Annotated in this window: 55 protein-coding genes and 1 pseudogene (1 of these 56 only partly in view); 31 read left to right on the top strand and 25 right to left on the bottom strand. The window is 64.3% G+C overall.

Annotated features, from left to right (window positions below; all coding sequences use genetic code 11):
- The 6 genes from AB4061_RS09185 to AB4061_RS09160 all read left to right on the top strand — a co-directional run.
- A protein-coding gene (locus AB4061_RS09185; RefSeq protein WP_441632963.1) for a DUF58 domain-containing protein crosses the window boundary here: on the top strand, window positions 1-258 show its 3' portion. Its footprint begins 612 nt before the window's first position; 258 of the gene's 870 nt are visible here — the last part of the coding sequence; its start codon lies off the left edge, out of view; it ends in the stop codon at window positions 256-258.
- The gene (locus AB4061_RS09180; RefSeq protein ID WP_441632962.1) at window positions 255-1,154 is read left to right on the top strand and encodes a calcium incorporation protein MxaA; all 900 of its coding nucleotides are present in this window, start codon (window positions 255-257) and stop codon (window positions 1,152-1,154) included. Before AB4061_RS09185 ends, AB4061_RS09180 begins: the two co-directional genes overlap by 4 nt.
- Window positions 1,151-2,143, top strand: coding sequence for a vWA domain-containing protein (locus AB4061_RS09175; RefSeq protein ID WP_441632960.1), 993 nt, complete (start codon window positions 1,151-1,153; stop codon window positions 2,141-2,143). Before AB4061_RS09180 ends, AB4061_RS09175 begins: the two co-directional genes overlap by 4 nt.
- Window positions 2,140-2,685, top strand: a complete 546-nt coding sequence (locus AB4061_RS09170; RefSeq protein WP_441632958.1) for an MxaK protein — start codon at window positions 2,140-2,142, stop codon at window positions 2,683-2,685. The genes AB4061_RS09175 and AB4061_RS09170 overlap by 4 nt, the downstream gene beginning before the upstream one ends.
- Entirely contained in the window at window positions 2,682-3,635 is a 954-nt protein-coding gene (locus tag AB4061_RS09165) for an MxaL protein (protein WP_441632956.1), read from the top strand. Before AB4061_RS09170 ends, AB4061_RS09165 begins: the two co-directional genes overlap by 4 nt.
- Before the next feature lie 95 nt (window positions 3,636-3,730).
- Window positions 3,731-4,681 carry an alpha/beta fold hydrolase gene (locus tag AB4061_RS09160; RefSeq protein ID WP_441632954.1) on the top strand — a complete coding sequence of 317 codons (951 nt, stop codon included), beginning with the start codon at window positions 3,731-3,733 and terminating at the stop codon, window positions 4,679-4,681.
- 105 nt (window positions 4,682-4,786) lie between these two features.
- On the opposite strand, the gene AB4061_RS09155 is transcribed toward AB4061_RS09160, so the two are convergent.
- From AB4061_RS09155 to AB4061_RS09125, 7 genes are all read right to left on the bottom strand, one after another.
- On the bottom strand, window positions 4,787-5,476 hold the full coding sequence (locus tag AB4061_RS09155; RefSeq protein WP_441632952.1) for an HAD family hydrolase: 690 nt from the start codon (window positions 5,474-5,476) through the stop codon (window positions 4,787-4,789).
- Window positions 5,457-6,791 carry an aminodeoxychorismate synthase component I gene (gene pabB, locus AB4061_RS09150; protein ID WP_441632950.1) on the bottom strand — a complete coding sequence of 445 codons (1,335 nt, stop codon included), beginning with the start codon at window positions 6,789-6,791 and terminating at the stop codon, window positions 5,457-5,459. Before pabB ends, AB4061_RS09155 begins: the two co-directional genes overlap by 20 nt.
- 145 nt (window positions 6,792-6,936) lie before the next feature.
- Entirely contained in the window at window positions 6,937-7,758 is an 822-nt protein-coding gene (locus tag AB4061_RS09145) for a formylmethanofuran dehydrogenase subunit C (protein ID WP_441632948.1), read from the bottom strand.
- Window positions 7,755-8,669: a formylmethanofuran--tetrahydromethanopterin N-formyltransferase gene (gene fhcD / locus AB4061_RS09140; protein WP_441632946.1), complete on the bottom strand. Its 915-nt coding sequence runs from the start codon at window positions 8,667-8,669 to the stop codon at window positions 7,755-7,757. Before fhcD ends, AB4061_RS09145 begins: the two co-directional genes overlap by 4 nt.
- Window positions 8,670-8,709: 40 nt before the next feature.
- Window positions 8,710-10,392: a formylmethanofuran dehydrogenase subunit A gene (locus AB4061_RS09135; protein WP_441632944.1), complete on the bottom strand. Its 1,683-nt coding sequence runs from the start codon at window positions 10,390-10,392 to the stop codon at window positions 8,710-8,712.
- Complete coding sequence (locus AB4061_RS09130; RefSeq protein ID WP_441632942.1) at window positions 10,389-11,735, bottom strand: formylmethanofuran dehydrogenase; 1,347 nt, start codon at window positions 11,733-11,735, stop codon at window positions 10,389-10,391. Before AB4061_RS09130 ends, AB4061_RS09135 begins: the two co-directional genes overlap by 4 nt.
- Before the next feature lie 286 nt (window positions 11,736-12,021).
- Complete coding sequence (locus AB4061_RS09125; protein ID WP_441632940.1) at window positions 12,022-12,750, bottom strand: HisA/HisF-related TIM barrel protein; 729 nt, start codon at window positions 12,748-12,750, stop codon at window positions 12,022-12,024.
- 9 nt (window positions 12,751-12,759) lie between these two features.
- On the opposite strand from AB4061_RS09125, the gene AB4061_RS09120 reads away from it, so the two are divergent.
- The 3 genes from AB4061_RS09120 to AB4061_RS09110 are packed head-to-tail and all read left to right on the top strand — an operon-like array spanning window position 12,760 to window position 15,464.
- Window positions 12,760-13,755: an ATP-grasp domain-containing protein gene (locus AB4061_RS09120; protein WP_441632938.1), complete on the top strand. Its 996-nt coding sequence runs from the start codon at window positions 12,760-12,762 to the stop codon at window positions 13,753-13,755.
- Window positions 13,745-14,827, top strand: coding sequence for a hydantoinase/oxoprolinase family protein (locus AB4061_RS09115; protein WP_441632936.1), 1,083 nt, complete (start codon window positions 13,745-13,747; stop codon window positions 14,825-14,827). Before AB4061_RS09120 ends, AB4061_RS09115 begins: the two co-directional genes overlap by 11 nt.
- Window positions 14,828-14,864: 37 nt before the next feature.
- Window positions 14,865-15,464, top strand: a complete 600-nt coding sequence (locus AB4061_RS09110) for an amino acid kinase family protein (protein ID WP_441632934.1) — start codon at window positions 14,865-14,867, stop codon at window positions 15,462-15,464.
- Between the two features lie 11 nt (window positions 15,465-15,475).
- Here AB4061_RS09110 and AB4061_RS09105 read toward each other — a convergent pair whose 3' ends face one another.
- The 4 genes from AB4061_RS09105 to AB4061_RS09090 are packed head-to-tail and all read right to left on the bottom strand — an operon-like array spanning window position 15,476 to window position 18,817.
- Complete coding sequence (locus tag AB4061_RS09105; protein WP_441632932.1) at window positions 15,476-16,180, bottom strand: (5-formylfuran-3-yl)methyl phosphate synthase; 705 nt, start codon at window positions 16,178-16,180, stop codon at window positions 15,476-15,478.
- Window positions 16,177-16,806 (bottom strand): DUF447 domain-containing protein, encoded by a 630-nt coding sequence (locus AB4061_RS09100; protein WP_441632930.1) that lies wholly within the window; start codon window positions 16,804-16,806, stop codon window positions 16,177-16,179. Before AB4061_RS09100 ends, AB4061_RS09105 begins: the two co-directional genes overlap by 4 nt.
- Complete coding sequence (locus tag AB4061_RS09095) at window positions 16,803-18,188, bottom strand: DUF6513 domain-containing protein (protein WP_441632928.1); 1,386 nt, start codon at window positions 18,186-18,188, stop codon at window positions 16,803-16,805. The genes AB4061_RS09100 and AB4061_RS09095 overlap by 4 nt, the downstream gene beginning before the upstream one ends.
- The gene (locus tag AB4061_RS09090) at window positions 18,167-18,817 is read right to left on the bottom strand and encodes a flavoprotein (protein WP_441632926.1); all 651 of its coding nucleotides are present in this window, start codon (window positions 18,815-18,817) and stop codon (window positions 18,167-18,169) included. The genes AB4061_RS09095 and AB4061_RS09090 overlap by 22 nt, the downstream gene beginning before the upstream one ends.
- A 289-nt stretch (window positions 18,818-19,106) precedes the next feature.
- On the opposite strand from AB4061_RS09090, the gene AB4061_RS09085 reads away from it, so the two are divergent.
- Window positions 19,107-19,634, top strand: coding sequence for a dihydroneopterin aldolase (locus AB4061_RS09085; protein WP_441632924.1), 528 nt, complete (start codon window positions 19,107-19,109; stop codon window positions 19,632-19,634).
- A gap of 59 nt (window positions 19,635-19,693) precedes the next feature.
- On the opposite strand, the gene AB4061_RS09080 is transcribed toward AB4061_RS09085, so the two are convergent.
- The 5 genes from AB4061_RS09080 to AB4061_RS09060 all read right to left on the bottom strand — a co-directional run bounded on the left by AB4061_RS09080 (window position 19,694) and on the right by AB4061_RS09060 (window position 24,703).
- A complete protein-coding gene (locus tag AB4061_RS09080; RefSeq protein ID WP_441632922.1) occupies window positions 19,694-20,623 on the bottom strand; it encodes a triphosphoribosyl-dephospho-CoA synthase in 930 nt (309 codons plus the stop codon).
- A complete protein-coding gene (locus AB4061_RS09075) occupies window positions 20,620-21,594 on the bottom strand; it encodes an ATP-grasp domain-containing protein (protein WP_441632920.1) in 975 nt (324 codons plus the stop codon). The genes AB4061_RS09080 and AB4061_RS09075 overlap by 4 nt, the downstream gene beginning before the upstream one ends.
- 1 nt (window position 21,595) lies before the next feature.
- Window positions 21,596-22,603, bottom strand: coding sequence for a methenyltetrahydromethanopterin cyclohydrolase (gene mch, locus AB4061_RS09070; RefSeq protein WP_441632918.1), 1,008 nt, complete (start codon window positions 22,601-22,603; stop codon window positions 21,596-21,598).
- Between the two features lie 41 nt (window positions 22,604-22,644).
- Entirely contained in the window at window positions 22,645-23,550 is a 906-nt protein-coding gene (locus AB4061_RS09065; RefSeq protein ID WP_441632916.1) for an NAD(P)-dependent methylenetetrahydromethanopterin dehydrogenase, read from the bottom strand.
- Window positions 23,551-23,647: 97 nt separating this feature from the next.
- Window positions 23,648-24,703: a beta-ribofuranosylaminobenzene 5'-phosphate synthase family protein gene (locus tag AB4061_RS09060; RefSeq protein ID WP_441632914.1), complete on the bottom strand. Its 1,056-nt coding sequence runs from the start codon at window positions 24,701-24,703 to the stop codon at window positions 23,648-23,650.
- A gap of 112 nt (window positions 24,704-24,815) precedes the next feature.
- Here AB4061_RS09060 and AB4061_RS09055 point away from each other — a divergent pair, with 112 nt between their 5' ends.
- On the top strand, window positions 24,816-25,028 hold the full coding sequence (locus AB4061_RS09055) for a hypothetical protein (protein ID WP_441632912.1): 213 nt from the start codon (window positions 24,816-24,818) through the stop codon (window positions 25,026-25,028).
- A gap of 75 nt (window positions 25,029-25,103) precedes the next feature.
- On the opposite strand, the gene AB4061_RS09050 is transcribed toward AB4061_RS09055, so the two are convergent.
- The gene (locus AB4061_RS09050; protein WP_441632910.1) at window positions 25,104-26,384 is read right to left on the bottom strand and encodes a pyridoxal phosphate-dependent decarboxylase family protein; all 1,281 of its coding nucleotides are present in this window, start codon (window positions 26,382-26,384) and stop codon (window positions 25,104-25,106) included.
- A gap of 493 nt (window positions 26,385-26,877) precedes the next feature.
- Here AB4061_RS09050 and AB4061_RS09045 point away from each other — a divergent pair, with 493 nt between their 5' ends.
- Window positions 26,878-27,111 (top strand): PDDEXK nuclease domain-containing protein, encoded by a 234-nt coding sequence (locus AB4061_RS09045; protein WP_441633182.1) that lies wholly within the window; start codon window positions 26,878-26,880, stop codon window positions 27,109-27,111.
- A 240-nt stretch (window positions 27,112-27,351) separates the two neighbouring features.
- On the opposite strand, the gene AB4061_RS09040 is transcribed toward AB4061_RS09045, so the two are convergent.
- Complete coding sequence (locus AB4061_RS09040; protein WP_441632908.1) at window positions 27,352-27,669, bottom strand: H-NS histone family protein; 318 nt, start codon at window positions 27,667-27,669, stop codon at window positions 27,352-27,354.
- Between the two features lie 225 nt (window positions 27,670-27,894).
- Here AB4061_RS09040 and AB4061_RS09035 point away from each other — a divergent pair, with 225 nt between their 5' ends.
- A complete protein-coding gene (locus tag AB4061_RS09035) occupies window positions 27,895-28,359 on the top strand; it encodes an FUSC family protein (RefSeq protein WP_441632906.1) in 465 nt (154 codons plus the stop codon).
- Window positions 28,263-29,135, top strand: a complete 873-nt coding sequence (locus tag AB4061_RS09030) for a LysR substrate-binding domain-containing protein (RefSeq protein ID WP_441632904.1) — start codon at window positions 28,263-28,265, stop codon at window positions 29,133-29,135. Before AB4061_RS09035 ends, AB4061_RS09030 begins: the two co-directional genes overlap by 97 nt.
- A 205-nt stretch (window positions 29,136-29,340) precedes the next feature.
- Here the strand turns inward: AB4061_RS09030 and AB4061_RS09025 are convergent.
- From AB4061_RS09025 to AB4061_RS09000, 6 genes and pseudogenes are all read right to left on the bottom strand, one after another.
- A pseudogene (locus AB4061_RS09025) lies at window positions 29,341-29,491 on the bottom strand (AraC family transcriptional regulator); the annotation flags it as partial.
- A complete protein-coding gene (locus tag AB4061_RS09020) occupies window positions 29,488-30,021 on the bottom strand; it encodes a MarR family winged helix-turn-helix transcriptional regulator (protein ID WP_441632902.1) in 534 nt (177 codons plus the stop codon). The pseudogene AB4061_RS09025 and the gene AB4061_RS09020, both read right to left, overlap by 4 nt.
- A gap of 72 nt (window positions 30,022-30,093) precedes the next feature.
- On the bottom strand, window positions 30,094-30,909 hold the full coding sequence (locus AB4061_RS09015) for an alpha/beta fold hydrolase (RefSeq protein ID WP_441632900.1): 816 nt from the start codon (window positions 30,907-30,909) through the stop codon (window positions 30,094-30,096).
- A gap of 185 nt (window positions 30,910-31,094) precedes the next feature.
- On the bottom strand, window positions 31,095-32,318 hold the full coding sequence (locus AB4061_RS09010; protein WP_441633180.1) for a xanthine dehydrogenase family Fe-S subunit: 1,224 nt from the start codon (window positions 32,316-32,318) through the stop codon (window positions 31,095-31,097).
- A 64-nt stretch (window positions 32,319-32,382) separates the two neighbouring features.
- Complete coding sequence (locus AB4061_RS09005; protein WP_441632898.1) at window positions 32,383-33,237, bottom strand: FAD binding domain-containing protein; 855 nt, start codon at window positions 33,235-33,237, stop codon at window positions 32,383-32,385.
- Window positions 33,234-35,615 carry a xanthine dehydrogenase family protein molybdopterin-binding subunit gene (locus tag AB4061_RS09000; RefSeq protein ID WP_441632896.1) on the bottom strand — a complete coding sequence of 794 codons (2,382 nt, stop codon included), beginning with the start codon at window positions 35,613-35,615 and terminating at the stop codon, window positions 33,234-33,236. The genes AB4061_RS09005 and AB4061_RS09000 overlap by 4 nt, the downstream gene beginning before the upstream one ends.
- A gap of 484 nt (window positions 35,616-36,099) precedes the next feature.
- On the opposite strand from AB4061_RS09000, the gene AB4061_RS08995 reads away from it, so the two are divergent.
- From AB4061_RS08995 to AB4061_RS08950, 10 genes are all read left to right on the top strand, one after another.
- Window positions 36,100-36,417, top strand: coding sequence for a non-heme iron oxygenase ferredoxin subunit (locus tag AB4061_RS08995; RefSeq protein WP_416047168.1), 318 nt, complete (start codon window positions 36,100-36,102; stop codon window positions 36,415-36,417).
- A complete protein-coding gene (locus AB4061_RS08990; RefSeq protein ID WP_441632894.1) occupies window positions 36,414-37,673 on the top strand; it encodes an NAD(P)/FAD-dependent oxidoreductase in 1,260 nt (419 codons plus the stop codon). Before AB4061_RS08995 ends, AB4061_RS08990 begins: the two co-directional genes overlap by 4 nt.
- A gap of 14 nt (window positions 37,674-37,687) precedes the next feature.
- The gene (locus AB4061_RS08985; protein WP_441632892.1) at window positions 37,688-38,998 is read left to right on the top strand and encodes an aromatic ring-hydroxylating oxygenase subunit alpha; all 1,311 of its coding nucleotides are present in this window, start codon (window positions 37,688-37,690) and stop codon (window positions 38,996-38,998) included.
- Window positions 38,995-39,510, top strand: a complete 516-nt coding sequence (locus AB4061_RS08980; RefSeq protein WP_441632890.1) for an aromatic-ring-hydroxylating dioxygenase subunit beta — start codon at window positions 38,995-38,997, stop codon at window positions 39,508-39,510. The genes AB4061_RS08985 and AB4061_RS08980 overlap by 4 nt, the downstream gene beginning before the upstream one ends.
- Window positions 39,511-39,527: 17 nt before the next feature.
- On the top strand, window positions 39,528-40,532 hold the full coding sequence (locus AB4061_RS08975) for an amidohydrolase family protein (protein WP_441633178.1): 1,005 nt from the start codon (window positions 39,528-39,530) through the stop codon (window positions 40,530-40,532).
- A gap of 24 nt (window positions 40,533-40,556) precedes the next feature.
- Entirely contained in the window at window positions 40,557-41,606 is a 1,050-nt protein-coding gene (locus AB4061_RS08970) for a 2,5-dihydroxypyridine 5,6-dioxygenase (protein ID WP_441632888.1), read from the top strand.
- On the top strand, window positions 41,596-42,234 hold the full coding sequence (locus AB4061_RS08965) for an isochorismatase family protein (protein WP_441632886.1): 639 nt from the start codon (window positions 41,596-41,598) through the stop codon (window positions 42,232-42,234). The genes AB4061_RS08970 and AB4061_RS08965 overlap by 11 nt, the downstream gene beginning before the upstream one ends.
- A 306-nt stretch (window positions 42,235-42,540) precedes the next feature.
- On the top strand, window positions 42,541-43,788 hold the full coding sequence (locus tag AB4061_RS08960) for an MFS transporter (RefSeq protein ID WP_441632884.1): 1,248 nt from the start codon (window positions 42,541-42,543) through the stop codon (window positions 43,786-43,788).
- A gap of 142 nt (window positions 43,789-43,930) precedes the next feature.
- Entirely contained in the window at window positions 43,931-45,028 is a 1,098-nt protein-coding gene (locus tag AB4061_RS08955; protein WP_441632882.1) for an XdhC family protein, read from the top strand.
- Between the two features lie 189 nt (window positions 45,029-45,217).
- The gene (locus tag AB4061_RS08950; RefSeq protein ID WP_441632880.1) at window positions 45,218-46,381 is read left to right on the top strand and encodes a porin; all 1,164 of its coding nucleotides are present in this window, start codon (window positions 45,218-45,220) and stop codon (window positions 46,379-46,381) included.
- A 529-nt stretch (window positions 46,382-46,910) separates the two neighbouring features.
- Here the strand turns inward: AB4061_RS08950 and AB4061_RS08945 are convergent.
- A complete protein-coding gene (locus AB4061_RS08945; RefSeq protein ID WP_441632878.1) occupies window positions 46,911-48,050 on the bottom strand; it encodes a PrpF domain-containing protein in 1,140 nt (379 codons plus the stop codon).
- Window positions 48,051-48,262: 212 nt separating this feature from the next.
- Here AB4061_RS08945 and AB4061_RS08940 point away from each other — a divergent pair, with 212 nt between their 5' ends.
- From AB4061_RS08940 to AB4061_RS08910, 7 genes are all read left to right on the top strand, one after another.
- A complete protein-coding gene (locus tag AB4061_RS08940; protein ID WP_441632876.1) occupies window positions 48,263-48,619 on the top strand; it encodes a Zn-ribbon domain-containing OB-fold protein in 357 nt (118 codons plus the stop codon).
- A 4-nt stretch (window positions 48,620-48,623) separates the two neighbouring features.
- On the top strand, window positions 48,624-49,760 hold the full coding sequence (locus AB4061_RS08935) for a thiolase family protein (RefSeq protein ID WP_441632874.1): 1,137 nt from the start codon (window positions 48,624-48,626) through the stop codon (window positions 49,758-49,760).
- 10 nt (window positions 49,761-49,770) lie between these two features.
- On the top strand, window positions 49,771-50,559 hold the full coding sequence (locus AB4061_RS08930; RefSeq protein ID WP_441632872.1) for an SDR family NAD(P)-dependent oxidoreductase: 789 nt from the start codon (window positions 49,771-49,773) through the stop codon (window positions 50,557-50,559).
- A 47-nt stretch (window positions 50,560-50,606) separates the two neighbouring features.
- Complete coding sequence (locus tag AB4061_RS08925) at window positions 50,607-51,797, top strand: CaiB/BaiF CoA transferase family protein (protein WP_441632870.1); 1,191 nt, start codon at window positions 50,607-50,609, stop codon at window positions 51,795-51,797.
- A gap of 9 nt (window positions 51,798-51,806) precedes the next feature.
- Entirely contained in the window at window positions 51,807-52,583 is a 777-nt protein-coding gene (locus AB4061_RS08920) for an enoyl-CoA hydratase/isomerase family protein (RefSeq protein ID WP_441632868.1), read from the top strand.
- A gap of 133 nt (window positions 52,584-52,716) precedes the next feature.
- Entirely contained in the window at window positions 52,717-53,697 is a 981-nt protein-coding gene (locus tag AB4061_RS08915) for a tripartite tricarboxylate transporter substrate-binding protein (protein WP_441632866.1), read from the top strand.
- A 169-nt stretch (window positions 53,698-53,866) separates the two neighbouring features.
- Window positions 53,867-54,808, top strand: a complete 942-nt coding sequence (locus AB4061_RS08910; RefSeq protein WP_441632864.1) for a Bug family tripartite tricarboxylate transporter substrate binding protein — start codon at window positions 53,867-53,869, stop codon at window positions 54,806-54,808.
- Window positions 54,809-54,861: the final 53 nt, after the last annotated feature.

Here is a 54,861-nt window from a genome sequence, read left to right as displayed (position 1 = left end):
CCAATGATTACCTGGGACCCTGCTGAAACCGAGCCGCCGCCGGGCAACGCGCTGCTGGCCGTGCGCGATGCCGAGACCGGCCGCCGGCGCACGCTGTGGGTAGGCAAGGCGCTGCGCGCCCAGTGGCGCGACACGGTGGCTCGGCGGCGCGCCCGGCTTGACGCCCTGTTCCTTGCGCGAGGGCTGCGGCCCATCCATCTGCACGGGGCATTCGAGGCCGAGGCCCTGTCCCGTTATTTTCTCGAGGCCGTGGCATGACGCATCGCCAGCACCTCCTTCCCAGGCTTGCCGGCGCGGCTTGCGCGGCAACGAGTGCCGCCGTGCTGGTCCTTCCCGCAGCCTGGGCGCAGGGAAAAGCGGCCACCGTGGTCGTGCAGCAGCCACGCGCCTTTGGCTACGTGCTTGGCGACGTAGTCACGCAGCGCATCCTGCTGCCCGCCGACGGCACCGCCGTCGCGCCCGCGGCGCTGCCACGCGCGGAGCGCATCGGCGGATGGCTGGAACGGCGTCCGATCCAGTGGGAGACCGATCCTGACGGCCGCCGCTGGCTGCGCGTGAGCTACCAGATCGTCAATGCGCCGCAAACGCTGACCGCGATCGCGCTGCCTGCCTTGTCGCTGCCCATGAGCACGGGTCCGGCGCTGAAGACCAGCGCGCACCTGATCAGCGTCGGCCCGCTGACGCCGCAGGCCGTGCTCGGCAAAGGCGGCCTGCTCGAAATGCGTCCCGACCGGGCCGTGCCTGCGTTGCCAACCGAGCCGATTGCGCGGCGGATGCGGCTGTCGCTCGCCGCGCTGGCGGCCACCCTGGCCGCCTGGCTGGGCTGGTGGGCCTGGCGCAACCGGCGCGAATCCAGGCAACTGCCTTTGGCGCGGGCATGGCGCAGGATGCGCAGTCTCGACCCCAGCCAGGCCGAGGCCTGGCTATGCCTGCACCAGGCCCTGAACGAGACCGCCGGAACGGTCCTGCGTGCGGCAGCGCTCCCCGGGCTGCTGGCGCGGGCACCGCATCTGCAACCCCTGCGCGCGCGGCTCCAGCATTTCCTTGCCCACTCGGATCAGCGGTTCTTCTCGGGCGAGCCCGACGGCGAGCCATTTCCGTTGCGCGCGCTCTGCCGCGACCTCTATCTTGCCGAGAAGCGTGCCCGGCCATGACGATTCCCTTTGACTTCGTCCATCCGTGGGTATTGGCGCTGCTGCCGCTGGCCCTGTTGCCGCTGCTGCGCCGGCGCGGCGACACGCTGTCTTTTCCCTGCGTGGCGTGGCTGCCGCCGGATCGCATCGGCCGCGTCGCCGGCGCGCTGGAGCGGGGCCTTGCCGTGATCGCCATGGCAGGCATCATCGTCGGCCTGGCCAGCCCAGGCCGCTCGGAAACGCAGGTGGCGCGGACCGGGCACGGCGCGGAGATCCTGATCCTGCTGGACCGCAGCGGCAGCATGAATTCCGTCATCGTAGCCAAGGGCGAGCAGGCCGCGCTGCGCACGCAGGGAGACACCAAGGGCGATGTCGCGCGCGAGCTGCTCACGCGCTTCGTCGCGCAGCGGCCCGATGACCGCTATGCCTTCATGATGTTCAGCACCAGCCCCTTGCGTGTGCTGCCGTTCACCGAGCGCAAGCAGGCGATCCAGGCCGGCATCGCGGCCACCCGCATCGGCCGGGGGCTGATGAACACCGATATCGGCAGGGCGGTGCTGGCAGCGATCGCCGAGTTCGACGCGCGCCCTTACTCCGGCAGCCGCATCATCCTGATGGTGTCGGACGGCGGCGCGCAGCTCGATGCCGGCACGCGCAAGCGTATCGAGGCCGGCCTGGCCCGCAACCGCATTGCGTTGTACTGGATCTACCTGCGCACCGGCATCAGTCCAAGCCTGCACGCCGATGTCCCGGACGACAGCCCGGCACAGGAGATCGCACTGCACCGTTTCTTCCAGAGCATGGCCACGCCATATCGCGCGTACGAGGCCGAGGACGCCAGTGCCATGGCCGCCGCCATTGCTGAAGTCGGCCGCCAGCAGAACCTGCCGCTGTCGTTCACGGAGCGCGTGCCGCGCAAGGATGGCAGCGCCTACGTCTTTGGCGCGGCGCTGGTTTGCTGCGCGCTGCTGCTTGGATACCGATGCCTGCAATTGCGGAGCTGGACATGAGGCGACGCACCATCCATCTGGCGTTTGCCGTGGCGGCGGTTGCCTTCGGCGCGCTCGCGGCCGCCCAGGCCGTGCAGCTGCGCAAGGCGGCCCGGATCAACCAGGCCGTGGCATCGGCAAAGGCGAACGCCAGCGCCGCCGCCGAGGTGCCCGAGGCCAGGCTGGCGCAGGCCAGCGCGCTGGCCGAGGCCGGCCAGCATGACGCGGCCCTGACGGTCTACAACAGCCTGATCCAGCGCGGCCGCACCGATGCGCTCGGGCAGACGGCGCTGTTCAACCTGGGCAATATGTTCCTGCGCAATGCGCGCGAGACCGCCGCGAACGATGCCTTCCAGGCGCAGGCGCTGGTGGAGCTTGCCAAAGCGCGCTACCGCGATCTGCTGCGCGCCGATCCCGGCGACTGGGATGCCCGCTACAACCTCGAGCGCGCGCTCTGGCTGGCCCCCGAGGCGCAGGATGTGTTCGGCGCCGAGACCGACGACATGCCCAAGGAGCTGCTGCGCATCAAGGTGCCGGGCCTGCCACCGGGAGACCTGCCTTGACGCTGCGCACGCTGGCTGGCCGCTTCTTCGCGCGGGAAAACGGGCCGCTGGCGGTGACGTTGCTGCTGCTGGTGGCCGCGGTCTGGATGCCGCCGCTGACCCTGCCGCGCGGCACCTTCCGCTATATGGTCACCTTCGACGTAACGCAAAGCATGAATGTCGAGGACATGGGAAGCCCCGCGGCGCCCGTGAGCCGCCTGGCGTACGCGCGCGGCGCCATGCGCGAGTCTCTCAAGCACTTGCCCTGCGGCTCTGAAGTGGGCTGGGCCGTGTTTGCCGACTATCGCGCGCTCCCCCTGCTGACGCCGCTTGAGGTCTGCGCCAATTACGATGCCTTGCTGTCGTCGCTGGATCGCATCGACAGCCGCATGGCCTGGGTCAATGCGAGCAGCATCACGAAGGGGCTTTACTGGACGCTGCGCACGGGCAAGAGCATGGGTGACGGCACCCGCGTCGTCTTCATCACCGATGGCCACGAGTCGCCCCCGCTCCGGCCGTCGGAGCACTCCATGTTGAATGTCACGCCAGGCGAGACCGCCGGCTGGCTGTTCGGGGTAGGGGGCGACACGCCGATGCCCATTCCCAAGTCCGACCCGGATGGCAACCGCATCGGCTACTGGCGCGCCGACGAGGTCGTGCAGCTCGGCGCAGTATCCGGTGGCGTGGCGCCGGCGCAAAGCCAGGAACATCTTTCCGCCTTGCATGAAGCGCATCTGCAAGCGCTGGCCAGGCAGACGGGCCTTGGCTACCGCCGCGTCGCCGCGCCCGGGGCATTGACCAGCGCGCTGCTCGACGGGCGCCTGGCGCATCGGCAGCCGGTCAGGACCGATCTGCGCTGGCTGCCGGCCGTGCTTGCCCTGTTGTTGCTGACCTGGCATCTTCTGCCAGCGCGCGGGCGCCTGCCTCTGCGCCGCCTCTTCGGGCAAGGCAAGCCGGAGGCTTCGCCCTGATATCCTCCTCCGAATGACAACTACGGCTGCCAAAGAGGTTCGCGCCGCTGGCGCGAAACGAGGGCGCAAAGCGGCACCAACACGAGGTGGGAATCATGCCTAGTCTGCCAGAAGGCCAGCCGGCGGCGCGGTCCTTCCATTTTTGCCGTCCGGATGCGCACAGCCTGCATGTTCGCCTGGCGGGGCCGGCCTGCGGGGCGCCCTGGCTGGTGCTGCACGGCGGGCCCGGCAGCGGCTGCAGTCCGGCCATGCTGGCATGGTTCGATCTCGGCCGCGACCGGGTGGTGCTGCCGGACCAGCGCGGCGCGGGGCGGTCGCGGCCAGCCGGCACGTTGCGGCGCAACACGGTGACGGCGTTGCTGGCCGACCTGGAAGCATTGCGGGCGCGGCTGGGCATCGCGCAATGGAATGTGGTCGGCGGCTCGTGGGGGGCCGCGCTGGCGCTGGCCTATGCCGCGCGTTTCCCGCAGGCGGTATCGCGGCTGGTACTGCGTGGCAGTTTCTTGGTCGGTTGGGACGACATACTTGCGCTGTTTGCGCCGCGCGCGCGCGGCCTATCCATGCTGCGCCGGGTGGCGCCGGATGGCGAGCGCTTGCCTGGCGCCCGCGCCCAGCACGGCGGCGTGACACGCGCGATGCTGAAGGGCTCGCGCGCCAAGCAGGAACAGGTTGCGCAGGACTGGCAGCGGGTCGAGCGCCGGCTGCTCGGGCTGCGCGCTTCGCATCAGCGCTCGCCGTTGCTGCCGGAGCGCGAGGCTTTCCGGCGTAAATACCGGGTCCAAGCGCATTACCTGCAGCGGCGCGCGGGGCTTGGCAAGGCGGTGTTGCTTGCGGCCGCCGCTGCCATTGGCCGACGCGGCCTCCCAGTCACGCTGTTGCACGGAAAGGCGGACCGGGTCTGCAGCCCTCGCAATGCCAGGCGGCTTTTGGAGGCCATGCCGCATGCCCGGCTGCAGTGGGTGGAGGGCGGCCATCTTGCTAGTGGGGCCATGGCGCGGGCGCTGGCGGCGGCGATTCGGGTGGCGCCGGAGCAAGGTGCCGGCTGATCCGCCGGCGGTCCGGCAAATCAGCAGGCAAGCCGTCTTGGCGCAGTGCCTTGGCTTGCGCGCATGGCTTTGCTCTGGTGGAGCGGCGTTTAGCCCATATCGCATCTAGGCCACGACAAGCGGCCCCGCCTGCTCGACAACCGGCCAGCCCCGGTCCAGCGCGATGGCACGCAGGCGCGGATCCGGCGCCACCACGATCGGATGGCTGACGTGCTCCAGCAGCGGCAGGTCGTTGGCCGAATCGGAATAGAACAGCGAACGCTCGAATTCGTCCCAGCGCCGCCCGATTGCGGCCAGCCATTGCGCCACCCGCTCGACCTTGCCCGCGCCGAAGCTTGGCACGCCGACCATCTCGCCGCTGAAGGGGGCCAGCGGGCCGGCACCAACGGTGGCGGCTTGCGAGGCAACGAGGTGCGCCACGCCGAAGCTGTCGGCAAAGCCGCGTGCGACGAAGTCGTTGGTGGCGGTCACGATGCAGCACAGGTCGCCAGCGGCGCGGTGCTGGGCCACCAGCTCGCGCGACGGCACCGGGATTCGGTCAGCGATGCTGGCGATGAAGGCGCTGCGCCAGGCGTCGAGATCGCGGCGGTCGTAGCGGGCCAGGAAGGACATGCAGAAGCGCTGGAAGGCGTGGATGTCCAGCCTGCCATCGGCATAGTCCTGGGCAAAGCGCTGGTTCTGCGGGGCGAATTCGGCTTCGTCGAGCACGCCGAGCTGCATCAGGTAGCGCAGCCAGGTGGAGCCACTGTCGAAGGGAATCAGGGTGTGGTCGAGGTCAAACAGTACGAGTTGCATGCGCGATACGGGTAGCGGCAAGGTTGGGAACGGGCAAATCCCGCACATGATAAGGCGTTGGCCCCGAGGCGGGCGCCAGCCCGGTCAGGAAGGCGGCTTTCAGCGCGCATTCCTCGAACTCCGATTTGGCCTCGCTATCGAGCACGATGCCGGCGCCGACGCCCATGCGGCCGGCCCGCACGCCGCCACGGGCGGGGCCGAGCACCAGCGTGCGGATGGCCACCGACAAGCAGAAGCTGCCGCAGACGCGCGCCGACCCCGGCGCGGGTGCTTCGACCCAGCCGATGGCGCCGGTGTACAGTCCCCGGGGGCTGGCTTCCAGCGCGGCGATCAGTTCCATGGTGTGATGCCTGGGCGCGCCGGTGATGGAACCGCAGGGAAAGATGGCGCGCAGCAGGGCCGGCATCGATACGGCTTCGGGCAGGGTCGCCTCGACGGTGGAGGTCATCTGGAACACGCTGGCGTAGGGCTCGATCGAGAACAGCGCCGGCACCTTGACCGAGCCGATTTGCGCCACGCGGCCCAGATCGTTGCGCAATAGGTCGACGATCATCAGGTTCTCGGCGCGGTTCTTGTCGTCGGCCGCCAGCGCGCGGGCAATCGCGCGGTCTTCGGCCGGGCTCGCGCCGCGCCGGGCGGTGCCTTTCATGGGGCGCGCAGTGAGCTTGCCGTCTTCATGGCGCAGGAACAACTCGGGCGAGCAGGACAGGATGAAGGGCTGCTGCGCGTCGTGAGGCAAGGCGATCAGCGCTCCGTATGGCACCGGCTGGCGCGCGCGCAAGCGGCGGTACAGGCCAGGCGGGGAGCCCGAGGCTTCGAAATCGATCCGGTAGGTGTAGTTGACCTGGTAGGTTTCACCGGCACGCAGCGCTTCGTGGATACGGGCGATCGCGGCGTGGAAGGTTGGACGGTCCACGCTCGGCCGGAATGCGCCGACACTCGCAGGCGAGGGCGTCACGCCGTCCATCGCGGCGAGCCACGCATCCACCTGCTCGCGCGAGAGCCGCGCCAGTTCGCGGAAGAGGAGAATGCGCAGGGCGGGCTCGCGGGAGCCCGCCACCGCGAGATGGCCTAGCCCCTGGAGCGCCAGGCCCCACTCGTAATCGCCTAGCAGCACCGCGTGGGCCCCGCCGCGCATGGCTGCATCGGCTTGCTGCCACGCCTGCCCGAGCCCCGCCGGATCCGTGCAGCGGATCTCGCGCAGGAAGCCAGTGTACAGGCGGCTGGTGGGCTGGCCTGGCGTGGCGGTGGCATCGTCGAGCAACGCGTAGCAGTCGTCGCCGCCCGCTTGCAGCCTGGCATGGGAGTTTGTCATGGCGCAGCCCTCTTCCTGGCCGGGGCGAACCGCTTGCCCGGTCTTAGTCAAACATCAGCAATCAGCAATCAGCAATCAGCAATCAGCAATCAGCAATCAGCAATCAGCAATCAGCAATCAGCAATCAGCAATCAGCAATCAGCAATCAGCAATCAGCAATCAGCAACTCGCCCATGCCGTCCACCGCGAGGTCGCCCACCAGGCGGCGCGGCCGCAGCGCGGGCAAGGCCGTGAAGGGGCCGCCGGCACGCGCCAGGTTGCGTGCCAGCAGCGTCCAGAACACGTCGAAATTGCCGTCGGTGCGCACGAAGGTCGCGCGCGGCTGCGACCTGGCGCTGAGCAGCACGATGGTGCCGCGGCGCATGCCGTAAGCCAGGTGGGCACCAGCGGCGCCCGCGATCGCGATGGTGCCGGCGACCATGCGCGAGCCCGTGAAATCCCCGGCGCTGCCCGCCACCAGTGCGGTGCCGCGCCGCATGCGGTCGCCAAAACGGTCGCCGGCGTTGCCGCCGATGGCGAGCGTGCCGCCGCGCATGCCGTCCATGTCGCCAGGCAGCGCCGCGGCGGCGAAGTCCCCGGTATGGCCGCCGACCGCGACGTGGCCGCCGGCCATTGCCGCCGCCGTGAAGTCGCCTGCGTTGCCGTCCACGCGCAGCGTGCCGCCTTGCATGCCGCAGCCGAGATAGTCGCCTGCGTTGCCGTCGACCCGCAACGTGCCGCCGGCCATTTGCCAGCCGATCCGGTCAAAGCGTCCCAGGTCGCCTTCGAAGGTGAGGGTGGGCTCGCCATCGGCGGCCTGCGCCCGTATGGTAAACAGTTCGCCCAGGGCGATGCGCTCATTGCCATGCCACAAGGACAGGCGCGCTACCGCGTCCGGCGCCATGCCGGCCAAGGCGGCGGGCGTCAGCTGGCGCAGGTCGATCCGCAGCGCGGGGGCGTTGGCCAGGCGCAGGGTCAGGCCGCTCATGCGCATTCTCCCGGGCTGGCGAGTCGGTGCAGGTGGAAGTGGAAGGGGCCGAGCTTGCCGCCGTAGTTGCCGGCGGAAATGCGCACCAGCCCTGCGGCGGCGCCGCGCTCGGCGAGCGCCGCGATCCCGGCCCGCATGGCGGCGGCCACGTCGCCTTGCGTCAGGCCATCGATCACGATCTCCAGCACGCAGCGCACGGTGGGCCCAAGCTGGCTGCCGGCCACCAGCCCGGACAGGCTGGGGCAGAAGGCGTCATTGGTGGAAGCATGCATGCCGGCGTACCTGGCGCCGACCTTCGAGCCGGAGCGGACCACGCCGCCAGGAAAAGGCATGATGATATTGGGCACCTGCCGCATCGCCGCCACCGCGGCCTCGGCCGCGGCCAGCGCGCTGTCGGTGTCGCGGGCCAGCATCAGCAGGTTGCCGCCACCCACCGCCTTGACCACCGCGGTGGTTTCCTGGCAGACGAACTCGCCGTCCATCACCGGCACGCGCCAGTAGCGCACGCCGTCGATCATCTTGGCGATCTGCCAGCCGTCGCCGAAAAAACGCAGGTTCTTGCCCAGCGGGATGGCCTCGCCCTCGGTCAGCCCCGCGTACACCGCCGTGGTGGGACAGGTCAGCACGCACTGGCCAACGCGGCGCTCGACCTGCTTGGCCAGCTCCTTGTCCGACATCGAGAACAGCAGCACGGCTACGCCGGGGCGCCCGTCGGGCGAGTCGGCTGGCTGGATCTCGCGCTCGATGCCGGCTTCGCAGCCGCAGGCGATTACCGAAGTCGCGAAGCCCGTGAGCGCGGCCGCGGCATGCCGGGCCCAGGTCAGGCTGTGCGCCGTGACCAGCAGGCGGGTGGCCTTCATCGGGAAAGCTTCCGCGAAGGTGTCGTCGATGGTGATTCCGTTGATCAGCATGCGGGATGTCCCCAGGCGCGCGGCAGTGTCGAGAGCCCGTTCATACGGTGTCCTGCCCGCACAGCGGCTCGCACTGCGCCGGCAGCAGCCGGCCGCCATTGCAGCAGGCGCACAGTTCGTCGTGGCCGATGGCGGCGTTGTCGAAATCGAGCGCGAGATGGCGATCGCTGTACTTGCGCAGGGTCTTTTCGATGCCCTTGTCGTACTCGGGCTCCACATAGTGCGTGCCGCCGGCAGGCGTGGCGATGATGCGCCCCGCGCGCGCCACCAGGGCGCCGTCCTTGAACACATACTCCGGCGCGGTGAACATGGTTTCGCGGTTGGCATCCTCGCGGTACACCGCGATGTCGGCCGCCGCCCCCGCGCCCAGGTGGCCGCGGTCGCGCAGGCCGAGCAGGCGCGCCGGGCCGGCCCGGGTCAGCACGGCAATCTCGTACAGCGTCAGTTCCCGCTTGATATCGGGCAGCGCGCAGTTGGCGGCTACCTCCGGGTGCAGCCTGCCGAGCTGCTCGTCGCGGAAGGACTTGTCCATCAGCAGGCGGATCAGGTGCGGGTAGCTGGTGAACGGGCCACCATTGGGGTGGTCCGTGGTCAGCGTCACCTGCCAGGGGTTCTTGACGGTCAGGAACACTTCCAGGCCAATGGCCCATTGCAGCGCATTGACGTAGCTCTGCTCGCGGTAGCGGAACGGCACCACGCCGCAGCCGGCGTCGCATTCGATATCGGCGCCGATCCATTTGCGCGGGTGCGCCAGGTCGGCGTTCCTCACCTGCATCATGGTGTCGCCCGATGCGGTCACGGTCTGGCCGAAGATGATCTGGCCCACGTCGATCGAGATATTGGGGCGGGCGTTGACCGCCTCGGTGATGCGCAGCGCGGCCGAGGAGAACTTGTGCGGCCCGTCCACGCCGTAGCTGTGGAACTGGATATGGGTCAGGTGGCCCGGCAGGCCTTCGAGCGCGTCGATGGTGGCCAGGGTCGACTCGATATTGCCCGGCACCCCGAGGTTGCTGGCGTGGATATGCAAGGGGTGGGGCACCTTGAGTTCGGTCAGCGCCTGGCTCAGCGTGCGCAGCACGTCGCGCGGGGTGATGCGGTAATGGACGTGCTGGTCGTCGACGTCGAGCTGGCGCTGGTTGAACTTGAAGGCCGAGATGCCGCCCGGGTTGACCACCTTGACCCCCAGGGCCTTGCTGGCGTTGATGGTCCAGCCGACATAGTCGCGGATGCGCTGGAAGTCGGCGCCCTCGGCGAGCATGCGCAGGAACAGGTCGTCGTTGCCGAGCATGACGTAGGCGCCATGGTCGATGACCGGCGTGTCGCCCATCTCGAAATGCGTCTGGCGCGCGTTCGACGCCATCATGGCAGGCTCGAACGCGGCGGTGTAGCCCATCTGCGCATAGCGGTAGCCGGTTGCCAGCGTGCCGGGCGTGCAGGTGCCGCAGGAGGCCAGCTCCAGCGGCCCGGCGGCGGGCAGGTTGTCGCGGTGGTCCTCGGGCAGCAGCATGCGGGCCAGGTTGACCTTGCCGCCGCCGATATGCGAATGCATGTCGATGCCGCCTGCCATCACCACCATGCCGCCGATATCGAGTTCCGCCTCGGCGCGCGTGCCGGGTGGTTGCGCGACGATGCGGCCGTCGCGGATATAGAGGTCGGCAAGCTGGCCGTCGATGCCCCGTGCGGGGTCGTACACGCGGCCGCCGTGCAGGCGCAGGGTGCTCATGATGCGGACTCCGTGGGCGCGCTCGCTTGCCGCAGCCGTGCCAGCAATTGCGCCGCCACCGCCGCGACCGTAGGCAGGCCGTCGTCGCGCAGCGGGGTGAGTGGCAGCACGATGCCGCCATCGGTGCGGAACAGGTGCCCGGCCGAGCCGATGCCCGGCGTCGATACCGGAATGAAGACGCCGGGACGCCCGGCCATCGACGCGGCCAGCGCCGGATGCCCGAGCACCACGGTGGGCACGGGGGTTGCGGGCGCAGGCAGGTCCGGTGTGAAACTGGCGACCCACAGCAGGGCATCGACAGCGCCGCCGCGCAGCAGGCGCTCGGTCCCGTGCCGGTGCGGATCGTGATCGAGTCCGCCAGCGTGCACATGCGTGCGCAGAGGTAAGCCGGACAGCCAGGTAATGGCCTGGTTGACGGTATTGCCGCCGTCGTCGCCGCCGAGCGACACGGCGCCGGCGCGCGTGGTGCGGTTGAGCGTCTTGACCAGCTGGTGGATGCCCTCGATCAGCAGCGCGGCATGCTTGCCGCCCGCCTGCGCGCAGAGGGTGGACGGCGTACACACAATGACCGCGTAACGCGCCGCCAGCAAGCGGGCCGAGAGATCGCGCAGCGCTGCCGGAGCGATGTTGCCGTCGGCCAGTGCGCGCGGGCGGCACAGGGCGTTCAGCAGGGCGAGTGCCTGGTACAGGTCCTCGCCCTCGGGCAGCGCAACCTCGCTGCAGCGTGCGTTTGGGAGTTGTGCCGCCGCCGGGTCGGCCGGCGTGCCCAGGAAGACCAGCTCGCGCGTGCACGGCTGCTCGCTGTCCGCCAGGCCGCAGCGCCGGAAGAACTCGGGGTGTTTCTGCGAGGGCTGGGTGCCGATGCACAGGATCAGGTCGGCATGGTTGCGTACCTCGGCCAGCGTGGTGGTGAACGCGCCGCGATCCTGCAGCGCGCGCAGGCTGGCCGTCATGGCATCGCCATGCGCATGGTCGAGCACCGCGCCGCTGTGGTTGGCCAGGGCGTAAAGCGCGCGCGTGCCGGCCACGTCGGTGGCGAGGCCGCCGAACAGCGGGAGCCGGCTCTCGCGCAGCAGGCGCGCGGCAGCGTCGAGCGCCTGGGGCAGTGACACGGGGCGGCCATCGGCGCTCGGTGTGGTAGCCATTGCTCGCGCATCGAACCAGGCCAGCGCGCTTGCCGCGCGCGGACAGGTGCTGCCGGTCAGTGCCGGTGTCCGTCCGCCCGCGGCTTCTTGCGCAACGTCGAGCCCGTCGCACAGCAGCGCGCAGAAGGGACAGGTCCAGGTGACCCGGCCGGCTGGGCGGCCGCGGGTGTCGGAGGGGAGTTCGGGAGCGGGTGCCATGCCCATGTCGAGCAAAGCCTGTGCCAGCGGCTGGCCGCATGCCGCCGCGCGAGCGCCATCTGCCCGCCACGGCGAGCGCAAGGCGCCTGGCGAAGGGGAACCCCCAGCGCAAGGGATGCGCCAGGGGCCGGAGCAACGAGACAACCGGTGCTCCGTGCGCGGGGCAACCTGTCACCCCGGTTGGTTGCGCATGCGGCGCCAAGCCGCGCCGGCGCGCCGTGGCAGGCTGGCATGGAACGTGTTTATGCCTGCTTGTTTGTTTGCTTGAGGGTACCGCGTGCGCGGATCAGGGGGACTTTCCTCCCTGGCCAGCCGGCGGGATACGGAGATCGTGAATGGCCGATGCAACCAGCCAGGCGCTGGCCCCGGCATGCGCGGCGGCGGCCAGGTCGGCGCCATCGCGAATGCCGCCGGCGCCGACCAGCCTGCGCCCGGCGCCCGCTTGCGCGCGGATAGCCGCGAGCGTCGCCAGGTCGGGCCCTTCGAACGCGCCGACGCGATCCAGTGCCATCACGATCAGTTGCGCCGGCCATGCGGCACTGGCCTGCCACCATGCCGCGTTGCCCAGCGGCATGCCATGGCGCCGGTCGAGCGAGAGCACGGCGCCGGGCCAGGTGTCGAAGGGCGGTGCGCTGCCTGCCGCGGCGGGCGGCTCGCACAAGCTTTCGCTGCCGAACACCGGCACCACCCGCGCGCCCTTGCCGTGCAGCGCAGCCAGTGCCGCAGTGGCCTGCGCGGCATTGGAGAAGCCGGCGTCCAGCCAGAGTTCGGTTTCCGGCAAGGCCCGGCAAAGGGCCTGCAACGCCACAAGCTGGGCGGCGCGCCCCGTGAGCGCGTCGAGGTCGGCGATATACAGCGTGCGGCTGGCGCAATACGCAAGCATCGCCCGCGCCAGTGCCACCGGATCGCTGCCCGGATGCAGGCCGGACACGATGGGGCGGTACTGGTCGCGCTGGCCGCGCACCGCTCGGACAACGCGGCCGTCGAGAAGATCGATGACTGGGATGATGTGCATGGAGAGGGAATGATGACGCGTATGTTCGTCTATGAATATGTCAGTGGGGGCGCCATGGACACCCGCGCGGTGCCGCACCTGCTGCGCCAGGGCAGGGCCATGCGTGACGCGATGATCGCAGATTTGGCGCGCATCGGCGACGTGGCGCTCACCTGCGTGGCGCTGCCCGGCGAGCTGCCAGCGGATTGCCATGGCGCGCACAAGGTGAGCTGGTGCGCGCGCATGCCCGGCGAGGACACGGCGGACTTCGTGCGCCGCCAGGCGGCTTGCCACGACGTGAGCTGGGTCGTGGCGCCGGAATCCGAGGGGGCGCTGCTGAGCCTGCACTACGTGGTGGGCGACGCGCGCTGGCTGGGCTGCGACGCCGGCGCGATCGCGCTGGCCACCAGCAAGCGCGCCACCGCGCAGCGGCTTGCCGCGCTCGGCGTCGCCGCGACCCGGCCATGGAGCGAAGGGGACGCGGCCGAGCCTGGGCGCTGGGTGGTCAAGCCGGACGATGGCGCGGGATCGGTGGCGACGTACGCCTACGACGGTTTCGACGCGGCGCATGCAGCCTGGCTGCGGCGGCTCGCGCAGGGCGAGCCGGTGGTGCTGGAGCCCTGGGTGGAGGGCGAGCCGCTAAGCCTGTCGCTATTGTGCGGCCCGGGCGGCACCGAACTGCTGAGCGTGAACGCGCAGCGTATTCGCGTCGATGCGCGCGGGCAGGTGCACGACGACGGCGTGCAGATCAATGCCATCGAACGCAAGGGTTCGGCGGGCCGCTGGCTGGCGGACGTGGCAGAGTGCGTGGCGGCGGGCATGCCGGGCTTGCGGGGGTTCGTCGGTATCGATCTGGTCTGGCACCCCGGGCGCGGCCCGGTGGTGATCGAGGTGAATCCTCGGGTGACCTGCGCCTATGCGGGCCTGTCAGCCGAACTGGGCCGCAACCTGGCCTGCGAGATGCTGGCGGGACACCAGATCCTGGCCGAGCGCCTGGTCGCCAATGGAGCCGCCCATGGCCGCTGAGCGCGTTGTCTACGGGTGGGACCTGGGCGGCGCCAATATCAAGGCAACCCGCCTGGAGGACGGCGTCGTGCGCGATATCGCGCAGTGGGCCTGTCCCTTGTGGCAGGGCTTGCATTTGCTGGACGACGTGCTGGCGCAGGCGCGCGCGCGCTGGCCCGATTGCGGGCACGCCGAGCACGCAGTCACCATGACCGGCGAAATGGCCGACCTGTTCGAGCACCGCGAGGCCGGCGTGGTGGCGCTGGCTGACATCATGTGGGGCGCCTTTGGTGAGCGCGCCGTCTTCTTCGCCGGCGCTGCGGGCTGGCGCACGCGGCGCCAGGTGGCGGCGGACTGGCAGCACATCGCCTCGGCCAACTGGGTGGCGACCGCCCGCATGGCGGCTGAGCGCATCGGTCACGGCGTGCTGGTGGACATCGGCACCACCACCAGCGACCTGATTCCCATCGTGGATGGCGAGGTGGCGGCGCAGGGACGCGACGATGCTGGCCGGCTTGCTTGCGGCGAACTGGTGTACCTGGGCGTGGCGCGCACGCCCCTGTGCGCGCTGGCGCGCCGCGTCGCCTTGAAGGGCACCAGCTACAACGTGATGAACGAGCTGTTCGCCACCACCGCCGATGTGTACCGGATCACGGGGGAGCTGCCCGACGCGCACGATCCCCACCCGGCCGCGGACGGCGGCGCCAAGACGCCGGAGGCAACACGGCAGCGGCTGGCCAGGATGATCGGCCACGATGCGCGCGACGCGCCACCGGCGGCATGGCTTGAGGTTGCGCGCGAGTGGCGGCTGGCCCAGATCGCGGCGCTGGGCGACAACCTGCTGCGTGTCATCGACCGGTCCGGCTTGCCGCCGGACGCGCCGCTGATCGGCGCGGGCTGCGGGCATTTCCTGGCGCGCGATCTGGCTGGCCGGCTCGGCCGTCCCTATCGGGCCTTTGAAAACCTCACAGGCATGGCGCCGGCCCACACGGAGTGGGCGCGCGTGTGCGCCCCCAGCGTTGCCGTGGCGGTACTGCTGTGGCAAGCGGGGGGCGAGGCAGTCGCGATGGACGGCACGCAGGCATGCCAATGACGCGTTGCCGGTGTGCCGCACTGAAGGGGGAGTCCCTGTGCACGTCATAAAGATCGGCGGCAGCCTTGGCCGCGACCCACTGTTACGAGACTGGCTGCGGGAACTGGCCGCGCGCGGCGGCGGGCGCGTGGTGGTGGTGCCGGGCGGCGGCGTGTTTGCCGACCAGGTGCGCGAATACCAGGCGCAATGGGCTTTCGACGACCTGGTTGCGCACAATATGGCGGTGCTGGCCATGGTCCAGTACGGCTTGATGTTGCAAGGCCTGTGCCACGGCCTGACGGTGGCCGCCGACGACAATGCGATCCGTGCCGTGCTGCGCGATGGCGGCGTTGCGGTATGGACGCCGTTGGACCTGCTGCGCACAGCGCCGGACGCGTTGACGAACTGGGACGCGACTTCCGACAGCATGGCCGCGTGGCTGGCCAGCCGGCTTGGCGCGCGGCGGTTGGTACTGGTCAAGTCGTGCCCGCTCAAGCTGGGGATGACGCTGGCACAGTATGCGCACGCCGGGGTGGTCGACCGCGGCTTCTGCCATTACACACGCGACGCGGCATATCCGGTCGAGCTTCTGCAAAAAGAGGATCTGCAGCGCTTGCGTGCGTTGTTCAGCGGCGCCCCGCGAGGCGGGGTCGCGTAGACGTGCGCTGCTCAGGCCGGCTGCGGTTCCAATGCGGCCGCCGGGTGCAAACCAGCGCGCAGCGCCGCCACCTTGGCCGGATCGAGGTGCCCAGCGCGCCCGCCGTCGCACAGCGCCCCACGGAAGCCGGCAAAGTCCGGCGCCAGCGCATGCAGCCGCGGCAGATGTTCGAGCTGTAGTGAGCCGGCCAGGCCAACCTTGACGCCCCCGGCCCGTGCGATGCGGGTCATGGCCGCGAGCGTGGCCATGTCGACGCAGTCGAACAGGCTGCCCGCCTGCTTGCCCGCGGTATCGGCCATCACCGCCGGAAAGCCCATCCCGCAGGCCTCTTCAACCAGCTTCAGGTCCACCCCATGGTCGGCCAGGAACACCGGCACCACCTGCCATGGCAGGGTGGCCAGGCGCCGCAAGGCTTCGCGCGCGTGCTCGCCGGGCGCCACGCCCACCTTGACGTAGTCGACGCCGCATTCGCCAATGGTGTTGGCCATCAGCATCATGACGGCATGCTCGGCCGGCGCCAGGTCGCCGATCGTCGCGCTCAGCAAGTGCCCGGGCCAGCGTGCGCGCACCGCGCCAACCACCTCGCGCACGGTTGGCGCGGGCAGCGCGCCGAGCGCCCCCGCCCTGGGCTCCTTCAGGTCGATCAGGTCGGCCCCCGCGGTGGCGGCTTGCAGGGCCTCCACCTCATTGCGTACGCTGGTCAGCAGGGATGTCATCGGGTCTTCTCCAGGATGGGCTCGGGGGCGGCGCTGTGGCCGGTATTGCCTGCATGCCAGGCCGCGACGCGGTCCTGCAGCCATTGCCATGCTTCGCGTTCCGCCGCGCCGGCGGTCTTGTCGATGGCGATCTGCAGGTAGGCCATCTCGCGGGCGATCTTGTCGGCCGGCAGCAGGTGCAGCCGGCTGACCAGCACCGCGCCTTCGATGACTGCCGCTTGCGCGCGGTTGAATCCGGGAAAGTCACCGTGACGGGCCTCGTGCACGCGGCCCATGCGCAGCGAAGGCCGCGCGGGATCGCCGCCTTGCTGCATCAGGCGCAGTTCGATGTGGCTCAGCGCGCTGGCCAGCCGCACGCCATGGATCCGCTCCGCCGGCACGGTGGGCCACTGGCGGCGGCCGGCGAGGCAGCCGGCAAAGACGCACACGTCCGTGGTCAGGTTGACCACGGCGGTGCCGGTGCCGACGATGTTGTCGTAGGTGGCGGAGGGCCTGAACGGCATCAGCACGATGTCGCTGCCCTGGTAGCGCACGCCCATCGGCGCGATATGCGCCGCACCGTCCGCCGAGATGGTGGTGACAACGGTTTCGTAGATCACGTCATTGCTCATGGTGCTTGCCCTCATGCCCGCTTTCGCATGGTGGCGCCCGGTGCGCACCATGCGGTCAGATCCTGCGCATCGCGCTCGGCCGCGCAGCCCCAGTCCAGCGGCTGGTCCTGTACGTAGCGCTTGCCCAGGCGCCAGGCGATCTCCGCGCGCGCCAGTTCCACACCCAGGTAGAAGGCGTGGTTGCCGTCGTGCTCCAGTTGCAGCCGGGGAAACAGGGTGAAGGGGTCGGCGGCCACGTGGTGCCCGTCGCGGTTGTAGGCGTGTATCCCTTGCTCGGAGACCTGCACGCGGAAGTTCGGGTCGCGGATCGCGCTGGCGGTCTCGGCGATTTCCTCCGGCGTATCAGGGTAGGGCTCGCGCGCATGCAGCGTCATCATCTGATCGGTGATGCCTTTGGGCAGGGCGTTCTGCTCGCGCGCGGCGTACATCATCCGGCGTGCCACGTCTGCTTCGCGAATGGCGCGGCGCGCATGGCCGCTGACCTGGGTGGTCAGGATCGCCGAGGCGTGCAGTTCCACCGCGATGCCCATCAGGATGGCGTTGATGCCGCCGGTGTCCGCCTCGGTCAGCTCGGTCAGGTTGCCCACGCCGAGCATGATGGGCGCCTTGGGAAAGCGCTGGCGCAGCCGCTCGTAGCGCCCGAGCGAGGCCAGCAGGCCGAACGGGATCGGGTCGAGAATGGCGTCGGCGATATAGGCCCGGCCGCGCTGTTCCATGGCTTCGATCGCCGCGTACAGCGACGCTTCGTCGCCCGGCTGCTGCGGCACCAGGATCGGCGTGGCGGCGACTTCGTCCGTCACCCACAGGGTGTCCAGGGTCAGGCTAAGCAGGTAGTCCGCGCCGGCCTTGCCGCCGCGCACCAATTCGCCGGCGTTCATCGAATCCACGCTGACCAGGAAGCCCTCCGCCTTCAGCGCGCGCACCGTGTCCTCCAGGTGCGGGAAGGGCGTGGCGGGCAGGCAGCCAAGGTCGATGACGTCGGCGCCATCCGCCCGGTGCCGGCGCGCCCGCGCGCATACGCTTTCGATATCGAGCTGGGGCGCGTCGACGATCTCGGCGAAGATGGCGATGTCGTGCCGCGACAGGTCGACCGGCTTGGCCTTTCGATTGAAGAACTGTGGCAGGTCCTTGAGCTCTTCCGGCCCGCGCTCCACCGGCATGCCGTAGTGCAGCGACAGTGCATCGAGATCGCCGCGGCAGCGGCCCGGCACGATGATGCGGTCCGCCACCACGGGCGCGGCCACCCGGCGGCGCACCAGGTCGGCAGTCATCAACGCAGCCACCTGCACGCCGATTTCGCGGATCTCCCAGGAGAACGGCGCGGGCTCCAGGCTCCGCAGCACGCGTTCCAGGCCTTTTTCCGCCAGGCGGCCGGTCAGGAAGACGATGTGTTCCATGTCAGTGTCAGTGCCTTCAGTCGTTGATCCAGCGTGCGCCGCAGCGCGTCAATGGAACACACCACTTCGCAATGGTCGATACGCCGCAGCCGTTCCACGTTCTCCAGTTCGATATTGCGGGGATGCAGCTTCAGCCAGCCGTCCGGCCCCTTGGTGACCACCACGGGCTCCGTGTCGCACGCATACACGATGCCGGGGATGCCGAGCTTGCCCGCCTGGGCGAGGATATTGGTTGGCAGCGTGTCGGAGATGCCGGCGACGCATTTGGCCACGGTATTGCTGGTGGCCGGCGCGACGATGGCGGTGTGGTAGCGGCGCGCATAGAACATGCCAACCGGTGCGGCGCTGGCCGTCTTGTCGCGGAAGACCCGGAAGCGCGCTTTCAGGTCCTTCAGCTGCATGCCGTAGATCGCCAGTACTTCCTCGGCCGCGCGCGACAGGAACAGGTCCACATCGGGCAGGGCCGCGGCCAGCGCCAGGCTTTCTTCGAGGAAATGCCCGGAGCCGGTGATGGCCCAGGCAAAGCGCGGGGCGCCATCGCTCGGGGCACGGGCTTCCGGGCCGTCGTTGCCGATGACGGTAAATCCTTCGGCGTCGAGGTGAAGGGCTGCTGATGGGTGGGGCGACATGCGGCTCGCTAAGATGATCGACCTGGGCTGTAACGATTGCAGGAGTCGTGCCTGGCATTGGCGCCTTGATCCGCAAGGCCTTGGCGGGGGATTGCGCCGGCTCGACTGCGCCGTCGGCGGGACAGGTTGTGTCGTTCAGTTGCCTATGTCCCGCGGCCGCGCGCCACGCTGGCCGGCCGCCGGGCCGCGTCGGAACTGGGACGCTGGCCCGTGCGTTCGTGTGGCCTGCTTCTTGCGAGACGGGCACGGGAGCGTGGTCGCCGGCCGCGCGCTGTTGCAAGGAGGGCAGATGAAACGAGACGACATGATGTTGCAGGCTGAGGTGGCGAGGTTCGGCCTGCTGCCGGGCCTGATGGCGGAATCCATGGCCGCCCGTGAGGCGCCGGCGTCCTCGCCCGGGTCGATGGACCTGATCTTTATCGAGGGCTTCGAAGGACAGACCATCATCGGCATCGACGACAGCGAGCTGCGCACCCCGCAGCCGCTGCGTATCGACCTGACCGCCGGGCTGGCGCGCAGCGGCGCCTGCAGCAGCGACCGGATCGGCGACACCATCGACTACGGCAAGGTGCGCACCGCGTTGCGGGAGTTGATGGCCACGCACCGCCTGCAACTGCTCGAAGCCTTTGCCGAGCGCGTGGCGCAATTGCTGCTGGAGGATTTTGGCGCGCACTGGGTGCGCGTCGTTGTGGTCAAGCCGAAGAAATTCGATGACGTTGACACGGTGGGGGTTGCGATAGAGCGGCGGCGGGACGCGTCACCGCGCGCGCGCGATCCTGGGCACGGCTGGATGGATCGGGGCGCCGTCAACGTCTAGGCCTGTACCGGCGTGGCGCCGGAACAGCCCTGCGCCACGCCGATTTGCGCTACCCGGTGCTACCTGGTGTGGACAATCCCGGCGGCCGGACGCGGATCGATCGGCATGACGCATAGCGCCGAATCGAGGCAGCCCGCGATCATCGCGCTGGCCACCGTCAGGTCGGCGCTGGTGCCGGGGTTCAAGCCGCCGGCTTTCAGCTCCCGGTCCCAATGCGCCAGTTCCTCCGAACCGATTGACTGGCCAGCCTCGAAGCGCCAGTGGAACAGGCGCGCCCGAGCGCTCACGCGCCTTGCCGCCGGCAGCCCATGCTTGCGCGCGATATGCGAGTCCGGAAAGCGCGCCAGGAAGGCGATGTGGACGGCCGTCACCGCCCGATGCAGCCGCTCGGGCCAGGGGCCGTGCCCGGCCAGGTGCCGGCGCAGCACCGGCAGGCCGAGGGTGAAGAGGTCGGCGTAGCCGTTCGCATACTGGCGCGCCACGGTATCGCGCATGGCAGCCAGGTGCATGGCGGCGCGCAGGTTGACCGTTGGCCTGGCGGCCACGTCCTGCTCCGGCGCCGCGCCAAGGCCGGCCGGCATGGCGTGCGCGATCGCGCGATAGGCGGCCTCGGCATCGGCCACGGTCAGGCCCGCCAGTACCGCCTTGGTCCGCTTGCGGAGCGTTTCGGCATCGCGCGGCGGCTCGCCTTGCGCGGCGGCGGCCAGCGGCGCGCAGAGCAGCAGGATGCCAAGATTGGTGTTGCACCGCGCCACCGCCTGCGTTTGCGCGACCGCCTCCTCGATACGCGCGCCGACCGTGAGCGCGGCATCGGTCAATGGTGCCACCGCCGCCGCCGCGCTGTCCAGGAAGAGCCTGGCAGTCATGCCGTGGCCGGGGGCATCCATGCTGACATTGCCCGGTTTGGCCACCGCCACGTCCAGCGTGCACGCCCACAGGAATGCCGCCGCGGCATTGCCGGCCACGCTGTTGTCCGGTGCCGTTCTCACGCCACGGCTCCCTGGCGCACCGAGGGCAGCTTGCGCTCCAGCAGATCATCGACGAGCAGGCCGGCGATATCGACCGCCGTGACGGATTGCAGCCCATGCCAGGCCGCCACGCCATTGACCTCGATGACCATCGCCTGATCCGTGTCTTCCCCGTCACCGACGGGAACGAGATCCACGCCGGCGTAGTCGAGGCCAAGCGCTTCGGTTGCGCGCACGGCAAGTGCAGCCAGCGCCGGCGTGATGTCGGCGTGCTCGCAGCTGGCACCTTGCGCCACATTGTGAATCCAGCCCTGGCTGACGCGGCGCATGGCCGCCACCGCCCGTGCGCCGACCACCAGCACGCGCCAGTCGAACCCAGGCCTGCCGGGCGCGGCCGCAGAGGGGACGAAGCGCTGCAGGTAGGCCACATGCCGGTATGCCGCCAGCGCAGGCATCGGCACGGGCGCGTGGTCTGCCTCGACCGTGCCGATGCGCTGCAGCCCCTTGCCCTGCGAGCCGAACAGCGGCTTGAGCACCAGCGCGCGCCCGGCAGCGCTCTCGCGCATCACCGTGCGCTGCGCGTGCGGCGCGGATTCGCTCACCCAGGTCGCGGGCGTGGGAATGCCGGCCAGATGCAGCAGGAAGCTGGTCATGCCCTTGTCCACGCTGCGCTCGATGGCGCGCGCGTCGTTGTACACGGGCACGCCCAGTTCGCGCAGCGCGTGCAGGATGCCCAGCCGCAGCGTGACCTGCTCGAAGCTGCCGGACGCGAGGCCGCGCACGATCACGGCATCTGGCAGGGCGCGCCCATAGCCTGGGATCGCCAGCCCGTGCCAGGCCCACGTGGTGTCGATCCGGCAATCGGCCAGGTCCACGCAGCGGCCTTCGCAGCCGCGCTCGCGCAGCGCCCGCTTCAGCGTGGCGGTGTGCCAGCCGGTTTCGTCGGTCATGATGGCGACGCGTAGCGGGCCGCGCGCAGGGGAGGCGGCCATGTCAGGCTTCCTGCAGCCATTGGCCGCGCAGCAGCGGCAGGTTCAGCGCGCCCGCGTGCCACGTCCGGCCGGAAGCGAGGTTGCTGACCCATGCCTCGGCGGGCGCGAACAGGGCCGGGTCGATGCGGTAGAAGTCGTTGCCATATTCCCTGAACACATCGCCGAAGGGGCGCCCATAGTCGCGCGACCTGGCCGAGGGGAGCGCGAGGGCAAGCGCGCGGGCGGCATCGTCGTCGGTGTCGACCGTCAGGTGCACGCTGCCGCCGTACAGGATGGCGTCGTTGGTGCGGCCCATCGCATCGCCCGCATCGGCGCCCGGTGGCGGCAGTGGCGCGACACCGCTGCCGCCGACGATGCGGTCCAGCGGGAAGCCGAGCACGTGCGCCTTGTGTAGCGCGACCTCCAGCACGCGGCCCACCACCTGCGTGGTGCCGGCCAGGCTTGCCGTCGGCGTCAGGATCACGGTCAGTTGCCCGGGCTGCAGTCCGCAGTCCCGCAGTATCTTCTGGATGACGACCTCCGGCGGCGTGCGGTCGACTTCCAGCACCAGGCAGGCGCCGCCGTCACCGTCGCGCAGGCTGTCGCGGTAGCCGAGCGCCTCGAACAGCGTTTCCTTGCCAGCGAGCGCGCGCGCCGGGCCGGAGCCCAGCGCGAAGAACTTCCTGCCGCCGGTTTCCTCCTTGCTGGCGCTCAGGCTCCAGCCGGCGTACTGGCTGGCCAGGCAGGCCAGCACAGGCTGCCCGCTGCTGACCTCGATGTGCGTGGGCCAGCCTTCGCCGCCGTGGCACAACCGCACCTGACCCAGTCCGCCCATGCAGATCGCGGCGATGGCAACGCCCGCCTCGACGCTGCCTCGGGTCTCGACGCCGGCATCGACGAGGCGCACGCCCTGTGGCCCTTCGGAGACTGCGATCTGCCATTCGGCGCGATGGCCGAGCAGGTGCGAGACGAGCGGCTGGCTAAGCGCGTTGACGCTGAGCGTGGCGGTGGGATTCGTTGTGCTTGGCATGGTGCCTCGGTTCGGTGGTGGTGGGGGCCAGGGCCTTGCGCTCAGGACAGTTCGGCCCCGACTGCGCGCGCCATCGCCATGGCTTCGGGCAAGCCCAGGTAGACAGGCTTGGCGGCTTCGCGCATCGCGAGGAACAGCCGGTGCTGCACCTGGTACTTGATATTGCCGATGGCGAGCGCACCGACCCCCAAGGCTTGGCCAGCGGCGATGGGCTTGCCGTCGTCCATGGCATCCACCCCGGCGATGCCGGCCGGCGGGACGGCGTTGACGTCGGCGGCCACCAGCAGCTTGCCCGCGGCGGCACGGTTCGCCTCGCTGACGACCTGGACGCCGGCGCTCGCGGTGGCGAAGACGACTTCGGCTTCGGCCAGCGCGGCCCGCAGCGTGTCGGCCGAGCGGATCAGGATGCCTTCGGTCTGGGCGTTGAAGCGTTCGTTGGTTTCCCGGCTGATGCGGGTGGCCTGAGTATCGTCGGTGCGGTTGGACAGCCATACCCGAGCGCCCAGTTGGGAGGCCAGCGCTCCCGCCACGCGGCCCACGGCGCCGCCGCCGCCAAGCACTAGCACCCTGCGGCCGGAGAAATCGGTTTGATGCACCTTGCGCAGTTGCCGCTCGACGGCGGCCACCAGCGCCGCGGCGGTGGTGTAGGAACCGCTGGGGTCGGCGAAGACGGACACCGCGAAAGGCGGCACCATGGCCTTGCGCGCCGCGTCGAGCATGTCGGTCGCCAGTACCACATCACGACCGCCGATGAAGACACCGGTGTTGGCGACGCCTTTCGGGCCGCGGGAGAAGATGGCGTCCTGGGTCAGGGCCGCGATGTTGTCGAGGCCGACTTCGGTGTAGGGGACGACGTGCTCGTAGCCGGCGTCGATGGCCATGTTGACGTCGAAGGGGCTGGCTTGCCGGGTTGGGGTGAACATGTGGAGGATGTAGGGGCGTGCCATTTGGGAGTGCTCCGTGGTCTGGGTGCTCAATATCAAGTCATTGGGAAGTAACAGCCGTCGGCGTTCCAAACGGTGTTGGCGCATCCTGTCACCAGCCTCACGCCGCACTGCGCTGCCGCGCCGATGGCACGACTTGCGCTCCACGATTGCCCCCTGTGACAATGCGTGCTTGCAGGAAGGGCCCCAACAGTCCTGCCGCGCGGATGTCTGCTACTGCCTGTTCGGCCGTGGCTTGCGAAGATACGATGGCAAAGCCGGTCGGGCCCCATGAGCTTTGCCCGACGGCTGCTGCGTTGGCGCCCGCCTGCTGCGAGATCCGGGCCAGCGCGCGGCCGACCGCCGCACTGCTGTACACGCCGCCTTGCGCCGGCGCGAAGTAGCGGCCGATGACCTGCTGCAGGTGATTGACGCCTTGGGCGAAGGGCGCGAAGTCCTGCTCGGCTGCGGCGGGCAGGATCTGCATCAGCACGCGGTGGCAGAGATCGGCGGCCAGCGCCTGGGGAAAGGGTGGCAGCCCTTGCATCGCCTGTTTTTCCGCCGCGCCGTGCAGGCCGGTGCGGCTGGTGTCGAGCAGCAGCACGATGCGCCAGTCGGCCGGGAAATCCAAACGCGCCATCAGCGGCGCCACGCTGCCCGTGCCACGCGGGCCGCTATCCACCAGCAGCCCGCCGCGCTCGAATGCCGCGATGCCAACGCCGGAGCGGCCTCCGCGGCCTAGCAGGCTGGCGATGTCGGCGCTGGACCATGGCAGGCCGTGCAGCTTTGCAAACGCCCGGCCCAGGGCCAGTGCCAGCTGCGTGCCCGAGCCGAAGCCCGCATGCGCCGGCAGTACCTCATGCAGGCAGAGCGCGAGCGGTTGCTGGATGCCGCTGGCTTGCTTGAGCCGTTCCAGCCAGGCCGAGACGCGCGGGACTTCCTGCCGCGCGGCGTGGTCCGCCGCGGCGACCCGGTCTTGCGCGGCCGGGCCGAGGTCAAGGATGGTCGACGGGCCGCCGATCGACAAGCCGAGACTGCCGAAGCGCCGCCCAAGCGATGCGCCCGGGTCGAGAAAGCCCAGATGCAGGCGCCCGGTGGCGTGAATCCGGACCGCACCGGGCGGGTTGATGCCATGACCTTCGTGGGTGAGCTCTTTGAGCTTTTCGAACGTTTGCATGGATGAAGACCTTTTGCGGTTCGCTTTGTCTGCCTGATCTAGCAAGCGGCATACCACTACGCCGCCGGCCCGCGGGGGACGCGGCGCGGCGGCGCTGGAGTGACAGCGTGTCATGGTCCGCGTTCCGCTTTGCGTACAAGGTGTCATGGCGCCGAGCCGGGTGCGGGTGGGCCGCGCTCAGGCCCCGGCCGCATGCCGTGACGCTGCCGTCTCTCGTGCGATCTCGATGCACCGCTGGTGCGATGCCTATGCCGACAAGATGCGATTCCGCTTCCGGCTGAGCGACTTCGGCCGCCAGCGCATGTGGGATACCGGATTGCTGTGAGGCACCGCGCCGCGCACGCTCACCTGCGCTTAGCCTGACCGCGCTGTATCACGCCAGGACTTTTGTCGCCAAGATCTAGACGGACTGGATTCGCTCGAGCCTGGCGACATACCGCCAGGCTTCGACGATGCTGTCCGCGGCGCGATCGATGTCGTCCTCTTCGGTAGGCCAGGAGATGACCGACAGGCGCATGATTTCGCGGCCCTTCCAGCAGGCGCCGCTGACATAGCAGTCGCCCGTGGACTGTACGCGTGCCACCACGTCCCGGGTCAAACGGTTGGCAGCGGCATCGTCCTCACCCGTACCGAAGCGGACGATGACCTGGTTGAGCGATACCGTGTTCAGCACAGTAATGCCGGCTTGCTCGTCCAGGCGCACAGCCATGCGGCGCGCCAGCCTGCAGTGGCGTGACACCATCTCGGCGATGCCCGCGCGGCCGAAATGGCGCAGCATGGCCCAGGTGGCGAAGCCGCGCGCACGGCGGGAAAGCTCCGGCACGTAGTGCGACGGATCGCGCTCGTCCTCGGCCGCATGGGGCAGGTAGCTGGCGGTAGCCGTCAGCGCGCGCCGGTGGGCTTCGGGATGGGCGACGATGGCATAGCCGCTGTCATACGGGGCCTGCAGCCATTTGTGCCCGTCGGTCGCCCATGAATCAGCGGCTTCGTAGCCGGGGGCGAGCGGCGCTGTCTCGGGGCACGCCCTGGCCCACAGGCCGAAGGCGCCATCCACATGCAGCCACGCGCCGCGTGCACGGATATCCGGCAGCATCTCCTGCACCGGATCGAACGCACCGGTATTGATCTGGCCAGCCTGCGCTATCACGATGACGGGGCCTTCGCAGGCGGCCAGCGCTGAGCCAAAGGGCGCCAGCAGCATGGCGCCGTCGTGCCCACTCGGCACGCGCTTGACGCGATCCCGCCCGAACCCCAGCAGGCGCAGCGCGGCAAAGACAGACGTGTGGGCCTCGTCGCCGACCAGCACGTGGATCTCGGGTGCGCCGAACAGGCCCTGGGCCTCCACATCCCAGCCGGCCTTTTGCAGGACATGGGTGCGCGCGGCAGCGAGGCAGGCAAAGTTGGCCATGGTCGCGCCAGTGACAAAGCCCACGGAAGCACCAGCTGGCAGGCGGAGGATATCGAGCAGCCATCTTGCCGATGTGTCCTCCGCGGCCGCGGCGGAGGGTGCGCCGTGGTGGTTGCCGCAGTTCTGGCCCCAGGCACTGGTGAGCCAGTCAGCGGCGACGCCGACTGGATGCGACGCACCTACGACCCAGCCAAAAAAACCCGCACCGGTGGTCGGGAGCAAGCCGGATTCCGCCAGCGCGCGCAAGGCATCGATCGTGTCCGCCGCTGGCATGCCGCTTTCGGGCGTGGGGCCGTCCCATGCCTGGCGGCATGCCGCGTACGATCTGGCAGGCGGCTGCACGTTTTCCGCAACCGATTCCCGGTATCGCGTGGCCGCCGCGGCAGCGCGGCCTAGTACACCGAGATCCCCTGTTTGCCTGCGCGACATACCAGTACTCTCCTGCAGCGTGATGCCGATCTCTTTCGAGAAGGGATGCTACACGAAATCGTCCTGCATTGAGGGGCCGGGCGGAGCAATGGGTGCCGGCGGTGGCGATATGCAAGGGCGCCCAGGAGCGGGAACGCCGCGACCTGCGAGCCCATCGGCACGTCCGCCGTCATCACGGGGCGCTTCGCTTTCAGGTCGATGCCGATGCGCTCGATCGATGTTGCTCGACAGCCCTCCCGCTAACATCGCGCCGAAGGAGGCAGCTTGCGTGCCGATGTGACGGAGCGAGATCTGGATGCAGCACTAGTCGAACACATTCCCCGTTCCCTGCTCGAACCTGAAGGCGCTTTCCTATGTTGGTCGCCAGGTTTATCTCGAAGCGGGACGCGAGGACTACTATCTCGATCTGCTCTTTTTCCACCTAAAGCTGCTCTGTTACAGAGTAATCGAACTGAAGGCAGGTGCCTTCAACCCTGAGTATGCGGGGCAGATCAACTTCTACCTGCAGGCGGTCGATGCCGAGACGAAGACAGCGGCCGACAGTCCTACTATCGGGCTGCTGCTAGGCTAGGAGCACAACCGGCGGGTTGTCGAATACGCACTGCGCAACATGGGAAATCCGATTGGCGTGACCCAGTATCAGCTGGCGGCGGAGCTACTGGCTAAACTGCAGGGAGCTCCGCCGAGCGTCGAGGCGCTGACTCTATAACTGGAACCTGATGCGCGTAAAAATGAGGGGAACTAAGCCTGAGACAGGCGCCGCTGCGCTCCCCGGGGTCGACAAACGAAACTGCACGCTCGAGTTGCCAGGTCAGGCCTCAGCGATCATATATTTATCCCGATTCTTGCCAAGCCATGCGGGTGCCCGGCCACGGCCAGACCAAGTCGCGCCCGTCTTGGGGTCTTGGTACTTGGGTGGTTGCACGGTGCGCGGGGCTACCTCTGTCTTCTCGCCCGACGCTGGTCGGCCACGGCGGCGTCGCAGTTGCAAATCGTCCGCAGTAAGGGAGAACTCGACCATTAGAGCTCGGATCTTCTCGATAACACCAGCGACTTCAGTTGCACGGACTTCGGCAATTTGCGCTTCGATTCTCTCTTTTTCTGCCAAGAGTTGCTTGTACGTCGCCATTATTACTCTCCGTTGGAAATGAATGATTCTACAGCAGCGATTAAACAAACGTAGCAGGCTAGAAATTCCGTTAAATATTCCGCATGGCACCGATCCACATACCGACACTATGCCCGCAATCTCTCGCCGCTGTTTCCGTCGAAGCTTCTCGCACTAGTGCTGGCTAGTAAAGGAAAAATACTCGCGCGCTGCCGGGTCAATCGACTCTGCCTTTGCGATGGTCAGATGCCAGAGCTCGCCAATGGAGCTTGGTTCTTCATCGTCAGAGCTGCCTGCATGAATATTGACAGGATCTCGGTCATTGATAACACAGCTCGCACTACCGCTCTCGTGCGCGGTGTCGGGCGTAAATGGCGTGTGAAGCGGATACGACGTGCGAGCTGGCGCGATCTAGCCGACCTGGCAGCCCATGCACAGGAATCGTCTGCCCATGACGCCCACGCTGGCCGGATGCTGGATCGTATCGCACAGTTTGCGCCGCGAGTCGCACCCGGCGACGGGCAGGGGGGCGCCAGGGTAGCGTGCGCTACGCGAACTGCGTACAGGGCTGACATCGTTGCCTTGCAGCACCAACCCCGGCATACTCCAGCCTTATGCAGAAACTCCGTGCACTCCTTGGCCCGTTGCGGGTATTCGATGCGGTTTGCCGCGCCAAGGGCGTTTCGCGCGCCGCTGAGGCGCTGCACGTAACGCCGGGAGCCGTCAGCCAGCAGATCAAGCAGTTGGAGTGCGGGCTGGGGTTGCAGCTGTTTCAGAAATCCGGGCGCGAGATCGAGCTCACCGCGGCAGGCGTGCAACTCGCCCGGCGCGTCTCCGATGCCTTCGATAAACTCAACGATGCGCTCGATGATGCGGCCGATCGTCGACTCGACAAGCGTCTGCGGCTCAAGGTGACCCCCACCCTTGCCATCCGCTGGCTGATGCCTCGGCTAGGCGGCTTCCACGCGCAGCATCCCGACATGGACCTCGAGATCGCGACGATCGCCAGGGCCGACGACATCCGGCTCGAGGGCGCTGACTGCGTCATACGGCATGGCGTGGGCGAATGGACAGATGTCGAGCTGGATCATCTGTTCGACGATGAATTCGTTCCAGTTTGCGCGCCCAGCCTTGCCGCACAGCTGCAGACGCCGCAAAACCTGCTGCAGGCCACGCTGCTGCACTCAATGCTACGACCTGAGGCCTGGGATTTGTGGTTCGCCTCTGCCGACCTGGGCGGCCTGTCTCGCTCCCGGGGAATGACGTTGGCCAATGCGGCGCTCTGCTACCAGGCCGCCGCAGACGGATTGGGTGTCGCGATCGCCCAGCGGGCCTACATTGATGACGATATCCGTAGCGGACGCCTAGTCATCGCCGTGGATCACGTCGCTCGAACGGAGCGCGGCTACTATGTGGTCTGTGATCCGCTGAGGGCGGACGCAGCTCCCGTGCGGCTGTTTCGCGAGTGGATCCGTTCGGTACGCTAGCGATTGCTCGAGGGGCAGGCCCGCACAAGTACATAGCGAAAAGTTGCTGGGCGAGCCAGGGTCAAAGGAAATTCTCGCGCAATGTCTTGGCAGATCTCTCCTGACGTCAACCTTCATATAGCCCTTGCCGCCTGGCTGGCGCTCGTAGTGGCTATTTGCTCGAACTAGGGGCGCCGTATTCCGTTGCGTCTAAGCCGTCGAGCACAAAGAGTCCAAAGCGATGCAGTGCCGTCTCGAGGTTGGGTGCACTGAGAAGACTCAGGCAGAGAAACTTCAGCGTGCCATCGCGAAACGGTCGGCGTGAAGGTGCCGGCCATCTCATCGTCGAGTTCGATTGCAAGCGCGGGATATCTCAGATTCGGTTGTTCATTTTCTCGTGGGCATCCACGAGCTGAGCAAGCAGTTTCATGAAAACGACGCGTTCCTCCGCAGGCAGTGGCTCAATCAAGAGCTCCTGCGAGCGGTGTATGTTTTCTTGCAGATCATTGATCAGTTTTAGCCCTTCTTTGGTGATCACCGAAAGTCTTGATCGACGGTCGTCTGGGTTTACCCGGGTATCGACCAATCCTTTTTCACCCAACCGTCTCAGTACTTCGGCAGTTGTCGTGCGGTCTAGGGAGAGCTCTCGGCCGATTGCTTTCTGATCAAGCCAGGGATTCATCGATAGTGCTGTAAGCATGCCGACCTGAAGCGGTGTAATGCTCTCTGAGTGGCACAAATCGAAGAAGATCGCCTGGCCAATCTGGTTCAGGCGACGAATCAGGAAGCCAGGCCGGTCCCACATAACTTGACGAACAGGGCTGAAGGGCAGCGGAACTGAGGACTTAGCCGGCTCGATTGGACTGTTCTTTTTCTTCTTCTGAGCGGGAGCGCGCCTTGTGGTCATCTCGGAATTGCTGGTGTTGTCATGCGATGAGTGTATCACTCCGATGGTTGTGATAAGGAAACCAACTACGGCTCATTTCTGCGATAACAGATCGACCTTGAGGTACTCACCAAGAAGACGGTAAAAATCTCCCTCATCATCCCACGGAATCATATGTCCCGCGTTGGCTGCAGTGCATTGCACCAGACCCGGTGCAAGCGTTTTGATCTCCGCCAAATCGTCCGGCAGCAATACGCCCCCGCGTCCTGCCGCCATCAGAAGTCCGGGGATATGCAGCCTCGGTAAGTCAGCGTGGATGTCGTCCAGATGGAACCCGTAGTACGCTTGTACGACAGCGTCCTCATTGCAGGTGTGCAACCATTCGGCCCGCAGCCGCAGTTGCTCCTCAGACCAAGTCGGCGCGAAGGGGCGAAGTTCTTCGGCTGTCGTGCCCTGCGCGGCTAGCCGAATTGAGTCTACATACCAGGACAGCGGAGTCGGGTAGGTACGGCGGCCGGGACCGGTCATTGGCGGATCGATTAGCAGCAGCTCGGCTATGCGCTGCGGATTGCGAGCCGCGGCGCGAATCGCTACTCGAGCGCCCATCGAGTGGCCCAGCAGCGTCCCGGATGGCCATGCCAGGACGTCCAGTAAGTCGAGCACGTCCGACGCCATCGCATCCAGGCTCGCGTTGATGCCAGGCGTGCTGGACGACAAGCCTCGGCCGCGGAAGTCGAGGACATGGACATCGTAGTGACGTGCCAATCGCTCGGCGACGAAGCCCCAAGTAATGGCTGGGCTTGTGATGCCCGGCAGCAGGAGTAAGCGAGGCCCTTGCCCTCCATAGCGCAGCAGGTGAAGGCGCACCCCGTTGGCGCGCACGTGATGACCGTAAGGCAATGAACTCATTGAAACTCCTGAGCGGCTTGTACGTGGACAAAAAGGCAGACGTGTGCACTACGGAGACCTGCTCGACGTTAACTAGCCCGCTGCGTAGGTGCTGTTGGCTCCGATGCGAGTTATCCGGGCCTTCAGCGCTCCTGCACGTTGATCTCGAGATTTGAAAATCTGAGGGGCGGGTCGAGCAAGCCGCTTTACGCCTGTGGGGGCTTTCCAAACCACCCACGCACGCGATTCCAAAGCACGCTCCACATCATCCCGGCGATCGAGACCGAGGGCTGTGGCTTGTCGGACGGCGCCGTTTGTCCGCTGAGGCGGTACGTGATTTGCTTGCCGAAGTCGGCCACCATGCGGCGCACGAAGTCTTTGACGAGACCGGAGCGCGAGAATTGCGCTAACGGTCCCTGCAAAGCGTACACCATGTCCACATGAACACGGGTGTTGTCCGCCGCCAAGGTCTCCAGTCGATAGGTAATATCTCCTTGGGTGCGCGAATTGCTCAGGCTGTCTTGACCGGCACCGCGAAGCACAGCGCGCTTCGCAACGTCGTCACGCTCCAGCCGCGCCGCACCTGCGAAGGCCGCCGACATCGGACCAAACTTGATGGCAATTGTGCCCCTGACCTTCTCACCCTCGTGCGAGTCGATAGTCGCGCCAGGTAGGCACGATGCGACCGCAGGCAGGTTACCCATGAACTCCCATACCTGCTCCAGCGGGTACGGTACATCGAAATTGACGTCAATACAGTTGCCTTTAGCTTTCGCTTTCGCCATTGCGGCGGGGTCGACATCCGCGAGTTCCGTATGTGCGGCCGACGCAGCAGTTGACGGTCTCCTCGACAGTTGAGACGCCTTTTGCAGCGAATCCGTCATGAATGGGGGCGTAGGCGAACATGATTTTGGCGCCGTCGACCTTGGCTGATTTGCCTGCGTTGGAACGGAGGCGCAGTTGATTGCAATCGCGCGTGATGCGTGCCACGTCTCACGCAACTTTTGGACTCGCGGGTCGGGCGAGTTACGCTGATTTTGCAGTACGTCCAAGATCGCGTTCACGATGCCTTGGTATCCAGTACAACGGCACAAGTTTCCAGACAACTCAAGACGCACCCGTGCCTCGCTCGCGTCAGGCAGACGAATTACGATGTCGCGCGCCGTGGCGAGCATGCCGGGCGTGCAGAAGCCGCACTGCAGTGCGTGGTGGCGCGTGAATGCTGGGCGCAGCAGTTGCATCACTGCATCGTCGTCGTAGCCTTCGATCGTTGTGACCTCGTGGCCCTCACATGCCACGGCGAAGGTGATGCACGAGCGTGCCGGTTGACCATCGATCAGAACCGTGCAAGCGCCACAGACACCGTGCTCGCAGCCCAGATGTGTGCCCGTGAGATGCAACTCGTCACGCAAAAAGTCGCCGAGGTGCATTCTCGGCTCGGCTTGCCGGCAGACGCTGCGGCCGTTCACTTGAATGGAAATGGGGTCCAAGTCTTCACTCCGATGGGGCTTGTCGCCGGGCAAGAACGCCGGCTTGCTCTAGTGCACGCTCAACGCATGCTGTAAAGAGCTTCTGATCGCAGAGGTCGCGCTCGGGAAGCGCCGTGCTGACGGCCGCACGCAGTTGCTCACGACTCGCGGCGTTGGCGCCCTCGCTGGCGATCGTGGCCGCGAGGTCTTTCAGGAGGATAGGTGGCCCATCGACAGCTCCTAGAGCGATGCGCGCGCAGTTGCGCGCGGCGTCGAGATAGACCGCCGCGCTAGCTTCAGCGAATTCGCCGGGCTTGCGGCAAAACTTGTAATACCCCCACCGCGTGGTACTCGTTTGGGACGGCACAGCGATTGAGACAATCAACTCATCAAACTCGAGCACGGTTGTATAGGCGCCGAGCATGAACGCATCAGCCTCAACCGTGCGTTCCCCGCGCGGGGACCTCAAACGGATGCGCGCACCCAGTGCCGCGAGCGTGACGACCCAGTCAGCCGCGGGGTCGGCGTGTGCGAGGCTGCCCCCGACCGTGCCGCGCGTGCGGATAGCGCGATAGGCGATGCCCGCCGCGACCCGCTGCATCGGATGCTGCACCAGGGGCTTGTGCAGGCCGTCCTCGATTTCGGCGTGCGTGACGGCGGCGCCAATTTCGATAGAGTCGGCCATTTGACTAACGCTGCGTAGGCCTGCGATGTTGGCAATCTCAACCACCTCCGATGGCCGCGCCAGTCGCAAGTTGAGCATCGGGCCGAAAGACTGGCTGCCGCTGATCGCTTTCGACGCTCCGCGACCCTTGGCCAATAGCTTCAGCGCCTCATCCACCYCGAGGGCTCGTGTGTATGCGAATTTAGCGGCCTTCACTTCGTGCCCTCCTGTTCCTGTTGCGAGGCCTCGAGAGCCTTGAGCAGACGACGTGGTGTTAAAGGGGTCATAAGTAGCTCCGCAGCGCCAGTGCCCTGCAACGCGTCATTTACCGCGTTGAAGATTACTGCGGGGGGCGCAATTGCGCCGCCTTCGCCCACGCCTTTGGCGCCGAACTCGGTGTGGGGAGACGGTGTCTCGAAGTGATCGATGCGAATGCGCGGCACTTCGGTTGCGCCAGGCAGGATGTAGTCAGCTAGCGTGGAAGCCAGTGGCTGACCCTGATCGTCGTAAGGACTCTCCTCGTACATCGCGGTGCCGATGCCTTGGGCAATCCCTCCGATGGTCTGCCCCTCGACAATCATGGGGTTGACGATCGTGCCGCAGTCTTCGACCACCACGTAGTCGAGGATTTCGACATTCCCCGTTTCGGTGTCGACCGCGACAACTGCCGCGTGGCTCGCATACGTGAAAGTGCCGGTGTCGACTTTGGGCTTATACGCACGCGACACTTCCAACCCACCAAGATGGACGTTGGAAGGCAATTCTTGTGGCGTGAGATACCAGGCACGTCCCACGTCGGCCAGGGAAATTGATTTTTCGCCCGCGAAGGCGCGCCCTTCCAGCAAAACGACGGCTTGCGGCTCCACTCCCATCAGGTGGCCGGCGATCGCCTGCAAGCGTGGCAACAGCTCCTTGCATGCGGTTGAGATGGCGCCGCCTGACATGACTGTTGCGCGGGAAGCGTACGTGCCCGAAGAGAAGGGGGTCAGGGCGGTATCGCCGTGAACGACTCGGATGCGCACGATGGGGATCCCCAGCACGTCGTGCGCAATTTGGGCGAAAGTAGTCTCCATGCCCTGGCCATGTGAATGCACGCCGACTCGAACTTCGAGTCCTCCGTCCGCAGTCAATTTGACCGAGGCCTGGTCGTGTCCAGGCACGACCGGCAACCCCCAGGTGGCGAACACCGACGTGCCATGGGCGGACTGCTCCGTATAGGTTGCAGTGCCGATGCCAATGCGGCGTCCATCCGGTTCCCCACGAGCCTGACGCTCCCGCACCGCCTCGACTCCAATCATCTCCAGCGCACGCTTGAGACTTTTTGGGAAGTCGCCGCTGTCAAAGTGCTTGTTGGCAACGTTGACATATGGCATCTGATCGGCCGGAACCAGGTTCTCCATGCGGACTTGCCAGGGCTCGCGCCCGACCTCACGCGCCAGTGCGTCCATCAAGAGTTCAATTGCGAAGCACACTCCCGTTCGCGCCACGCCCCGGTAGGGCATGAAGCCTGGTTTGTTCGTTGCGACGCAGACTGTCTCGCAGCGATAGCCGCGAAAGGTGTATGGGCCCGGCAGATTCCCAAGAGCCTGACCTGGCTCCAGACCGATGAAGAACGGCCAGTACGAATATGCGCCTCCGTCGATCGTGATCACCGCGTCCAATGCCAGCACCTTTCCAGTTCGATCCGCATAGGCTGTTACCTGATAGTGGTGCTGACGCGTGTTGGCGCCAACGATCAGGTGTTCACGCCGGTCTTCGAGGTAGCGAAATGGCCGTCGGTAAGTCTTGGCCAGCCACGCGATGCACAGATCTTCCGGGTACAGCATCCCTTTGTAGCCGAAGCCACCGCCGACGTCGGGCGACACCACGCGAACGGCCTCTTCAGGCATATCAAGATGCTGTGCTACTCCGGTGCGCACCAGGTGCGGCACTTGCGTTGCACTAACCACGACGAGTTGATCGGCCTGGAAGTCCCAATAGGCCAACACCGACTTGCCCTCCATGGGTGCAATGCACTGGCGTGAGAGCTCGATGGTGCGGCTGACTTTGACCTCTGCCTTGGCGGCGAGTTCGTCGAAGTCGCGGTCGGCTCGCAGCGTCAAAAAGACGTTGTCTTTCCATCCGGCATGCATGAGTTCACCCTCAGCTGCAAGCGCAGACCAAGAGTCGTGATAGATGGGCAACTCCTCATACGAGACATGCACTTGCTCAAGCAGGTCCTCTGCGACCGCACGCGTCGGGGCGATGGCCATAGCCACTGCCTCTCCCACGAAGCGTACCTTGCCGCTGGCCAGTGGCGGCAGCAATGACGGCTGATATGTTGGCAGCGACGAAGGTGAGCCGATGTCTGCTGCGTCCGCCATCATCTCGCGCAGAAACACTTGCCCTGTCAGTTCCTCCGGAAACTCGACACCAGTGATGGTCGCGTGCGCCAAAGGGCTGCGCAGAAAGGCGACTTCGTGCATGCCCGGTATCACGAAGTCGCCTACGAAGTTCCCTTTGCCCGCCAAATGACGGGCATCCTCCTTGCGCAGCACTCGCGCCCCGATGCCTTCGCGCTTGCGTAGCCGCGCCGGGATTTCAGTCTGGTCCATGATTTTCCTTGGTCTTGATCACTTTGCGTTGCGCTGGAGCGCGTTGAGCGTGTAGCCGTCGCTCGCCTTCCACGGTCCCGTTGCTCAACGCATCGGTGAGTTGCAGTCGAGGCACGATTGAAGCCCTTGTTCAAGTGATCGAAGTTTAGGAGACGTGAGGTCTCCAGGGGCGTGCCGCTCAGCAGCCTTGCCGTGCTCCAGCGCAACCGCCGTCCGTAAAACTGCATACTAGGCATAACACTGAGTAATTATGCGCGTCGTTGGGCTATCTCTATTATCAGTAGAAACCCTAATGTCATGGTAGTCACCACGTGCGATTTTTTCGTAATTAATACAAGGACATAGGAGAGATATGCTTGCTTCTCTCGCCGCTACCTTCTCATGTTATCAGTACAAACCCGCAGTTGTGGATGGCTGATGTAAACACCATAATAGGTCGTGCACTGAGTAAATTACACAACAGGTGTAGCGTCAGGAGTTGTCAATGGATTGGATCAAGGTTGCGCTCGCGCCGGAGCTGGGCAACGACGAGGTAAAGATGGTCAATGTCGCTGGCTGCGGCGTCGCGCTTTACCGTGTCGAAGACGAGTTTTTCGCGACGGATGCCATGTGCACGCACGGAAAAGCGCTGCTAGCCGAAGGCTTCGTGGAAGACGGCTGTATCGAGTGCCCATTGCACCAGGGGCGCTTCGACATCCGCAGCGGAAAGGCGATGTGCGCGCCGGTAACCGTGGACTTGCGCACACACACAGTCAAGCGGGAGGGCGACGACATCTACGTTTTGTCGCCTAGAAGCAAGTGAAGTCGCCCGGAATTGTTATCGTTGGGGCAGGGCAGTCGGCTGCCGTCGCGGCACACGCGTTGCGCGAACATGGCTACCGCGGGCACATTGCCATGCTGGGCCGAGAGTGGCACAAGCCTTATGAGCGTCCTCCTCTGTCTAAAGCAGTCTTGGTTGCCGCGCAAGAGCCCCTACTCGACGTACTGGCGGAAGAAGCCTGGGCGCGCAGCAACATCGAGCTGCTGAACGGTAGCGATGTGGCTGCTTTAGATTTGGCGCAGCAGGAAGTCCGCCTCGCTAACGGTCAGACGATTGAGTACGAAAAGTGTTTGGTCGCCACGGGCGGCGAAGCCAGGACGCTGCCGTGTTGTCCGCCCTACAGACGTCGCGTGCACTACATACGTACGTTGGATGACGCACGACGGCTGCGCGTAGCGCTCCAACGCAGGCCGCAAGTTGCGATTCTGGGGGGCGGCTTCCTCGGCTTAGAAATAGCACATGCAGCACTTGCCGTGGGGGCGTCGGTCACCGTGCTAGAGCGCGCGACGTCTCTGCTCGATCGTTTCCTGCCACCGGAGGTGTCCGCGTGGCTGCAGTCCAACTTGTGCCGAGCAGGGGCGCGGGTGCTTCTCGGCACCTCCGTCAGCGACGCCTTTCCAGTCGAGACTGGACGTATGCTGCTGGCGACGGACGCGGGCGCGCGGCTTGAAGTCGACGAGGTCGTTGTCGCGATTGGTCTGTCGCCGAACGATGCTCTGGCCCGTAACGCGGGCCTGGAGATTGGGCCTGGTGGTGGCGTACTGGTGGACGCCAATTGCCGCACCAGCAATGAGCACGTGTTCGCCTGCGGTGACTGCGCCAGCCAGCAACGTCCAGGCCAAGCTCAGCCGACACGTCTGGAGTCGTGGCAGAACGCGAACGAGCAAGCACGCACGGCCGCCGCTGCCATGCTCGGCGCTTCCCCGCCGAAGCCCCCGGTACCGTGGTTTTGGACCGATCAAGGCGCGCACAACATTCAGATGCTCGGCCTGCCAGCAGACGACCTCGAGTATGTGCGTCGCGGAGATCCTAGCAATGCCAAGGCGTTGTGGATCGGCCACCGCCGCCTTGTGCCCATCCACGCAGTCGCTATCAACGCGGGCTCCGAGCTACGCGCATTGCGACCGCTTTTCGATCGGGACCAACCGGTACAGCTGCAGGACTTCCATCTGGACACATTGAATCTTCGCGCTTGGGCCAAGCAGCAGGCGCTGGCCGACGCGGCGGTCCCACGTTAATCAAAGGAGCTTCTATGTTTCAGTCGCAAGCGGTCATCGGCATTACAAATGCCCAGAAGAATCCCCCTTTAGAACAGTGCGTCTGGCCGGAGGACGCCCTCAACAACATCCCGGATTGGGTCTACACCAGCCAAGCCGTCTATGACCTAGAGATCGAGCGGATCTTTCGTGGGGATACTTGGAACTTTGTCGCTTTGGAGGCGGAGATTCCGAACCCGGGCGACTACAAACGCGGGTACGTCGGCTCCACGCCGGTAGTGGTCGCTCGTGCCGAAGACAGCACGATCTCTGTCTTTGAGAACCGCTGCGCCCATCGCGGCGCCGAATTCTGCCGCAGCAACCAAGGCAATGCGAAAGAATTCGTCTGCCCTTATCACCAGTGGTCGTATGACCTCAAAGGGAATCTGCAGGGCATACCTTTCAAGCGAGGTGTCGACAAGGTTGGCGGCATGCCGGCGAACTTCCGCAACGCCGACCACGGCACCCGCCAGCTGCGCGTGACAACGCGCAATGGAGTGGTGTTCGCCACGTACTCCGACAGGACCCCCTCTCTAGAAGAGTACATGACCAAGGAAATCGTCGACGAATTCGATGTCACCTTTCCCGGGAAAAAGCTCAAGATCCTCGGCTACTACCGCAACGAGCTCCCGTGCAACTGGAAGATGTACCACGAGAACCTCAAGGATCCGTACCACGCGACGCTGCTGCACTCGTTTCTCGTGGTGTTTGGTCTGCTGGTTCCAGGCATCAAGGCAAGCGTGTTCGCAGACCAGGAGCACGGGCGCCACGGCTACATGGCTTCCGCCAAGCCACAGCAGACGTACGCCACCGTCTCAGACGACAACAAGGCGGAGATGAGGTCGTTTGACGAGAACCTGAAGCTGCACGATGAGCGCTTCGTAGACTTCGTGCGGGAGTTCAACTCGCCCTGGTCTGCGTGCATGATGACTCTATGGCCGAACCTGATCGTCCAGCGCGAAATGAACACCTTGGGTGTGCGCCAGATCATCCCCAATGGCCCGCACAGCATGATCATGCAGTGGACCATTTTTGGTTATGAAGACGACACGCCGGAGATGACCAACCACCGCTTGCGCCAAGGCAACCTCATGGGCCCTGCCGGCTTCTTGGGCCTCGAAGATAACGAGGCACTGAAGTTCGTCCAGGACGGCTTGCGGCGCTCGAGCACTGACAACAATGTGCTCAAACTGGATGCTGACCAACTCGGCACAACGCGAGGCCTCATCTCGGAGTCCTGCATTCGCTCCCTCTACGCGTACTACCGCGGGGTCATGGACATTCCGGTCGCAGGGAGCGCAGCATGAGCAAGTTACTCGCCTACAAGTCTCCGACGATCTCGCCCATGCGGGCGGCTCATTTGCGCGCCGAGGTCGACGCCTTTCACGCAGAGTACTGCGCCGTGCTGGACGCGAACGAGATCGGGCGCTGGCCGGACTTTTTCAGCAACGATGCGACGTACCGGATTACCTCGCGCGAGAACGCGCTGCTGGACATGCCCGTGGGCCTCATCTACTGCGAGGGTCGCGACATGATCCGTGACCGAGCCATGGCCATCGCGAACTCACAGATGTTCGCACCGCGGCATATGCTGCACGTCCTCGGTATAACACGAGTGCTGGAGGAAGCTGAAGACACAATCAGCGCTCAGACGCCATTCCTCTTGATGCAGACCTTGATCGAGGGGCCCACCACCGTGCATCTGTCCGGAATCTTTCACGACCGCTTCGTGCGCCAGGAGGAACGGCTTCTGATTGCCAGCCGGCTTGTGGTGCATGACACCGAAATCCTGGCGACGTCCTTGGCGTACCCAGTCTGAGATCAGATATGTTCCAAATCAATCGCACCCCAAAAATCGCGCTCGAAGAGCACTTCTCCGCGCCAGGTTTCTCTGAGTATTCCGCTGACATGACGCGGTTGTTTCCGCCCGAAATCCTCGCTGAGCTTGGCGCAAGGCTGACCGACTTCGATGATCGGCGTCTGGCGGAAATGGATGCCGGCAACATCGAGTACGTCGTGCTGTCGCAAACGATGCCCGGCGTGCAGGCGGAGACGAACCGGGCTGTAGCCATACGTCGCGCGCGTGAGAATAACGAGTTCCTCGCTGGCCGGATTGCCCGGCATCCGCAACGCTTCGGCGCCTTCGCGCACGTGGCGCTGCAGGATCCCAAACTAGCCGCCGACGAGCTGGAGCGTACTGTTCGTGAATACGGCTTCAAAGGCGCGCTGATCAATGGCCATACTTTGGGGCGCTACTACGAGAGTCAAGACTTTGATGTGTTCTGGGAGAGGGCGGAGGCGCTAGGCGTGCCCATCTATCTGCACCCCACGCGCTTCAGCCAGGCCCCCGCGCTACTCGACGGCATGCCTGTGCTGCAGGGTGCCGTCTGGGGTTGGGGGGTGGAGACGGCTGGTCATGCCTTGCGCTTGCTGTTCGGAGGCGTGTTCGACCGGTTTCCGGGCCTCGTCTTGCTGTTGGGCCACATGGGCGAGTTCCTGCCGTACCAGCGCTGGCGGATGGACAGCCGCTACGCTGCCTATCCAATGGGCGTGAAGCTGAAGCGCAAACCGAGTGAATACATCGGAAGCAACATCCTGATCACAACATCTGGCGTGTGCTCTGTGCCCTCATTAATGGGAGCGATCGGCGAGATCGGGGCAGAGGCTGTGCTCTACTCCGTCGACTACCCCTACGAATCCACTGCGGAGGCCTGCAAGTTCATCGAGCAGGCGCCGCTGGACGACACAACCCGTGCGCTGATCTGCCATGGCAATGCTCGCCGGATCTTCAAGCTTGGCGGCTCGGGCAGCTCGGACGACTTAGCCCTCATGCAGTGCTAAAACCTCTCGTAGAAAGGACAAACAATGTCAGTCAGCGATTTTCAAATGATCAAGGCTTGGGACGAGGTTCTCAGGTTGAGCAACGTACGGGCCGGGCAGACGATTTCTATCCTGTGCGCCCCTCATACGCATCCACAGACGCTGCGCACGGCGACGATCGCGGCCCAAGCCGCTGGCGCGATCGTCACCAAGATCGAGCTGCCACCCATCAACGCGGAAAAAGCGACCAGCCGCGACCTGATGAACTACTTGGGCGAGACACCGCTCACCAACAATCCTGTTGCTCTCGCAGCATTGAAGAGCAGCGACCTCGTGCTGGACTTGATGTTGCTGCTGTTCTCGCCCGAACAGATGGAAATCCTGGACTCTGGAACCAAGATCCTCCTGGCCGTGGAGCCGCCCGAGATTTTGGTGCGCACCGTGCCAACTGCGGCCGATCGCAAACGAGTGCTGGAGGCATCGAAGCTGTTGCGCCGCGCAAAGCAGATGCACGTGACCTCGCCGGCTGGGACGGATGTGACTTTCCAGATCGGAGAGTTTCCAACGATCAGCGAGTACGGTTTCTGCGAAGAGCCTGGGCGCTGGGATCACTGGCCGAGCGGTTTCCTTTTCACGTTCGCCAATGAGGGTGGCAGCGACGGCACCATCGTTATCGATCGCGGCGACATCCTGCTGCCGCAGAAGAACTACGTTTCGGAGATGATCACGCTGAACTTGCGTGACGGTTTTGTGCGCGAAATCGAAGGCGGCGTCGACGCTGCAATGATGCGGGAGTTCATGGAGGCTTATAAAGACCCCGAGGCGTACGCCATGGCGCACATCGGCTGGGGCATGCAGCCGCGGTGCTACTGGCACACACTGTCACTGCTCGACCGAGAGCAGACGGTTGGCATGGACGCACGTGCGTTCGAAGGAAATTTCCTATTCTCGTTAGGGCCGAACAACGAGGTCGGCGGCCCGCGCACGACGGCCTGTCACCTCGACATCCCGCTGCGAAATTGTACGGTGAAGGTTGATGACACCGTCGTCGTGCGTGATGGCAAAGTCATCGAGGAAGCCTTCAATGAGCGCTGACCATACCATCTACCAGAAGCAGGGCTTCGGCGCCACCATGCCTCCAAAGGCGCCGTATGGTCTGCTGATCGTCGACTTCATCAATGGGTTCGCCGATCCAGGCAGATTTGGCGGCGGCAATATCCATGCCGCCATCGAGTGCACGCGCGGATTGCTTGCAGAGGCGCGGTCCCGCAGATGGCCGGTTGCACATACGAGAGTCGTGTATCAAGACGATGGCGCCGATGCCAACATCTTCGCGCTGAAGGTACCAACGATCCTGTCCTTGCGCGAGGACGCGGAGGGAAGCCAGATCGTGCCACAGCTGCAGCCTGTTGGCGGCGAACTGGTGCTGCGAAAGACAAATCCTTCCGCATTTTTTGGGACGTCACTCGCCAGCTGGTTGTCACAACGCAGTGTGCAGACCTTGCTGATTGCAGGATGCACGACCAGCGGGTGCGTGCGCGCCAGCGTGGTCGACGCCATGTGCCATGGGTTTCGACCGCTGGTTGTCACTGATTGCGTAGGCGACAGGTCGCTGCAAGCTCATGACGCCAATTTATTCGACATGAATCAGAAGTACGCGACCTTGATGTTCCGCGATGACGCCCTTGATGCAACAGCTGCATTCGAAGCTCAATTGAGCTAGGAGCTGCGTAGGAAGCTCGCTCATCCAAAAAGGGAGGGCGTTCCTCTAGCCCGGAAAAAGGGCGGAGCTTTCGAGTCTATTCCGGACCACGGATGATCTCTGCATCCGTGGTCCGGATCTCTGGTCCAGAGAAGGTATTAGTTGGGACGAAGACTTCCGCGCTGTTTCGATGCGTGACGAAGAGCTCCCTTTAATCATGTGGAGAAGAGTGAGCGCTAGTACTGCCACGCCACTAACTAGGCCGCTTTGCAAATGGAGTTGGCTCTCAATTTTTCCATTCTTCCTCTTTGACGTAAGGATCCGCAAATGACACGACCCCATCATGAGCTTTCTGAACTTCGACAGAATTGGCGCATCGTGATCGGTTGTTTCCTCGGTCTCGCTAGTGGTGTTTCATCGCTCTACTTCTACAGTGCTGGGTTGTTTCTAAAGCCCGTCGCCGCCGAGTTCGGCTGGAGCCGAGGTACCGCGTCGCTGGGTCCCTTGGTCAGCATACTCTTGCTCGGATGCGCGGCCCCCTTTATTGGGCAAGTGATTGACCGGTACGGTGCACGACGGGCCGCGCTGTGCTCGCTGATTGGACTTTCGTGTTCGTTCATTCTGCTCGGGTATCTGACGCAAGGGCTAGCCAGCTTTCTGACGCTAGTCACCGTCCTAACAATTGTTGGCGGGGCAACATCGCCGGTGTCATTTACCCGTATTTTGGTGGCTAAATTCTCGAGACAGCGCGGCTTGGCTCTCGGCATCGCCATTACAGGAACCGGTGCAGGGGCGATCCTGACTCCGCTAATGGTGACGCCGGCCATCGCCAGTTTCGGCTGGCGAGCGACGTACTTCGCTCTCGCTGCGGTGGCCTTGGCGTTTGTGCCCGTAATCGCCTTTTTCCTGCGAGGTGCAGACTCCGTTGTTGGTGAGGAAAGGAAGGCCTCTGGCTCGAAAGGCAGTCTGCGGGTTTTGGCCGACCCAAGTTTCCTCCGCATCGCCGCGATCTTCCTGTTGTGCTCCATGGGCATCTTCGGCACGATCGTGCACGTAGTGCCCATGCTGACTGACATTGGCATCGCGCCGGTCCGCGCAGCTCGTCTTGCTAGCATCCTCGGCGCTGCAGTGATTGTTGGCCGTATTGTCACGGGTCTGTTGCTCGACCTGTTCGAAGCGGCACTGCTATCCGCCACGCTTTTTCTTTTCTCCGCTGCCGGCATGCTGGTCTTGGCTGTAGGGGGGGCGGATCTCGTCCTCGTCGGCTTGCTCCTCACGGGGTTCTCGGTTGGCGCAGAGTTCGATCTCGCCGCCTACCTCGTCGGCCGACGTTTCCCACTGAAACGCTATAGCACGACCTTCGGCGGCGTGTACGCGGCCGTGGCGATTGGTGGCGGTGTTGGCCCGTTCCTGGCGGGACAACTCTTTGATCATTCGGGCAGTTATGTGTATTGGCTCTATCTCGCAGCCGGGGTGCTTCTAGTCGCCGCATTGATTTCCTTTACGGAACGAAGCGGCACACGCCTGGCTACGCGAGCTGCAGTGCCAGCTGGAAGCTTGAGGGATGACAAGTGATAGCCCGCGAGTTGGAAGGGCGTTTCCGGGAAGTGTGAGCGAAGTCTCTGATGCTTCACGGGTAAAGCTGTGAGCAAGATGGCGCGATGTGGGGCCGCGTGCATTTGGGTTAGCCCAACGAGTAGCTCTGAAGAGGTTGAGCATGGAGAATCTGGATGTGACGGTGCTGCGAAAGCTGCGTGATTGGCGTACGGCCGGAAAGCGGGCCTTGCTCGCGACCGTAGTTCGTACTTGGGGGTCGTCGCCCCGTCCGGTTGGCTCAATCATGGCCTTGTGCGAAAGCGGTGCGGTCGTGGGCTCCGTTTCAGGAGGCTGCATTGAGGACGACCTAATTTATCGCTACGCACAGACACTTACGGGCGACGACCCAAGTCAAGCCTTACCTCTCGGATTGCCAGACTTCATGAAGTACGGCATCACGGCAGACGAGGCGCATCGCTTCGGCCTGCCATGCGGAGGCACGTTGGAACTACTGCTGGAGCACGATCCGGACGCGCAGGCGCTTGTAGCCCTGGTTCAGTCGCTCGAGGCGGGTCAGTTGATGCAGCGGGAGGTTCGTCTGGCCGACGGCGTCATCAGCCTTTCAAAGACCGATCAGCCTGCCGAGCTCGTAGTGGACGAACAGCGGGTTCGCAACACATTCGGTCCCGAGTACCGCATGCTTCTTATCGGCGCCGGGCAATTAACAGAGTACTTAGCGACGATGGCCCTGTTCAGTGGCTTCGCCGTAATCGTGTGTGATCCGCGAGAAGAATACCGCGGTTCCTGGAGTGTGCCAGGTGCGACGATTGTCTCCGATATGCCCGACGACGTCGTTGTGGAGTTTCGCCCCGACCGCCGCAGTTGCGTCGTGGCGCTTACCCACGATCCCAAATTGGACGATCTTGCGTTGCTGGAAGCGGTGAAGTCTGAGGCCTTCTACGTGGGCGCCATTGGCAGTCGTCGCAACAACGAAGCTCGGCGGCGCCGCTTCATCGAACACTTCGGGGAGACCGAAGAATCTCTGGCAGGACTGCGTGGACCGATTGGAATCTACATCGGCAGCAAGACACCTCCCGAGATCGCTGTGAGCGTGATGGCAGAGATTCTGGCGTTCAAGAACGGAGTGAAGCTTGCTCAGGACATGGACATAGCAAGCGCGAAGAACGGGCTGGCGTGCGGAAAAAATCAAGATCGTCTTATCACGCGAATTGATCACGCGCTGCGAAATAGTCGCGGTGAACGTTTTCTTGCGAACTAGTTGACCCCTTGACGCAGGGGGAGCGTCAACGAGGGCTAATCCCTTATTGAGTTGCTTACTGCCAACGTGGCCGGCATCGGCGCGCTGGTTCGGGTAAGTGCGCTCGCGCTCGATGATTAGGAAGACGAGCGCCAAGAAAGAAATAGCAATTTGCAGTACCCACCCACAAAAGAACGAGGAGAGAGCTTCATGAGACCGAAGGCGATGGCCACAGCCGCACTGCTGGCCAGTATGGGGAGCGCAGTCGCGCAGTCTAGCGTCACGCTATACGGCGTGGTGGATATGAACATCGAATACGCCAATCATGTCGGCAGCATACCGACCGCAACGAATGGCTTTAACCCGGGTCCGTCGAACAATGTCGTCCGCATGAATTCGGGCGGTTGGGCTGGATCGCGCTGGGGTCTGCGCGGCACCGAGGACCTTGGTGGGGGTCTTAAAAGTCTGTTTGTACTGGAGAACGGCTTTAACCTCGATACCGGCACTCTGCAGCAGAGCGGCCGCCTATTTGGTCGTCAGGCTTTTGTCGGGCTGTCGAAAGATGGTATCGGTCAGATTACCTTTGGTCGACAGTACACCTCGCTGTTCGATGCGCTTGCGAACTTCTCTCCTACCGCATTCGCTACGCAGTACGAGCCGGTGGTGCTGGAGACGGGCGCCAACTTCCGTGAGGACAATGCGATAAAATATAGAGGCCAGTTCGGCCCGGTGACCGCAACGACGCACTGGTCATTCGGTACCGGCTTGGCGCTACCAGCCTCAGTCGGAATCTCGACTCCAATCGGTGGCAATGGCGAAGCTCCGGGAGCATTTCGCCGCGACTCCGCCTATGGCGCTGCCATTGCGTATTCGAGCGGTCCCGTCGGCGTAACTGTTGCCTATGACCAGTGGAACCCGACGATCGGCGCGAGCAGTGGCACGATGAAGAAGGCGGCGCTTGGGGCCAGCTACTCGTTCAGTGAAACCGCGAGGGTCATGGGCGGTTATCGCTGGGGCCAGAATAAGAACGCGTCTGGCGAGCTTATCCAGCGTGACAATTTCTATTGGATCGGCGCAACTTATCAGGTCACGCCCGCCATCGGCCTGGCGCTTGAGTACAACTATGACGACATGAAGAATCTGTACGGGATCAATGCGCCCAACCCGTGGCAAGTTTTGCTTCTAGCAAACTATGCATTGTCCAAACGCACGGACCTGTACTTGTCCACGGCCTACGCAAAGAATGCAGGGCTGATGCTTGAGTCTCTTGGCACCTTTTATGCGAACACGCTAGCCCTTGGCAACAGCTACGCTCTGGCCAATGGCCAAAGTAACATGCTGGGCGTCGCCATCGGCGTTCGCCACAAGTTCTGAGCATGGAGGGTCCGACGCAACAGGGCTGGGCTCCGCTGTTTGGCCGACACTGCTGCGTCGAGCTTCCTTTTGGCTATGCCGGTGTAGGTGCCGGCGTAGTTTTTCTTTGGCTCTTCGCCGATCTTCGTGATCGCTTAGAAACAAAAATGGCCAACACGCCCACCACTGCTATCTTGGAGTTAGGGCACAACAAGAATCAGGAAGATGGAGGTTGGCCCCACGCAATTGCATGGCCCAGCTCGACTGCTGGGAAGGCTATCGCATAGGCGGTAGCTGGGAGGAGTCCCGGCGGTCTTGCATCATCCGGCTAGAACCCAAAGGACGTCGGAGGCGCTGCTGCGATACTGGGCAACTTGTATTCCTACCGCGATTCGACGCTCTGAAAGGTTGTCGGGGGTGCAAAATCTGGTTGGGGGGAGGGCTGGCAGGAGTGCCGGCCACTCGGGGGCTTTGTTCCGATGACGCGGGACGAGGCCCGCACCGTTCGATATGCACTAGGAAAATCCGCACGACGAAGAGATCGGCAGAGTTAGGCGTCCTCGAGAAGGCGCCGTCGGATGTAGGCAGTTCCCTCCATTAGCCGACGGGCCGTTCGGGTGAAATGCACTTCGCGGACTGCCCACTCGTCGTTTGCAGATCGTTCGACGTGCGCGTAGATACCCAGCACCCCGCTCGGATGACCGATTCGGATGCGCGCCGGGCCGACGTGGCGGGCACGCACTTCGGCGGGGATCGATCCCGCGATCTGCGCCGCCACGGACAGGCAGACGGAACCTCCACCCGGAAATGCTTTATGCATGACCCCGCCTTTGAGCACCATGCGGGCGACCAGGTCGACCTCCGATGCGTTGACGATGCGGTCACCCGCGACGTTTCGATAATCCTGCGCTGGGCCGACGAGGATTTGATATGGCGTGATCGTGGTTTCTAAGCCACAACGCTCGGCAGCCCAAGCCCGAACCTCTTCGGCAGCCTCATAGACTCGGGGGCCTAGCTGACCGGGCAGTTCCGTACCGGTGGCCCCTAGGTCCGCGGCTCGGATGAACACGCAGACCGTACCGACGTCAACGATGGAAACGGCAATCTCCCGGTCAAGCTTCGAGACATACACCTTGTCAATCGCGTTCCCGGTGGGGAGCAGCTTGCCAGTCGCGCCTCCACTAGTGTCCGAGTAGTCTAGCGAGACTTCTGCTCCGGTTCCTGGTACGCCATCCACCTCGCAGTCGCCTTCCACCCTGGGTTCGCCATCAGCGCAATTGATATTCATGCGCAAGATCTTCCCGGTGTTGGTGTTGTGCACGCGTACAGTTGTGACTGGTTCTTGCACGGCAATCAGCGACTCCTGCAATGCATAGACACCGGTGGCGGAAGAAATGTTGCCGCAGACGATCTCGTAGTTCACGGTTGGCTCGTCGATGCCGATTTGCACAAAAGTGTAGTCAATGTCAGCGTCTGGCCGCGTTGGGGGACCAATGATGGCGCATTTACTTGTAAGGATATCGGCTCCGCCAAGCCCATCAATCTGACGTACGTCAGGACTGCCGAAAAGTGCGAGTAGAAACTTTCGGCGCATCTCTGGATCTTGGGGCAAATGCCGCTGTGCAAGGAAGACGGCTTTGCTCGTGCCGCCCCGCATGAGAGTGACGGGCACGCGAACTTGTTCTTTCATACTCGGCATCTATGTGGTTGGTTCGTCGGAGTATGTTCGTCTTCGCCTGCATCGTCATTTCATTTCGACTCCTGTCCCTTTAGAAGCGCTAAAGACTTTTCGCATTGTTCAGCCAAACTAAACAATGACAAACAAAACTCCAATGACTCCGCCGCGCCGGATGGTCAAAGTTGACCCTGCAGTGGCGATCGCCACCTGGATTGGAGACATCTTTGAAGATCAGCAAACGAACGGAACCCCATTTCCGCGAGAACCCTGGCGGCATGGTTCTCGTTGCCACCCGCGTTGGGGGCAATCCGCTTCAGTTCCCGCCAATCGTATTCGTGCATGGTGAGGAGCAGGCAGAAGAGATTGAACTCGGCCCGATCGGACGTCTGTACAGCTATACCGTCGTTCACCCCGGTAAGGACAAGACACCTTACGGCCTCGCGATGGTTGATTTCGAGCCTGACGTGCGTGCATTTGGGCGGCTGCTCTTTGACGGTCAGCCTCCCGCAATCGGCAGCACCTTGCGCATCGTGCCTTTTGCGCTAACAGACGGCACTCCYGATTACGCTTTCCAAGAATAAAGCCATGAATCAACCACTGATCACCGGCGTCGGCATCACCAATTTTGGTCGATTCCCGGAGTTGACCGAAGAAGCACTGGCGCAATCCGCAATTCTTGACGCTCTGACCGATGCCGGCATAACCATTTCCGACGTACAAGCATTCTACTGTGGCAACGCTCTTGGAGCATCCTTGCCGGGTCAGCGCGCCCTGCGTGAGCTCCACACAAAGGGTGGGGCAGTCTACAACGTGGACAATGCTTGCTCGAGCGGCGCCACCGCATTGAACCTTGCGCTGCAGGCGCTTAAGGTAGGTCAGTACGACACTGTGGTCGTGTTCGGCATGGATCAACTGAGTAGCCTCGGTGGCGGACCACTGCAGCTCAGCCAGCACGACTGGAATAACAAGCGCGGCATGATCATGCCCGCTCTTTATGCCATGCGGGCGAAGCGGTACCTGTACGAACACGGCTTGGAACCTGAGACACTCGCGGATATCTCCGTCAAGAACCGAAAGCATGGCGTTCTGAATCCGATTGCCAAGTTCGCGAAGCTTGCCACGCGCGAGGAGATTCTTGCATCTCGCGCGGTCGCTGAGCCGCTCACGCTGCTGCAATGCTGTCCCGCTGTAGTTGACGGGGCAGCCGCTGTTGTATTGAGCACCAAGCCCTCTTCCGGTGTGGCGAAACCTGTCCGGGTCCTCGCGTCGGTTGTGCAGTCCGGCCTTTTCGAAACGGAGCCGGTCGACATGACGGAGGCAGAGATTACTGCTCGCGCCGCGGAACTCGCCTATGAACAAGCTGGCATTGGACCTGGTGACCTAAGTCTGCTGGAGGTTCACGACGCGTTCACCATTTCTGAGTTGCTGTACTACGAGGCATTGGGCCTGTGCGACCGCGGCGGGGCGGCCAGCCTGTTGGCAAGCGGCGCTACGGCGTTGGGCGGACGGGTGCCCGTGAATCCGAGTGGTGGCCTTCTAGCGAAAGGGCATCCGCCCGGCGCAACTGGTATTGCGCAAATCGTCGAGGTATGTGAGCAACTCCAGAACCGAGCAGGTGCACGCCAGGTGCAAGGTGCGCGGTTCGGCCTCACGCAAGTCACCGGCGGTGGAATCTGGGGCGTGGATCACGCAGCCTGCTCCATCCACATTCTCTCACTCTGACCATAAGCACATGAATCAGATCACCACTTCCGCTACAGGGGCGCCGTCCACGCTGGACGGTCTTGTTGCTATTGTCACTGGCGGTGCAAAGGGCATTGGATTTGGCATTGCGCGTACGTTGGCTCAAGCTGGTTGCCGTATCGCGCTATGGGATCTTGACGAGACGGCACTGCGGCAGGCCAGGCAGGCACTTGTTGGCGAAGGCGCAGAAGTCGACACGTTCTCGGTCGATGTGAGCTCCGTCGAGCCGGTGGAAGCCGCTGTCGCCCAGATTGTTGCAGCCCACGGACGCGTTGACATCCTTGTGAACAATGCCGGAATCGGCGGCGATAGGCTCGTGTCCAAAATGGATTTGGATTTTTGGAAGCGGGTTATCCAGGTGAACCTCGACTCGCAGTTCATCTGCGCGAAGGCAGTCTTGGCGCACATGGCTGAGAACAAGTTTGGTCGCATCATCAACATCAGCTCACGTGCGTGGCTGGGCAACCGCGGGCAAGCTGCATATTCGGCTTCCAAGGGTGCCGTCGTCAGCCTGACGCGTTCTCTTGCGTTGGAGTATGCGCGCAAAGGCATTACCGTGAACGCGGTGGCGCCTGGCATCGTCGATACGCCTTTGTTCGCATCATTAACAGAGGAAGTTAAGCAAAGCCTGCAAAAGTCTGTACCGATGGAGCGCATCGGCAGGCCGGCGGATATTGGCCAGGCCGTCCGATTCTTTGCGGAACCAGGCTCGAGCTACGTGACCGGCCAACTTTTGTACGTATGTGGCGGCCGAAGCCTCAGTAGCCCGTCCGTCTAGCGATCTGATGTAATTCCGAGAACTCCCAAACGCTACTTAAGCATCACATGCTAGCAAACACATTCAGCGGATTGAAAGTGGTCGACTTCACCCAAGTGATGGCGGGTCCTACCTGCACACTTTGCTTGGCGGATCTTGGGGCCGAGGTAGTGAAGGTCGAAACTCCCTCGGGAGACCTCGCCCGCGCACTCTCTCCGTGGGTCAACGGCGAAGGAGTTCCATTCCTGGCCCTGAATCGCAACAAGCGCAGCGTTGTTCTCGATCTTAAGCAACCGGAACATCTGGAAGCAGCGCGGCAACTCATCGCAGAGGCAGACGTGCTGGTGGAGAGCTTCCGTCCGGGTGTGATGGCGCGATTTGGGCTTGACTATGCCACGGTGGCAGAGAGGAATCCGAAACTGGTCTATTGCTCGGTGTCAGCCTATGGACAGCTTGGATCCACCCGGGATTTGCCTGGTGTGGACGGTGTGTTGCAAGCGGTGAGTGGGCTCATGAGCGTCACGGGATCGCAGGGCGGAGAGCCCTGCAAGGTCCAAGTGCCGGTTGTCGATCTCGTTACGGGGTATCTAGCCACTATCTCGGTCCTTGCTGCCCTTGCAGAGCGGCAGAAAAATGGAAGGGGGCAGCATGTGGAAGCCAGCATGTTCGCGAGCGCCATCGCGTTGCAGCACACGACCTTCGCTACCTACTTCGCAGACGGCAAAGTGCCAGGCCCACAGGGAAATGCCGCACCATACGCCACGCCAAACGAAGCGTTGCGGTGCTCCGACGGATGGATCATGGTCGCGGCATACCACCCCGCGCGCTGGGAGGCCTTGTGTGGGGCGATCGGGGTCCCGGAGCTCGCCAATGATCCGCGATTCTGTGATAACAAGAGTCGCCTGCAGCATCGTGACGCGCTGCTGGGTGCGCTGGAATCGCACATGGGTGCTCGTCCTCGAGCATTCTGGCTCGAGCAGTTCGCCGCCGTGGACATCATCTGCGGACCAATCAATGATTACGCCGAAGTGGTCCAGTCGACAGCCTTCGTCGAAGGGGAGCTTGCTGAGTCCATGCAGCATCCCGTTGCAGGGGCGCTGACAATGCCGCGCAGCATGATCGGCGCCGTCGGGGAGCGGCCCCATGCGCGTCGTCCCGCGCCAACCATCGGGCAGCACACGCGCGAAGTCCTTACCGAGATGGGCTTTCCCGATGACAGCATTGAGGCTGTAGTGGCATCCATTCCCCAAAGAAACTGAATTGTATCCATGTCGATTACGTTGAGTATCCATGACGGCGTTGCGCTCGTCACTCTAAACCGGCCCGATGCGATGAACGCAATCGACCCCGAGTCGAACGAGAAATTGCTCGAGGCGTGGGATGAGGTCTCGCGGAACGAAGCTATCCGAGTCCTTGTCGTGACGGGCGCAGGAGATCGGTCGTTTTGCACCGGCGCTGACCTAAAGAAGACGATGCCCCCCGCGGAAAGTGCGGCGAGCCTGCTCTACGGGGGCGGCACAAGGGGCTTGAATTTCGGGTCACTCCAGACCCAGAAGCCAGTCATCGCAGCTGTCAATGGCTATGCACTGGGCGGCGGACTTGAGCTGGCCCTGTTGGCGGATATCCGAATCTGTTCGGACAATGCGCAGTTTGGCTTGCCGGAGGTACGGGTGGGGAGCATACCAGGCGCTGGCGGCACACAACGTCTAGTTCGCGCGGTTGGTCAGTCGGACGCGATGTGGATGCTTCTGACTGGCGAACGGATCGATGCCGCGGAGGCACTGAGGATCGGCCTGGTCAGCAAAGTTGTGCCTCTCGCTGCTTTGCGGGACACCGCACTCGCGCTTGCAGGAAACATGGCGGCGAATGCTCCGCTGGCAATGACGGCGGTCAAGGGGTTGGCCATGAGCGGGCGGGAGCTTTCGCTAGCTGCTGGATTGGAGCTGGAGCGGCAGGCGTTTGGCTTGTTAAGGGATACAGAAGACCGATTGGAAGGCCGGCGCGCGTTTGCGGAGAAGCGCGCACCTGTTTTCCGTGGGCGCTGATCGGTGAGCTGAGGCACGAGCTTCGGCAGAAGATGAATCATGAAAGGCGGCGACAGACCGCCTACTTACTGCAGGTCCCCGGCAACGTCATCGCAACGTAGCCAAAACACAAAACGGAGACAATAGTAGAGCCATGAAACGCAGACAAGTCCTCACAACCCTTGGCATTGGGGCCATCAGCGGTAGCCGATTGGTCCGGGCCCAAGCTTTTGGAGCTTCTGACCGCACTGTCCGGATCATTCTGGGATTTCCTGCTGGTGGCGCGACCGACGCGATTGCGAGAATCGTGGCCCCGCACCTGGAAAAGCCACTTAACGCAAAAGTGATTGTCGAGAACAAGCCAGGCGCCGGCGCACGTATCGCAAATACCTACGTGAAGGCGGCAAAGCCGGACGGCAATACGTTGCTTCTCACTTCGTCTTCGTTGATGGCAGTCTATCCGCACGCCTATAAGAACCTGGGCTACGATCCGTTGCGAGATTTTGTGCCGGTGACGTCTGTCGTGAATATGGAGTTCGGCTACATTGCAAGCACTGCCGCGGCACCCAAAGTCACGACGCTGCGCGAGTATGTCCAATGGGTGAAAGCGAACCCACTAAACGGAAACTATGGGGCGGTAGGAACGGGTTCTATCCCGCATTTTCTCGGGTTTCTCCTTGCGCGAGCCGGTGGTATCCAACTGAATCACGTTCCGTTTAACGGAGGTGCGCCTCATCTGCAGGCGCTCAACGGCGGACAGATTCCTTTCGGTATTGACGTCCTTGCGGGGATTGTTCCCCATCTGTCGACAGGCAGACTTAGGCTTTTGGCAACGAGCGGCACTGAACGTAGTGTGCCAGGTGTTCCGACCGCGTCCGAGGCAGGCTTCCCGGATTTGGCTACTGAGGATTACACAGGACTGTTCTATCCAGCGGCCACTCCGAACAAATTTGTACAACAAGTGCAGGGCGCGGTGAAGAGCGCGCTGCAGCAGCCTAGTGTGCAGGAGAGCTTTCGACTGCTGACATTTAAGCCCAGTGGCGCAGACTCTGCCCAGTTCACGCAGCGGGTCAACTCTGACTTTTACAGGTGGCGAAAGGTCGTCGCGGACTCGGGCTTCAAACCGCTCGACTGAGTCCGTCTCTTCATACGAAGTCTTGTCAGTAGCCAACTTGGAGAAGAAGAGCTTGAGACAACCTTATAGATCACGTTTCTTTCGTCTGGCGACGTTCATCTCTGTCATGTACTCCCTTGTGTCGCCGGCCCTCGCACAGCACGGGCCTGCCGCTCCCGCAAGGATACTCGTGGGCTTTTCACCAGGTGGCACACTGGACGTCGTCGCACGAGCGCTGGCCGAGTACCTGCACGAACCGCTTAATCGCACTGTCGTTGTAGAGAACAAACCTGGGGCAGGCGGGCGCATTGCGGTAGAAGCGTTGCGTGCGGCGCCGGCGGACGGAAGCGTGGCGATGTTATGTCCGGACTTCCTGACATCTATCTATCCGTCCGTTTTCAGGAAGCTCAATTACGTACCGGAGAAGCACATCCGCCCGGTGTCGACCGTTGCCGAGTTTGCAATGGCTCTGGCTGTGCCAGCATCCTCTCCAGTCAAAACCTTTGCAGAGTATGCGGTGTGGGTACGCGCACATTCCGACAAGGCGAATTTCGGCCATGCTGCCTCCGGAGGTCCAACTCACTTCCTAGGTCTGCAAATTGGGAAGAAGATTGGCACGCCTCTTGAGGACGTTCCCTTTCAGGGCGCTGCACCGATGATCAACAACCTGATTGGCGGAAACGTCGCGGCAGGAACCTCAACAGTGGGAGATTTTGCGCAGTATCACAATGCGGGAAAGCTACGCGTCCTTGCTATCACATCTGCGCAACGCTCACTGCTCCTTCCTGACGTGCCCACATTTGCCGAACTCGGTTTTAAGGACCTGACCGCGGTGGGGACGTTGGCGATATGTCTGCCGCCTCAGGCACCTGCAAGCACCGTAGCGCAATGGAGCACCGCCATCGGGAAGGCAGTTAGAGACGACAGGTTCGCAAGCAAGATCCGAACGCTTGGCTTCGTCAGCGCCGGCAGCTCTCCAGCCGAGGCGATTTCTAAGTTCAACGTATTGCGCAGTTTTTGGGAACCTATTATTAACTGGACAGTGCCAAGTTCTTCTACGCTGCCCGCTGCATGGGTGGCCAATCGTGGAGGGGACCGTCTTGGCGCCTATATTTGTCGAGGATTTTCGTGAGGCCTGGTACCGAACTGCAAGTCGCGAAAAATGTTGGCAGGCCTGAGCGAGCG

Origin of the sequence: Cupriavidus sp. YAF13, assembly GCF_052113425.1 — a bacterium.
In the GTDB taxonomy this organism is placed as follows: Bacteria; Pseudomonadota; Gammaproteobacteria; order Burkholderiales; family Burkholderiaceae; genus Cupriavidus.
This window is presented reverse-complemented; position numbering and strand designations above follow the sequence as displayed.

What these genes read in the sequence shown, in the direction of transcription:
- AB4061_RS09180 (WP_441632962.1), top strand. Translation starts at nt 255, where the DNA reads ATGACGCATCGCCAGCACCTCCTTCCCAGGCTTGCCGGCGCGGCTTGC.
- AB4061_RS09175 (WP_441632960.1), top strand. Translation starts at nt 1,151, where the DNA reads ATGACGATTCCCTTTGACTTCGTCCATCCGTGGGTATTGGCGCTGCTG.
- AB4061_RS09170 (WP_441632958.1), top strand. Translation starts at nt 2,140, where the DNA reads ATGAGGCGACGCACCATCCATCTGGCGTTTGCCGTGGCGGCGGTTGCC.
- AB4061_RS09160 (WP_441632954.1), top strand. Translation starts at nt 3,731, where the DNA reads ATGCCTAGTCTGCCAGAAGGCCAGCCGGCGGCGCGGTCCTTCCATTTT.
- AB4061_RS09155 (WP_441632952.1), bottom strand. Translation starts at nt 5,476, where the DNA reads ATGCAACTCGTACTGTTTGACCTCGACCACACCCTGATTCCCTTCGAC.
- pabB (WP_441632950.1), bottom strand. Translation starts at nt 6,791, where the DNA reads ATGACAAACTCCCATGCCAGGCTGCAAGCGGGCGGCGACGACTGCTAC.
- AB4061_RS09145 (WP_441632948.1), bottom strand. Translation starts at nt 7,758, where the DNA reads ATGAGCGGCCTGACCCTGCGCCTGGCCAACGCCCCCGCGCTGCGGATC.
- fhcD (WP_441632946.1), bottom strand. Translation starts at nt 8,669, where the DNA reads ATGCTGATCAACGGAATCACCATCGACGACACCTTCGCGGAAGCTTTC.
- AB4061_RS09135 (WP_441632944.1), bottom strand. Translation starts at nt 10,392, where the DNA reads ATGAGCACCCTGCGCCTGCACGGCGGCCGCGTGTACGACCCCGCACGG.
- AB4061_RS09130 (WP_441632942.1), bottom strand. Translation starts at nt 11,735, where the DNA reads ATGGCACCCGCTCCCGAACTCCCCTCCGACACCCGCGGCCGCCCAGCC.
- AB4061_RS09125 (WP_441632940.1), bottom strand. Translation starts at nt 12,750, where the DNA reads ATGCACATCATCCCAGTCATCGATCTTCTCGACGGCCGCGTTGTCCGA.
- AB4061_RS09120 (WP_441632938.1), top strand. Translation starts at nt 12,760, where the DNA reads ATGATGACGCGTATGTTCGTCTATGAATATGTCAGTGGGGGCGCCATG.
- AB4061_RS09115 (WP_441632936.1), top strand. Translation starts at nt 13,745, where the DNA reads ATGGCCGCTGAGCGCGTTGTCTACGGGTGGGACCTGGGCGGCGCCAAT.
- AB4061_RS09105 (WP_441632932.1), bottom strand. Translation starts at nt 16,180, where the DNA reads ATGACATCCCTGCTGACCAGCGTACGCAATGAGGTGGAGGCCCTGCAA.
- AB4061_RS09100 (WP_441632930.1), bottom strand. Translation starts at nt 16,806, where the DNA reads ATGAGGGCAAGCACCATGAGCAATGACGTGATCTACGAAACCGTTGTC.
- AB4061_RS09095 (WP_441632928.1), bottom strand. Translation starts at nt 18,188, where the DNA reads ATGGAACACATCGTCTTCCTGACCGGCCGCCTGGCGGAAAAAGGCCTG.
- AB4061_RS09090 (WP_441632926.1), bottom strand. Translation starts at nt 18,817, where the DNA reads ATGTCGCCCCACCCATCAGCAGCCCTTCACCTCGACGCCGAAGGATTT.
- AB4061_RS09085 (WP_441632924.1), top strand. Translation starts at nt 19,107, where the DNA reads ATGAAACGAGACGACATGATGTTGCAGGCTGAGGTGGCGAGGTTCGGC.
- AB4061_RS09075 (WP_441632920.1), bottom strand. Translation starts at nt 21,594, where the DNA reads ATGGCCGCCTCCCCTGCGCGCGGCCCGCTACGCGTCGCCATCATGACC.
- mch (WP_441632918.1), bottom strand. Translation starts at nt 22,603, where the DNA reads ATGCCAAGCACAACGAATCCCACCGCCACGCTCAGCGTCAACGCGCTT.
- AB4061_RS09065 (WP_441632916.1), bottom strand. Translation starts at nt 23,550, where the DNA reads ATGGCACGCCCCTACATCCTCCACATGTTCACCCCAACCCGGCAAGCC.
- AB4061_RS09060 (WP_441632914.1), bottom strand. Translation starts at nt 24,703, where the DNA reads ATGCAAACGTTCGAAAAGCTCAAAGAGCTCACCCACGAAGGTCATGGC.
- AB4061_RS09055 (WP_441632912.1), top strand. Translation starts at nt 24,816, where the DNA reads ATGGTCCGCGTTCCGCTTTGCGTACAAGGTGTCATGGCGCCGAGCCGG.
- AB4061_RS09050 (WP_441632910.1), bottom strand. Translation starts at nt 26,384, where the DNA reads ATGCCAGCGGCGGACACGATCGATGCCTTGCGCGCGCTGGCGGAATCC.
- AB4061_RS09040 (WP_441632908.1), bottom strand. Translation starts at nt 27,669, where the DNA reads ATGGCGACGTACAAGCAACTCTTGGCAGAAAAAGAGAGAATCGAAGCG.
- AB4061_RS09035 (WP_441632906.1), top strand. Translation starts at nt 27,895, where the DNA reads ATGCCAGAGCTCGCCAATGGAGCTTGGTTCTTCATCGTCAGAGCTGCC.
- AB4061_RS09030 (WP_441632904.1), top strand. Translation starts at nt 28,263, where the DNA reads ATGCAGAAACTCCGTGCACTCCTTGGCCCGTTGCGGGTATTCGATGCG.
- AB4061_RS09020 (WP_441632902.1), bottom strand. Translation starts at nt 30,021, where the DNA reads ATGACCACAAGGCGCGCTCCCGCTCAGAAGAAGAAAAAGAACAGTCCA.
- AB4061_RS09015 (WP_441632900.1), bottom strand. Translation starts at nt 30,909, where the DNA reads ATGAGTTCATTGCCTTACGGTCATCACGTGCGCGCCAACGGGGTGCGC.
- AB4061_RS09010 (WP_441633180.1), bottom strand. Translation starts at nt 32,318, where the DNA reads ATGCACCTCGGCGACTTTTTGCGTGACGAGTTGCATCTCACGGGCACA.
- AB4061_RS09000 (WP_441632896.1), bottom strand. Translation starts at nt 35,615, where the DNA reads ATGGACCAGACTGAAATCCCGGCGCGGCTACGCAAGCGCGAAGGCATC.
- AB4061_RS08995 (WP_416047168.1), top strand. Translation starts at nt 36,100, where the DNA reads ATGGATTGGATCAAGGTTGCGCTCGCGCCGGAGCTGGGCAACGACGAG.
- AB4061_RS08985 (WP_441632892.1), top strand. Translation starts at nt 37,688, where the DNA reads ATGTTTCAGTCGCAAGCGGTCATCGGCATTACAAATGCCCAGAAGAAT.
- AB4061_RS08980 (WP_441632890.1), top strand. Translation starts at nt 38,995, where the DNA reads ATGAGCAAGTTACTCGCCTACAAGTCTCCGACGATCTCGCCCATGCGG.
- AB4061_RS08970 (WP_441632888.1), top strand. Translation starts at nt 40,557, where the DNA reads ATGTCAGTCAGCGATTTTCAAATGATCAAGGCTTGGGACGAGGTTCTC.
- AB4061_RS08965 (WP_441632886.1), top strand. Translation starts at nt 41,596, where the DNA reads ATGAGCGCTGACCATACCATCTACCAGAAGCAGGGCTTCGGCGCCACC.
- AB4061_RS08960 (WP_441632884.1), top strand. Translation starts at nt 42,541, where the DNA reads ATGACACGACCCCATCATGAGCTTTCTGAACTTCGACAGAATTGGCGC.
- AB4061_RS08955 (WP_441632882.1), top strand. Translation starts at nt 43,931, where the DNA reads ATGGAGAATCTGGATGTGACGGTGCTGCGAAAGCTGCGTGATTGGCGT.
- AB4061_RS08950 (WP_441632880.1), top strand. Translation starts at nt 45,218, where the DNA reads ATGAGACCGAAGGCGATGGCCACAGCCGCACTGCTGGCCAGTATGGGG.
- AB4061_RS08945 (WP_441632878.1), bottom strand. Translation starts at nt 48,050, where the DNA reads ATGAAAGAACAAGTTCGCGTGCCCGTCACTCTCATGCGGGGCGGCACG.
- AB4061_RS08935 (WP_441632874.1), top strand. Translation starts at nt 48,624, where the DNA reads ATGAATCAACCACTGATCACCGGCGTCGGCATCACCAATTTTGGTCGA.
- AB4061_RS08930 (WP_441632872.1), top strand. Translation starts at nt 49,771, where the DNA reads ATGAATCAGATCACCACTTCCGCTACAGGGGCGCCGTCCACGCTGGAC.
- AB4061_RS08925 (WP_441632870.1), top strand. Translation starts at nt 50,607, where the DNA reads ATGCTAGCAAACACATTCAGCGGATTGAAAGTGGTCGACTTCACCCAA.
- AB4061_RS08920 (WP_441632868.1), top strand. Translation starts at nt 51,807, where the DNA reads ATGTCGATTACGTTGAGTATCCATGACGGCGTTGCGCTCGTCACTCTA.
- AB4061_RS08915 (WP_441632866.1), top strand. Translation starts at nt 52,717, where the DNA reads ATGAAACGCAGACAAGTCCTCACAACCCTTGGCATTGGGGCCATCAGC.